The sequence below is a fragment of the Mesorhizobium sp. WSM4849 genome (genome assembly GCF_055811385.1).
In genome coordinates, this window is record NZ_JBVVPW010000014.1 from 111,191 (window position 1) to 165,721 (window position 54,531).

Annotated in this window: 55 protein-coding genes (2 of these 55 only partly in view); 18 read left to right on the plus strand and 37 right to left on the minus strand. The window is 63.6% G+C overall.

The features are described 5' to 3' along the window. The 4 genes from sdhA to AC0L3L_RS17845 form a co-directional block, all read right to left on the minus strand. Positions 1–649, minus strand: the start of a protein-coding gene (gene sdhA, locus AC0L3L_RS17830; protein WP_473638564.1) for a succinate dehydrogenase flavoprotein subunit. 1,190 nt of this gene lie to the left of the window's left edge; the window shows 649 of its 1,839 coding nt (coding positions 1–649); the start codon lies at positions 647–649; its stop codon lies off the left edge, out of view. A 3-nt stretch (positions 650–652) separates the two neighbouring features. Further along, positions 653–1,027, minus strand: coding sequence for a succinate dehydrogenase, hydrophobic membrane anchor protein (gene sdhD / locus AC0L3L_RS17835; protein ID WP_473486012.1), 375 nt, complete (start codon positions 1,025–1,027; stop codon positions 653–655). Positions 1,028–1,050: 23 nt separating this feature from the next. Further along, on the minus strand, positions 1,051–1,470 hold the full coding sequence (gene sdhC, locus AC0L3L_RS17840; RefSeq protein WP_473485920.1) for a succinate dehydrogenase, cytochrome b556 subunit: 420 nt from the start codon (positions 1,468–1,470) through the stop codon (positions 1,051–1,053). A 467-nt stretch (positions 1,471–1,937) separates the two neighbouring features. Next, positions 1,938–2,282 (minus strand): hypothetical protein, encoded by a 345-nt coding sequence (locus AC0L3L_RS17845; RefSeq protein ID WP_123148815.1) that lies wholly within the window; start codon positions 2,280–2,282, stop codon positions 1,938–1,940. 227 nt (positions 2,283–2,509) lie between these two features. On the opposite strand from AC0L3L_RS17845, the gene AC0L3L_RS17850 reads away from it, so the two are divergent. After that, complete coding sequence (locus AC0L3L_RS17850) at positions 2,510–2,863, plus strand: hypothetical protein (RefSeq protein ID WP_123148944.1); 354 nt, start codon at positions 2,510–2,512, stop codon at positions 2,861–2,863. Here the strand turns inward: AC0L3L_RS17850 and AC0L3L_RS17855 are convergent. Together AC0L3L_RS17855 and AC0L3L_RS17860 are read right to left on the minus strand one after the other, a co-directional pair. Continuing rightward, positions 2,847–4,070: a GGDEF domain-containing protein gene (locus tag AC0L3L_RS17855; RefSeq protein WP_473638565.1), complete on the minus strand. Its 1,224-nt coding sequence runs from the start codon at positions 4,068–4,070 to the stop codon at positions 2,847–2,849. The genes AC0L3L_RS17850 and AC0L3L_RS17855 overlap by 17 nt on opposite strands. 79 nt (positions 4,071–4,149) lie before the next feature. Beyond that, positions 4,150–5,346: a GGDEF domain-containing protein gene (locus tag AC0L3L_RS17860; RefSeq protein ID WP_473638566.1), complete on the minus strand. Its 1,197-nt coding sequence runs from the start codon at positions 5,344–5,346 to the stop codon at positions 4,150–4,152. Between the two features lie 161 nt (positions 5,347–5,507). Here AC0L3L_RS17860 and AC0L3L_RS17865 point away from each other — a divergent pair, with 161 nt between their 5' ends. Further along, a complete protein-coding gene (locus AC0L3L_RS17865) occupies positions 5,508–5,819 on the plus strand; it encodes a hypothetical protein (RefSeq protein ID WP_095495597.1) in 312 nt (103 codons plus the stop codon). Between the two features lie 71 nt (positions 5,820–5,890). Here the strand turns inward: AC0L3L_RS17865 and leuC are convergent, their stop codons facing one another. From leuC to rplS, 5 genes are all read right to left on the minus strand, one after another. After that, complete coding sequence (gene leuC / locus AC0L3L_RS17870) at positions 5,891–7,300, minus strand: 3-isopropylmalate dehydratase large subunit (protein WP_123148812.1); 1,410 nt, start codon at positions 7,298–7,300, stop codon at positions 5,891–5,893. Positions 7,301–7,736: 436 nt separating this feature from the next. Further along, positions 7,737–8,372, minus strand: a complete 636-nt coding sequence (locus AC0L3L_RS17875; protein WP_473638567.1) for a class I SAM-dependent DNA methyltransferase — start codon at positions 8,370–8,372, stop codon at positions 7,737–7,739. A gap of 57 nt (positions 8,373–8,429) precedes the next feature. Then, positions 8,430–9,245 carry an amino acid ABC transporter permease gene (locus tag AC0L3L_RS17880; RefSeq protein WP_473638568.1) on the minus strand — a complete coding sequence of 272 codons (816 nt, stop codon included), beginning with the start codon at positions 9,243–9,245 and terminating at the stop codon, positions 8,430–8,432. A gap of 257 nt (positions 9,246–9,502) precedes the next feature. Further along, positions 9,503–10,300, minus strand: coding sequence for a transporter substrate-binding domain-containing protein (locus AC0L3L_RS17885; RefSeq protein WP_473638569.1), 798 nt, complete (start codon positions 10,298–10,300; stop codon positions 9,503–9,505). 276 nt (positions 10,301–10,576) lie between these two features. After that, positions 10,577–11,116 (minus strand): 50S ribosomal protein L19, encoded by a 540-nt coding sequence (rplS, locus tag AC0L3L_RS17890; protein ID WP_473638570.1) that lies wholly within the window; start codon positions 11,114–11,116, stop codon positions 10,577–10,579. A gap of 334 nt (positions 11,117–11,450) precedes the next feature. On the opposite strand from rplS, the gene AC0L3L_RS17895 reads away from it, so the two are divergent. Continuing rightward, positions 11,451–12,203: a sulfite exporter TauE/SafE family protein gene (locus AC0L3L_RS17895; RefSeq protein WP_473638571.1), complete on the plus strand. Its 753-nt coding sequence runs from the start codon at positions 11,451–11,453 to the stop codon at positions 12,201–12,203. On the opposite strand, the gene trmD is transcribed toward AC0L3L_RS17895, so the two are convergent. Further along, on the minus strand, positions 12,185–12,883 hold the full coding sequence (gene trmD / locus AC0L3L_RS17900) for a tRNA (guanosine(37)-N1)-methyltransferase TrmD (protein WP_473638572.1): 699 nt from the start codon (positions 12,881–12,883) through the stop codon (positions 12,185–12,187). The genes AC0L3L_RS17895 and trmD overlap by 19 nt on opposite strands. Further along, entirely contained in the window at positions 12,880–13,479 is a 600-nt protein-coding gene (rimM, locus tag AC0L3L_RS17905; RefSeq protein WP_473638573.1) for a ribosome maturation factor RimM, read from the minus strand. Before rimM ends, trmD begins: the two co-directional genes overlap by 4 nt. A gap of 131 nt (positions 13,480–13,610) precedes the next feature. Between rimM and AC0L3L_RS17910 the strand changes: the two genes are divergently transcribed. Both AC0L3L_RS17910 and AC0L3L_RS17915 read left to right on the plus strand, forming a co-directional pair. Next, positions 13,611–14,549 (plus strand): tyrosine recombinase XerC, encoded by a 939-nt coding sequence (locus tag AC0L3L_RS17910; protein WP_473638574.1) that lies wholly within the window; start codon positions 13,611–13,613, stop codon positions 14,547–14,549. Between the two features lie 114 nt (positions 14,550–14,663). Beyond that, on the plus strand, positions 14,664–15,731 hold the full coding sequence (locus tag AC0L3L_RS17915) for a TraB/GumN family protein (RefSeq protein WP_473638575.1): 1,068 nt from the start codon (positions 14,664–14,666) through the stop codon (positions 15,729–15,731). A gap of 721 nt (positions 15,732–16,452) precedes the next feature. Here AC0L3L_RS17915 and lpdA read toward each other — a convergent pair. The 10 genes from lpdA to mdh all read right to left on the minus strand — a co-directional run bounded on the left by lpdA (position 16,453) and on the right by mdh (position 27,815). Then, positions 16,453–17,859, minus strand: a complete 1,407-nt coding sequence (gene lpdA, locus AC0L3L_RS17920) for a dihydrolipoyl dehydrogenase (RefSeq protein WP_473638576.1) — start codon at positions 17,857–17,859, stop codon at positions 16,453–16,455. A gap of 38 nt (positions 17,860–17,897) precedes the next feature. Continuing rightward, a complete protein-coding gene (locus AC0L3L_RS17925) occupies positions 17,898–18,653 on the minus strand; it encodes an SDR family oxidoreductase (RefSeq protein WP_473638577.1) in 756 nt (251 codons plus the stop codon). Further along, positions 18,650–19,168 (minus strand): hypothetical protein, encoded by a 519-nt coding sequence (locus tag AC0L3L_RS17930; protein ID WP_473638622.1) that lies wholly within the window; start codon positions 19,166–19,168, stop codon positions 18,650–18,652. Before AC0L3L_RS17930 ends, AC0L3L_RS17925 begins: the two co-directional genes overlap by 4 nt. 45 nt (positions 19,169–19,213) lie before the next feature. Further along, entirely contained in the window at positions 19,214–20,515 is a 1,302-nt protein-coding gene (gene odhB / locus AC0L3L_RS17935; protein ID WP_473638578.1) for a 2-oxoglutarate dehydrogenase complex dihydrolipoyllysine-residue succinyltransferase, read from the minus strand. Positions 20,516–20,564: 49 nt separating this feature from the next. Continuing rightward, positions 20,565–23,552 (minus strand): 2-oxoglutarate dehydrogenase E1 component, encoded by a 2,988-nt coding sequence (locus AC0L3L_RS17940; RefSeq protein WP_473638579.1) that lies wholly within the window; start codon positions 23,550–23,552, stop codon positions 20,565–20,567. 139 nt (positions 23,553–23,691) lie between these two features. Then, complete coding sequence (sucD, locus tag AC0L3L_RS17945) at positions 23,692–24,594, minus strand: succinate--CoA ligase subunit alpha (RefSeq protein WP_473638580.1); 903 nt, start codon at positions 24,592–24,594, stop codon at positions 23,692–23,694. A 54-nt stretch (positions 24,595–24,648) separates the two neighbouring features. Then, positions 24,649–25,020, minus strand: a complete 372-nt coding sequence (locus tag AC0L3L_RS17950) for a cupin domain-containing protein (RefSeq protein WP_254017006.1) — start codon at positions 25,018–25,020, stop codon at positions 24,649–24,651. 33 nt (positions 25,021–25,053) lie between these two features. Then, positions 25,054–25,611 (minus strand): hypothetical protein, encoded by a 558-nt coding sequence (locus tag AC0L3L_RS17955; RefSeq protein ID WP_473638581.1) that lies wholly within the window; start codon positions 25,609–25,611, stop codon positions 25,054–25,056. A 10-nt stretch (positions 25,612–25,621) separates the two neighbouring features. Further along, a complete protein-coding gene (gene sucC / locus AC0L3L_RS17960; protein ID WP_473638582.1) occupies positions 25,622–26,815 on the minus strand; it encodes an ADP-forming succinate--CoA ligase subunit beta in 1,194 nt (397 codons plus the stop codon). Between the two features lie 31 nt (positions 26,816–26,846). Then, positions 26,847–27,815, minus strand: a complete 969-nt coding sequence (gene mdh, locus AC0L3L_RS17965; protein ID WP_473485939.1) for a malate dehydrogenase — start codon at positions 27,813–27,815, stop codon at positions 26,847–26,849. 218 nt (positions 27,816–28,033) lie between these two features. Between mdh and AC0L3L_RS17970 the strand changes: the two genes are divergently transcribed. Next, on the plus strand, positions 28,034–28,462 hold the full coding sequence (locus tag AC0L3L_RS17970) for a GNAT family N-acetyltransferase (protein WP_473638583.1): 429 nt from the start codon (positions 28,034–28,036) through the stop codon (positions 28,460–28,462). Between the two features lie 211 nt (positions 28,463–28,673). Here the strand turns inward: AC0L3L_RS17970 and zapE are convergent, their stop codons facing one another. Together zapE and AC0L3L_RS17980 are read right to left on the minus strand one after the other, a co-directional pair. Next, positions 28,674–29,870, minus strand: a complete 1,197-nt coding sequence (gene zapE, locus AC0L3L_RS17975) for a cell division protein ZapE (RefSeq protein WP_473638584.1) — start codon at positions 29,868–29,870, stop codon at positions 28,674–28,676. Between the two features lie 81 nt (positions 29,871–29,951). Continuing rightward, positions 29,952–30,491, minus strand: coding sequence for an AprI/Inh family metalloprotease inhibitor (locus AC0L3L_RS17980; RefSeq protein WP_123148790.1), 540 nt, complete (start codon positions 30,489–30,491; stop codon positions 29,952–29,954). Between the two features lie 262 nt (positions 30,492–30,753). Between AC0L3L_RS17980 and AC0L3L_RS17985 the strand changes: the two genes are divergently transcribed. The 8 genes from AC0L3L_RS17985 (at position 30,754) to AC0L3L_RS18020 (ending at position 38,229) form a co-directional block, all read left to right on the plus strand. Next, positions 30,754–31,794 (plus strand): MBL fold metallo-hydrolase, encoded by a 1,041-nt coding sequence (locus AC0L3L_RS17985; protein WP_473638585.1) that lies wholly within the window; start codon positions 30,754–30,756, stop codon positions 31,792–31,794. 203 nt (positions 31,795–31,997) lie between these two features. Continuing rightward, complete coding sequence (locus tag AC0L3L_RS17990; protein ID WP_077380919.1) at positions 31,998–32,159, plus strand: DUF1328 family protein; 162 nt, start codon at positions 31,998–32,000, stop codon at positions 32,157–32,159. A 175-nt stretch (positions 32,160–32,334) separates the two neighbouring features. Beyond that, positions 32,335–33,219 carry a diaminopimelate epimerase gene (gene dapF / locus AC0L3L_RS17995; RefSeq protein ID WP_473638586.1) on the plus strand — a complete coding sequence of 295 codons (885 nt, stop codon included), beginning with the start codon at positions 32,335–32,337 and terminating at the stop codon, positions 33,217–33,219. After that, positions 33,219–34,556: a tRNA (N(6)-L-threonylcarbamoyladenosine(37)-C(2))-methylthiotransferase MtaB gene (mtaB, locus tag AC0L3L_RS18000; RefSeq protein WP_473638587.1), complete on the plus strand. Its 1,338-nt coding sequence runs from the start codon at positions 33,219–33,221 to the stop codon at positions 34,554–34,556. The genes dapF and mtaB overlap by 1 nt, the downstream gene beginning before the upstream one ends. 11 nt (positions 34,557–34,567) lie before the next feature. After that, the gene (gene ftsY, locus AC0L3L_RS18005; protein ID WP_473638588.1) at positions 34,568–36,298 is read left to right on the plus strand and encodes a signal recognition particle-docking protein FtsY; all 1,731 of its coding nucleotides are present in this window, start codon (positions 34,568–34,570) and stop codon (positions 36,296–36,298) included. Positions 36,299–36,360: 62 nt separating this feature from the next. Beyond that, positions 36,361–37,035, plus strand: coding sequence for a septation protein A (locus AC0L3L_RS18010; protein WP_473485948.1), 675 nt, complete (start codon positions 36,361–36,363; stop codon positions 37,033–37,035). Between the two features lie 16 nt (positions 37,036–37,051). Beyond that, a complete protein-coding gene (locus tag AC0L3L_RS18015; RefSeq protein WP_473638589.1) occupies positions 37,052–37,672 on the plus strand; it encodes a pyridoxamine 5'-phosphate oxidase family protein in 621 nt (206 codons plus the stop codon). Positions 37,673–37,695: 23 nt separating this feature from the next. Continuing rightward, on the plus strand, positions 37,696–38,229 hold the full coding sequence (locus AC0L3L_RS18020) for an NADPH-dependent FMN reductase (protein ID WP_473638590.1): 534 nt from the start codon (positions 37,696–37,698) through the stop codon (positions 38,227–38,229). Between the two features lie 301 nt (positions 38,230–38,530). On the opposite strand, the gene AC0L3L_RS18025 is transcribed toward AC0L3L_RS18020, so the two are convergent. After that, a complete protein-coding gene (locus AC0L3L_RS18025; protein ID WP_192356465.1) occupies positions 38,531–38,740 on the minus strand; it encodes a tautomerase family protein in 210 nt (69 codons plus the stop codon). A 31-nt stretch (positions 38,741–38,771) separates the two neighbouring features. Then, positions 38,772–39,689 carry an SMP-30/gluconolactonase/LRE family protein gene (locus AC0L3L_RS18030; protein WP_473638591.1) on the minus strand — a complete coding sequence of 306 codons (918 nt, stop codon included), beginning with the start codon at positions 39,687–39,689 and terminating at the stop codon, positions 38,772–38,774. Between the two features lie 308 nt (positions 39,690–39,997). On the opposite strand from AC0L3L_RS18030, the gene AC0L3L_RS18035 reads away from it, so the two are divergent. Continuing rightward, the gene (locus AC0L3L_RS18035; protein WP_084646772.1) at positions 39,998–40,165 is read left to right on the plus strand and encodes a hypothetical protein; all 168 of its coding nucleotides are present in this window, start codon (positions 39,998–40,000) and stop codon (positions 40,163–40,165) included. Between the two features lie 73 nt (positions 40,166–40,238). On the opposite strand, the gene AC0L3L_RS18040 is transcribed toward AC0L3L_RS18035, so the two are convergent. The 5 genes from AC0L3L_RS18040 to ccmA form a co-directional block, all read right to left on the minus strand. Next, positions 40,239–41,282 (minus strand): DUF2332 domain-containing protein, encoded by a 1,044-nt coding sequence (locus tag AC0L3L_RS18040; protein ID WP_473638592.1) that lies wholly within the window; start codon positions 41,280–41,282, stop codon positions 40,239–40,241. 15 nt (positions 41,283–41,297) lie between these two features. Beyond that, positions 41,298–41,876 (minus strand): DsbE family thiol:disulfide interchange protein, encoded by a 579-nt coding sequence (locus AC0L3L_RS18045; RefSeq protein ID WP_473638593.1) that lies wholly within the window; start codon positions 41,874–41,876, stop codon positions 41,298–41,300. Then, the gene (gene ccmD, locus AC0L3L_RS18050) at positions 41,873–42,040 is read right to left on the minus strand and encodes a heme exporter protein CcmD (protein ID WP_029349414.1); all 168 of its coding nucleotides are present in this window, start codon (positions 42,038–42,040) and stop codon (positions 41,873–41,875) included. Before ccmD ends, AC0L3L_RS18045 begins: the two co-directional genes overlap by 4 nt. Before the next feature lie 137 nt (positions 42,041–42,177). Further along, positions 42,178–42,843, minus strand: a complete 666-nt coding sequence (gene ccmB / locus AC0L3L_RS18055) for a heme exporter protein CcmB (protein ID WP_473638594.1) — start codon at positions 42,841–42,843, stop codon at positions 42,178–42,180. Positions 42,844–43,066: 223 nt separating this feature from the next. Beyond that, positions 43,067–43,669, minus strand: a complete 603-nt coding sequence (ccmA, locus tag AC0L3L_RS18060; protein ID WP_473485956.1) for a heme ABC exporter ATP-binding protein CcmA — start codon at positions 43,667–43,669, stop codon at positions 43,067–43,069. Between the two features lie 285 nt (positions 43,670–43,954). On the opposite strand from ccmA, the gene acnA reads away from it, so the two are divergent. Beyond that, a complete protein-coding gene (gene acnA / locus AC0L3L_RS18065; protein ID WP_473638595.1) occupies positions 43,955–46,645 on the plus strand; it encodes an aconitate hydratase AcnA in 2,691 nt (896 codons plus the stop codon). A gap of 56 nt (positions 46,646–46,701) precedes the next feature. On the opposite strand, the gene AC0L3L_RS18070 is transcribed toward acnA, so the two are convergent. After that, entirely contained in the window at positions 46,702–47,370 is a 669-nt protein-coding gene (locus tag AC0L3L_RS18070; protein ID WP_473638596.1) for a ceramidase domain-containing protein, read from the minus strand. A 178-nt stretch (positions 47,371–47,548) separates the two neighbouring features. Between AC0L3L_RS18070 and AC0L3L_RS18075 the strand changes: the two genes are divergently transcribed. Beyond that, positions 47,549–48,328, plus strand: coding sequence for a DUF1223 domain-containing protein (locus AC0L3L_RS18075; RefSeq protein ID WP_473485959.1), 780 nt, complete (start codon positions 47,549–47,551; stop codon positions 48,326–48,328). Between the two features lie 646 nt (positions 48,329–48,974). Beyond that, on the plus strand, positions 48,975–49,361 hold the full coding sequence (locus tag AC0L3L_RS18080; protein ID WP_473485960.1) for a DUF2794 domain-containing protein: 387 nt from the start codon (positions 48,975–48,977) through the stop codon (positions 49,359–49,361). Between the two features lie 4 nt (positions 49,362–49,365). Here the strand turns inward: AC0L3L_RS18080 and AC0L3L_RS18085 are convergent, their stop codons facing one another. The 4 genes from AC0L3L_RS18085 to AC0L3L_RS18100 form a co-directional block, all read right to left on the minus strand. Next, positions 49,366–49,935 carry a GNAT family N-acetyltransferase gene (locus AC0L3L_RS18085; protein WP_123148774.1) on the minus strand — a complete coding sequence of 190 codons (570 nt, stop codon included), beginning with the start codon at positions 49,933–49,935 and terminating at the stop codon, positions 49,366–49,368. A 209-nt stretch (positions 49,936–50,144) separates the two neighbouring features. Continuing rightward, the gene (locus AC0L3L_RS18090; RefSeq protein WP_095495795.1) at positions 50,145–50,924 is read right to left on the minus strand and encodes a Bax inhibitor-1/YccA family protein; all 780 of its coding nucleotides are present in this window, start codon (positions 50,922–50,924) and stop codon (positions 50,145–50,147) included. A gap of 241 nt (positions 50,925–51,165) precedes the next feature. Next, positions 51,166–53,664, minus strand: a complete 2,499-nt coding sequence (locus AC0L3L_RS18095; RefSeq protein WP_473638623.1) for an ABC transporter permease — start codon at positions 53,662–53,664, stop codon at positions 51,166–51,168. A 224-nt stretch (positions 53,665–53,888) separates the two neighbouring features. Then, a protein-coding gene (locus tag AC0L3L_RS18100) for an ABC transporter ATP-binding protein (RefSeq protein WP_473548856.1) crosses the window boundary here: on the minus strand, positions 53,889–54,531 show its 3' portion. Its footprint extends 53 nt past the window's final position; 643 of the gene's 696 nt are visible here — the last part of the coding sequence; its start codon lies beyond the right edge, outside the window; its stop codon occupies positions 53,889–53,891.

Below are 54,531 nucleotides of genomic sequence, written 5' to 3' on the forward strand. Positions count from 1 at the left end.
CGGTCGCCAGCACCACCATTTTTGCCGAAAAACGGTGGATGGTGCCGTCGTCGAGGTTCCAGGCGACGACGCCGGTGCAGGTGCCGTCCGGCTCCATGATCAGGTCGAGCGCGAAATACTCGATGAAGAACTGCGCATTGTGCTTCAGCGATTGGCCGTAGAGAGTGTGCAGCATGGCGTGGCCGGTACGGTCGGCGGCGGCACAGGTGCGCTGCACCGGCGGTCCCTCGCCGAAATTCATCATCATGCCGCCGAACGGCCGCTGGTAGATTTTCCCGTCCTCCGTGCGGCTGAAGGGAACGCCGTAATGCTCAAGCTCGTAGACCGCCGCCGGCGCCTCGCGCACCATGTATTCCTGTGCGTCGGTGTCACCAAGCCAATCCGAACCCTTGACCGTGTCGAAGAAGTGCCACTGCCAGTTGTCGGGGCCCATATTAGCGAGCGAAGCGGCGATGCCGCCCTGCGCCGCCACCGTATGCGACCGCGTCGGGAAAACCTTGGTGATGCAGGCGGTGCGCAGGCCCTGTTCGGCCATGCCGAGCGTGGCGCGCAGGCCGGCGCCGCCGGCGCCGACCACCACCACGTCGAATTTGTGGTCGACATAGGTATAGGCGGACGCCATGTTGGCGTTTTTCGCGTCCTTGGCCAAAACTCAGCCTCCAAATGCCAGTTTGAGCAGGGCGAAGATCGAGGCGACGCCGACCACTACGGGAAAGAATGTATTGAGCGCGAGCAGCGCCAGCCTCATGCCCTCGCCATGCACATAGTCCTCGATGATCGCCTGCATGCCGAGCCGCATATGATAGAGCCCGGACAACAGCACCAGGGCCAGGACCAGCGCCACGAACGGGTTGGCAAGTGCGGCGCGCACTTCCGCATAGCCGGCGCCGTTCAACGCGATCAGGAAGCCGACGAAAAACAGGATCAGCGGGATGTTGGCGACCGCCGTCAGGCGCTGGCGCCAGAAATGCTCCGTGCCCTCGCGGGCGGAGCCGAGGCCGCGGACTTTCGCCAGCGGCGTGCGCATGTCGGTGTTGTGGTGGCTCACGATCAGGCTCCCCGCGCCATATAGCCGGCGATCCAGATCAGCAGCGTCAGTACAATCGAGCCGGCCAGCGTCGCCCAGGCGATCCTCGAGGCCGTATCCTTTTCAAGACCTGCCCCGGTGTCCCAGATAAGATGGCGCACGCCGCCCAGCATGTGGTGCATCAGCGCCCAGGTGTAGCCGAACAGCACCAGCCGCCCCAGCCACGAGCCGAAGGCCCAGTTGACGGCATCGAAGGTGGATTGCGAGCTCGCCGCCGCCATCAGCCACAGCGCGACGAGCAGCGTGCCGAAATAGAGCGCCCCACCGGTGATGCGATGGATGATCGACATCGTCATCGTGATCGGCGGTCGATAGACGGTCAGATGCGGCGAAAGCGGCCGTTCACGTCTGGCAAATTCGCGGGTGGCTGGTGATTTGCTCATGGCTCCCCCAGTTCGGTGTCTCTGGAGCCTCAGGTGGAAATGCGGCGTTACCGCTTCCGGATGCGACTTCGGACAGCCGGTTTCTAATGCTCTTTTTGCACCGCGTCAAAGCCGGAAAATCGTTTCGAAAACGTAATTTAGTCTGACTGAATAGCCCGTTTTCGCTTCAATCGATTAGGGCGCGACCCAAAGCCGGCGCAATGTTCGCTGCACTGCGGCATATCTGCCCGGCTTGGGCGTCCAGGGTGTGTTGAGATTCAGGTCAGGCCGAGTCGAAAATGGTAGCTTACGAGAACCGGAGCGGAGCGTACATTTCCGTACGTGAGCCCGCGCATGACCCCGCGGTCATGCGCAAAATCAAAGTTCTACTGCGTCCTTTGCGCGCCCAAGAGGGCGCACGGCGCTGTAGGTAAGCGGAGGAGGCTGCCAGTTGCAGGCCGGCCTCACCTGAATATCAATGCACCCGATTAGCGCTTGCAGGTCAGCGGCGTCTTCCCGCCCTTCATCACCAGCGCGTCGCGCCCGTCGATCACGATTGCGTCATGCGCCTCGCCGAAGCGGCTATTTTGATTGGCTGGTGAGGCCGGCAGGTCCTCGCTGGCGCCATCCGGGCCAAGCACGCGAACCGAGGTGCCGAGATTTTCGATGGTGATCCTGGCGCCATCGGCGCAAGTGTAGGTCGCGGTGCGCGGCTGCGGCGAATCGGCGAGCGGATTTCCGGCATTCGGCGCATTGGTCTGCGACACGCAGGCAGCAGTGATCAGCAATGGGAAAAGCGCAGGCGTTATCCGAAACGTCCGGCCTAACGCCATATGCTGCCTCCCTACGCGTCAATCCAGCCGCGGTGGTTTGCCGAGATCACCCGCGCCACGCGATGGTGCGGGCAAGCATGGCCGAATGATGGCCGCAGCGCAGGCGCCGGATATTAACCATGTTTGCCGAGATCTGGCTGCCGGCAGGGGCCGGCATCTTAACAAAGGTTAAGAAAAGGTTAATTTGTGATTCGAGCAAGACTCGCCTCTGACAAATGGGGGACGCCATGCGTTCGAATTCAGGCAGATCGCGCCTTCCGGCGCTCATCCTGGTGGCGGTGGCCATCGGCTTCGCAGCACCGGCACTCGCCGGGACGCGCGACCGCGTCTACGCCGATTCCTTCGGCAATCTCGTCATCGAGAGCGCCGCCGGTTACAAGCGCATCCTCGTTGGCGACGGCAACCTGGCCAAGGAGCTGTCGGACTACACCGGCGCCGGCCAGCCCAAAATCATCTATGAAGACGACCCGGATGACATCAGCAGCCGCGACTGCTACAGGCCGCCGGTTTTCGTGAAGGGCCGCAGCTATATGTACGGCCTTTCCGATGGCGAGATGCCCGAGCTCAGCCCCTGCCGCTGATCTTCGGCCCGGCGTTGGCGACAGCCGTCTGCCGGGAGGCGATCGACCCTATCGAGATGCGCACGCAATTGCGTCCGCTGCCCTTCGCTTGATAGAGCGCTTCATCGGCGCGCTGCAGCAGGTCGGAAAACCCTTCGGCCGGGTGAAGCTCGGCAACGCCGAAGCTGGCGGTGCAACGATGGTGCGCCGGCAGACAGTCTATCGGCAGGGCCCCGAAAGCGCTGCGCGTGCCTTCGGCGAAGAGCCGCGCGGCGGCGAGGTTGGTTCCCGGCAGGATGATGGCGAATTCCTCACCACCGATGCGGCCGGCGACGTGGTGATCGGCGGCCGCATCACGCAGGAAGCCGGCAAAGGCCTCGATGACCCGGTCGCCGGACGCGTGGCCGAAACTGTCGTTGATGCTCTTGAAATGATCGAGGTCGGCGATGACCAGGGCGACCGGAATACCCTTGCGCACGGCGTCACGCATCGCGAGCTCGGCATGACGTTCGAAGCCGCCCCGGTTGAGCAGCCTTGATAGCGTGTCCGTCTCCGACTTCGATGTCGCCTCGGCGAGCACGTCACGGACCAGAATGACCAGAATGAGAAGCGCGATTGTCATGCCGAATACAGTGCCTAGTGATTGCGACACCAGAGCGTAGTTGCTCTGCAGATAGGCCTGCGGATTGACACCCCAGCCGCCCAATGCATGGGCGATGAACGGCTTGCTCACGAATTGCAGGGCGCTGGCCGCCAGAACGGCCATCAGCGCACGGTCGAGCCAGTCGCGTCTTTGCCTGGACGACCAGACGATGGCGACGCCGACGAACTGCATGGCCGCATAGGGAAACTGGTAGGCTATCATGCGGGCAAGCGACTGGCGCGGCAGGTCCTGCACGAAATACACGGCCACGGTGGCCGCAAACAGGAAGACGAGCATCGGCGCCCAGGGCGGCGCCACGCCGTATTTATGGCCAAGCCCGCCATTGAAGGCGATGGTGGCGCCCAGGAAAACGGCGAAGCCCGCGACGACCGCGGGTCGCGCATTGTCGAAGACTGGAATGCTGAACTCGATGGCGAAATAGGCCATCCCGAGCAGATAACCGAAAACCAGCCAGCGCGCCGGCGCGCGCGCCGCATCGTTGAACGAGATGGTCATGAAGGCAGCCGCCAGCAGGCCGGCGACAAGCAGGTTGATTGCAAGGATGAACTCTGCGCCGCCGCCCATGTGGTTTTTCGCACCCCCTGCGCCAGCAAATCACGAACGGGCGAAAAAGACGTTAACGCGAGCCCGGGTGCGGATGCGATCAGCCAGCTTTGAGCGGTTCCACAACGAGCAGCGTTTCCGACCGTTCATAGGACAGCCGCACGCTGTCGCGGCCGTTCCGTTTGGCTTTGTAAAGCGCCTCGTCGGCGCGGCGCATCAGCGGCTCCAGCCCTTCCTCGCCGGTGCGGGCCGTCACGCCGAAGCTCGCGGTCACTCTTGTGCCGGACGGGAGCCCGTCGACGTTGCCCGCCGAATAGAGCGCACGAATGGCTTCGGCAAACAGCCTTGCCGCGCCAAGGTCGCTCAGCGGCAAAAGCACTGCGAACTCCTCGCCACCGATGCGGCCGGCGACGCCGCTGATGCCGGCCGCCGATCGAAGCTTGGCGGCGAAGTCGGCGATCACGCGATCGCCCGCCGCATGACCGTGCAGATCGTTGAGCGCCTTGAAATGATCGAGGTCGGCGAGCACCAGAGCGACCGGCAGTTTGGCGGTGGCGCAGTGCCGCAGGAGAAGCGTGGCGCGCTCCTCGAAGCCGCGGCGGTTGAGCAGGCCCGACAACGGGTCGGTATACGCTTCGGCCTTCAGCACCTTCATCACGTCGAGTGCAGCCGCGCAAAACAGGCAAAGCGCGATGAGCAGCGACAGCAGCGCATGCGACAGCAGCGCCGTCGTCCAGTAGGACGAGGCATAGAACCCGTCATAGCTTTGGTAAGGTCCATGCGCGATGACGATAACGAGGGTGCGCACGAAGAAGTTCAGCCCGGAAAGCAGCGACAGCACGAACAGGATCATTTCCGTCGGGCCCTTGTCGCGCACCACGCGCAGTTCGGCGGCGACAACCAGGCTGAGGCCGCCGAAAGCGAAATTCATCACCAGGATTCGCCAGGTGAGGTCCGGCTGGATGAACATGAACCAGCAAAAAGCGGCCAGGCCGCCGCTCGCCAGAACGCCGATCGCAGCAAAGGGCACGCGCCGTCCATAACGTGTCACGATCGCGCCGGCGAGACCACAGGCGGCGATGGTGAAGCAGAGGTTGGAGATCAGCTTGGTTGGCGCCATGCCGATGGGCAGGGTGAAATGCTGCAACAGGAAACCGGTCGCCGAAAGCCAGTAGCTGGCGGCCAGCACGGCCAGATATGGGCGGTGACGCTGATAGAACCACAGCACGAGAAACACCGCGCCGAGCGCAAGCGCGATCGTCGGGTTGAGCAACCCTACCAGCAGACCGGTGTCCAAAGGACCGTGCCCCCACGCTTGCGTCAGGGAAGACCTTAGAGCGGAAGCCCAAACAAGCGGTTAAGCGGGATCGAATATGCGCGAGGTCACCCATGAAGCTGCTACACGGAACTTGAGACCGCGGCCGGCGTTTTCCAGCAGCAATCGATGGAGACGCTTTCATGGCCGATACGATCATGCTGACCGATCACGAGGCAATTCGCTCATGGGCCGCGTCACGTGCCGGATTTCCGGCAATCGTCGATGTTTCGCCCGAAACAGGCACGCAAGCCATGCTGAGGCTGGTTTTCGGCCAGCATGCCTATCAGGACCAGGACCAGGCCGAACGCCCGGCCAACGCCGGCGGCTACGAACTGGTCGAATGGGACGAATGGTTCAAGCTTTTCGACGAACGCCAGCTGGCGCTCGTGGTGGCAAAGGATCAACCCGGCCGCCGAGAGCAATTCCACGAGTTCGTTAGGCGCCCCGGCTGAAAGAAAGGGCCCGAATCGCGTTGCGGCTCGGGCCTGGCATGCACTCACATACGGACTGTGGCAGCCCTGAACTATTTCCACTCACGGATGTCGACGAAATGGCCGGCGATCGCCGCCGCCGCCGCCATCGCCGGCGACACCAGATGGGTGCGGCCCTTGAAGCCCTGACGGCCCTCGAAATTGCGGTTCGAGGTCGAGGCGCAGCGCTCATGCGGCTTCAGGCGGTCGTCGTTCATGGCAAGGCACATCGAGCAGCCCGGCTCGCGCCAGTCGAAGCCGGCGGCGACAAAGATCTTGTCGAGACCTTCGGTCTCCGCCTGCTCCTTGACCAGGCCGGAGCCCGGCACGATCATCGCATCGACATGCGGGCTGACTTTCTTGCCCTCGACCACCTTGGCGACGGCGCGCAGATCCTCGATGCGGCCGTTGGTGCAGGAGCCGATGAAGACGCGGTCGAGCGCGATATCGGTGATCCTGGTACCCGGCGTCAGCCCCATATAGTCGAGCGCGCGCTGCTTGGAGGTGCGCTTGTTCTCATCGGCGATATCGTCGGGGTTTGGCACGATGCCCTGGACCGAAACGACGTCCTCGGGCGAGGAGCCCCAGGAGACGATCGGCGGCAATTTCGCCGCGTCGAGCACGACCACCTTGTCGAAATGCGCGCCCTCGTCGGACTGCAGCGTCTTCCAGTAGGCGAGCGCGGCATCCCACGCCTCGCCCTTGGGGGCCCGCGGCTTGTCCTTGACATAGGCGAAGGTCGTCTCGTCAGGCGCGATCAGGCCGGCACGGGCGCCGCCCTCGATCGACATGTTGCAGATGGTCATGCGGCCTTCCATGGACAGCGCGCGGATCGCTTCGCCGGCATATTCGATGACATAGCCGGTGCCGCCGGCAGTGCCGATCTCGCCGATGATCGCCAAAATGATGTCCTTGGCGGTGACGCCTTCCGGCAGTACGCCGTCGACGCGCACCAGCATGTTCTTGGCCTTGCGCTGGATCAGCGTCTGCGTGGCCAGCACATGCTCGACTTCCGAGGTGCCGATGCCATGCGCCAATGCGCCGAAAGCGCCATGCGTCGAGGTGTGGCTGTCGCCGCAGACGATGGTCATGCCGGGCAGCGTAAAGCCCTGCTCCGGACCGATGATGTGGACGATGCCCTGGCGGATATCCTTTTCGGAATAATATTCGACACCAAAATCCTTGGCGTTCTTGGCCAGCGCCTCGACCTGGATGCGGCTTTCCTCGTTCTTGATGCCGAACTTGCGCTCCGGCGAGGTCGACACATTGTGGTCAACCACGGCCAGCGTCTTTTCCGGATGCCGGACCTTTCTGCCGGTCATGCGCAGGCCTTCGAAGGCTTGCGGGCTGGTCACTTCATGGACGAGATGACGGTCGATGTAGAGCAGGCAGGTGCCGTCGTCCTGGCGGTCGACGACGTGGTCGTCGAATATCTTGTCGTAGAGGGTGCGCGGTGCGCTCATGTGCGTAAATCCGTCGATATAAAAAATGGGAAAGGACAAGCGCCGGCTAGCCGGCGAACACGGCCTAACGAAGTCGGCTGGTCAGAGCGCCGCAAACGCGCGCCGAGAATCGCGACGGCAGGCGTTTTCTGTCCTGCAGCACGAAGCCCTTGTAAGCCGGATCGCCAGAAAGCTGTTCCATGGCGTGGCTCATATCAATCTTTTGGCTTTTCGGCAATCGCGGCTGCCTGGCGCGGCTCTGCCTTCTCCCCTTGTGGGAGAAGGTGGATCGGCGCGCAGCGCCGAGACGGAAGAGGGGTGCTGGCCGGAGCGCGATTGGTGCCAAGCTGGAACACCCCTCATCCGACCGAGCGGAGCCTGTCCTCGGGCTTGCCGGAGGCAAGACCCGTGGGCTCGGCCACATTCTCCCACAAGGGGAGAAGGAAGAAGGCGCCTCTCAAACCACCTCGAACACGAAGGTCTTCACCAGCGCCTCGGGCTCGGCGATCGCATAGCAGCGGAACCACGGGCTTTCCTCGACCGGCCGCCATTTTTTGTCCTGCTCCAGTTCGGCAAAGACGTCACGAAAGCCGCCGCTCTCGAACACCTGGTCGCGAACGGTGAAGATGGCATGGCCGCCCTTCTTGGTGATCCGCACCAATTCATGCAGGCCGGACGCCGGCGCGTGGCTGATGGTGAACACGCCGGTCGAGAAGAAGGCGCGGAAATACCCGTCCGGCCAAGGCAGCGGACCGCCAAGCATCGCCTGTTTCAGCTCGCTGTAGGCTTGGCGGCTGCCGGCGATGTCAAGCATTTCATCCGACAGGTCGAGCCCGGCGATGTCCTGATAGCCGAGCGCTTTGAGCGATGGTCCCGACAGGCCGGTGCCGCAGCCAGCGTCGAGCAGCGGCCCCTCGCCTGATGGCACATGGCGCGCCACCCAGGCGGCGATCAGGAACGGCAGGAGATAACCGAGCGAGGCGGTTTCGCTGTCATAGGTCGCAGCCCATGCGGCATATGCTTGCGCCAGCGCTTCCGGCGTGTCGGCCGTATAGACGGACTCCAAGGCCGCATTGGCTTTGTCGATGTTCATGGAACTGACCCTCCAAAACGTATTGGCTGCAATCGTAGCGCCGCCTTCGCCTGCCGGTTATTGCTCATGCTGGCGGCGCAGCCGCTTCTCCAGCGCCCGCAAGGCCAGCGACAGGCCGACCGTCAGGATAAGATAGATATAGGCGACGATCGAATAGGTCTCGAAGAAGCGGAACGAGCCGGCGGCGTAGATCTTGCCCATCTGGGTAATGTCGGCGACGCCGAGCACCGAGACCAGCGAGGAATCCTTGACCATGGCGACGAAATCATTGCCGAGTGGCGGCAGGATGGTGCGGATCGCCTGCGGAAAGACGATCAGCCGGAAACGCTGCGTGCGCGTCAGCCCCAGCGCCTTCCCCGCCTCGATCTGGCCCTTCTCGACCGCCTGGATGCCGGCGCGGAAGACCTCCGAGATAAAGGCCGAGTAGCCGATGGTCAGCGCCATGATGGCGCGCCACAGCAACGACACGTCGCGCACCAGCAGTTCTCCGAAGAGACCCGCATTTTGCAACGGCGCGGTCAGCGCGTTCCACGCCGCGACGAAGGCCGGCGCGCCGGCAAAGGCGATCCAGAACAACAGCACCAGCATCGGCACGCCGCGGATGATCTCGACATAGAAGCGAGCAATCTGGCGCAGCCAGCGCGACCCCGACAGCCCCATCAGCGCAATGCCGAGCCCGATTGCCGAGGCCAGCGCGAAGGCGACCATTGTGACGAAGACGGTGATGCCGATGCCCGTGGCAACGGTCGCGAAAACCTGGGCGTAGAGGTCGCTTGCCGCAATGAAGATGGCAGCGGCCACGGCGAGCGCCGCCGCCACGGCAAGCCACCACGGGAAGTCGGTTTTGGAGGCGGAGGATGCGGGGGTTGCCATCAAGGCGCGCCGACGAAACAACGTCGAGCCAAGTGGCCCCCCTCTGGCCTGCCGGCCATCTCCCCCTCTAGGGGGGAGATTGGCAGCCTTGACGTCGCCGCCCATTCTGCAACGCTGAAAATTGGCGAAAGCCGATGCGAAAGCCGATCTCCCCCCTTGAGGGGGAGATGTCCGGCAGGACAGAGGGGGGTGGGAAGAAACTCCGTCCGTGCGATATTCAGCGCACGGCCCTCACGCAGCAAGTGCGCCAAACCGGCTCACTGCCCCATCTTGTAGTCGAGGAACCATTTCTTGTTGAGCGCGTCGAGCGTGCCGTCGGCCTTCAGTGCGGCGATCGCTGCATTGACCGGTTTCACCAGATCCGAGCCTTTCGGGAAAATAAAGCCGAAATCCTCGGTGCCGAGCGGACCGCCGATCAGCTTCAGCCCGCCATTGGACGCCTCGACATAGCCCTTGCCGGCAGTGCCGTCGGTCAGCACGACGTCGACGTCACCGGTCTTCAACGCCTGCACCGTCGCACCGAACGTCTCGAACAGTTTGATGCGCGGGTTCTGCTCATTGCCGTCGAGCACGCTGTAGACGGCGGTGTAGAAGGGGGTGGTGCCGGCCTGCGCGCCGATCAGCCCATCCTTGAAGGCGCCAAATGTCTTGGCGTCGGTGAAGCGCTTCTCATCGCCACGCACCAGCATGAACTGTTCCGAGCGCATGTAGGGGTCGGAGAAATCGACCTTCTGCTTGCGGTCGTCCTTGATGGTGATACCGGTCATGCCGATGTTGTACTGGTTGTCGGAAACCGCTTGGATCATCGCGTCCCAAGAGGTGTTCTGGTACTCGACCTGGAAATTGAGCCGCTTGGCGATCTCGTTCATCGCGTCATATTCCCAGCCGATCTGCTTGCCGGTCTTGGCGTCGATGAACTGCAATGGCGGATAGGCGTTCTCCGTCACCACCACCACTTTCTTGCCGCCGAGATCGGGATGCGACTGCGCCAGGGCGCCGACGGGCGCAAGTATCAGAGCCAACAGGCCGGCCAACAGCAGTTTCGATTTGGTCATGGTACACCCCGAAAACTTGAACCGCCTCGACATGGTCGAGGCTTGCAGGAAAATCCGGCGCCGACTTTAGCTTTCCGCAAGCGCCTTGCAAGCCGGCTTGATGCGCCGCTTTGCGCGAAAATGAATTCCCATGCTTCCACCGAGCGATTTGCGGGAACGATCCGTGCCTAGCGCGGGTCAATACGGTTCGGCAAATCGAAGCCCGTGAGGTCTTCTTCTCGGGAACAAAAAAGGCGGCCGAAGCCGCCTTTCCGAAATATGGTTGTTGAAGACGCCCTATTCGGCGGGAGCGGCTTCCTCGGCCTTGGCGGCCTCGTCGGCGGCCTTCTTCTCGGCGGCGTCCTGCGCCGCCTTCTCGGCGGCCAGCGCCTGGGCGGCGGCCACCTTCTCGGCCTCGATGCGGGCCTTCTCGGCGTTCAGCGCATCGCGCTCCTCATCGTTCAGCTTGCGGGCGCGCACGCCGGTGTTTTCCGAAATGCGGGCCGACTTGCCGCGACGATCGCGCAGGTAGTAAAGCTTGGCGCGGCGCACCTTGCCGCGGCGCACGATCTCGACGCCTTCGACCATCGGCGAAAAGACCGGGAACACGCGCTCCACGCCTTCGCCGTAGGAAATCTTGCGAACGGTGAAATTCTCCTGGAAGCCGGCGCCGGCGCGGGCGATGACGACGCCCTCATAAGCCTGGACGCGGGTGCGGGTGCCTTCGGTCACGCGGACCTGGACGCGCACGGTGTCGCCGGGCTGGAATTCGGGAAGCTTGCGCTTGGCTTCGATCTTGGCGGCCTGTTCGGCCTCGAGCTGACGGAGGATATCCATCTCTACAAATCCACTTCTTGTTCTTCCGACAGTCAGAGCGTCCGGCGCTCGCCTTGCAGTTGCATTGACCGCTCGGCTATGCCCTTTGTTCGAGACCGTCTGGGTTCGAGAACATCGGGCAGGGGCGACTACACCGTCATTGTTGACGGGTCCGGCAGATTGTTCTTCCGGTTCGGCGCGCACATACAGCTATTTCGACGCTTTGTCACGCCTTCGCCGTGTCTTTTTTGGTAGTTGGCCGACATTGCAATCTTTCAGCGCAGGGGTTGCGTCGAAGGCCCAAGCTTTTTAAGCCGGGTAAAACGTGACTTTCCTCCGGCGGCAATATCCCTCCATGCCAGTTCTCGATGCGGCCCTGCTCTTTTTCGCGGGCTTTCTCTCAGGCGCCGTCAACGCCATAGCCGGCGGCGGGACGTTCATAACCTTCGGCGCCATGTCGCTGGTCGGCTTGCCGCCGATCGTCGCCAACGCCACCTCGTCGCTGACACAGTTTCCCGGCTACATCACCTCGACGCTCGCCTACTGGTCCGACATCAAGCATTTCTGGCGCACGGCATTGCTGCTCGGCCTTATCTCGGCTTTCGGTGCACTGACCGGTGCACTCATCCTTCTGGCGCTCGACAATCCGTCGTTCCGCGTCCTGGTGCCTTGGCTGCTGCTGGCGGCGACCGCGCTGTTCGCCGCCGGGCCGTGGCTGAAGCCGGCGCCCATGCCGGGACATGAGCCCGTGGTGGGTTCGCTGGTCGGTTCCCTGGCGCAATTCGCCACCGCCGTCTATGGCGGCTTCTTCGGCGCCGGCATGGGCGTCATGATGCTGGCGACGCTCGGCCTCACCCAGGCTGGCGACTATCACCGCCTGAACGCGCTGAAGAACATGTTGGCCGTGGTCATTGCGGCAGTAGCCATCCTGGTCTTCGTCTCCGGCGACGTCATCGCCTGGCCGCAGGCGATCGTCATGATACCGGGCGGCGCGCTGGGCGGCTATGCCGGCGTCTGGATCGCCAAGCGCGTGCCGCAAATTGCCGTGCGCGGCTTCGTCGTCGGGGTCGGCGTGTTCCTGGCCTTTTACTATTTCACCAGGGGGTGAGCAGCTAACAGGTCCGGCCGCCGCTCCTTCGTCAATTTTTCCGACTCGGCGCGCCGCCAAGCGGCGATCTTCCTGTGATTGCCCGAGGTGAGAACCTCGGGGATTTGCCGGCCCTCGAATTCCTGCGGCCGCGTGTAGTGCGGATGTTCGAGCAGGCCGTTTTCAAAACTCTCTTCATCGCCCGACACCGCGTTGCCCATCACGCCGGGCAACAGCCGCACCACGGCGTCGAGCAGCACCAGCGCCGCCGGCTCGCCACCGGACAGGATGAAGTCACCGACCGAGACCTCCTCCAGTCCCCGCGCCTCGATAACCCGCTGGTCGACGCCCTCGAAGCGGCCGCAGACGATCACCGCGCCAGGCCCGGCGGCCAGTTCGCGCACGCGGGCCTGCGTCAGCGGCTTGCCGCGCGGGCTCATCAGCAGACGCGGGCGCGGATCTCCCACCGGCGAGGCGTGGTCGATGGCGCTGGCCAGAACATCGGCGCGCATCACCATGCCGGCGCCGCCGCCGGCCGGCGTGTCGTCGACGGTGCGATGGCGATCTCTGGCGAAATCGCGGATCTGGATTGCTTCCAGCGACCACGTGCCGGCCTCCAGCGCCCGGCCGGCCAGCGACAGGCCGAGCACGCCGGGAAACATTTCGGGATAGAGCGTCAGCACCGAGGCGGAAAAACTCACCGGTTGCCCCCGGCGTCCTTCGGCCCGCGCGGCCTGCCCTTCGGGTCGAAACCATCGTTGCCGGGAGCATCGCCGTCTTCGTCATCGATCAAGCCCGCCGCCGCCGGATCGATGCGGACGAAGCCCTCTTTGATTGACACGTCAGGCACGGCAGCCTGCGTGAACGGAATCAGCACGCCTTTGCGCTCGCCAAGCGTCACGTCGAGAATGTCGCCGCCGCCGAAATTATGCACGGCAACGACCTTGCCGATGTCAGCACCGGTATCGTCCCGGACTGCCAGCCCGACGAGATCGGCATGATAGAATTCGTCCTCTTCGCCGTCGTCCGGCAACATCGAGCGATCGACGAACAGTTCCGTGCCGGCAAGCGCCTCGGCGGCGTTGCGGTCGCTGATGCCCTTGAAGCGCACCACGACGACGGTGTTGGCCGGCCTGATGTCGACGATCTGGAAGGCGCGGCCGTCCCTGGCATAGAGCGGCCCGTAGTCGGCCAGCGCCAGCGGATCGCCGGTGAAGGTTTTCACGCGCAATTCGCCCTTGATGCCGTGAGCGGCGCCGATCACGGCCATCTGGACGGGGTTTTGCGGTTTGGTCATCGGTGGAACAATCCTTTGCCTTGCTCTAGCTCCACGCTCTTGTCATTTCAATGACGCAGCTCTTCACCGCTTCCTAACCCGGCTGCCGGAAGATGGCCCAGAATGGAAGAACGGCATATCGGAAGAGCGCAATGCAGGAATTCCTCATCCCGGCCAAGCCAGACCTTCTGGCGGCCCGCGAAAGCTGGCTGAAGATGCTGGCGCGCGAACGCCGGCTGTCGCCGGAAACCGTGGAAGCCTATGAGCGAGACACGCGCCAGTTCCTGCACTTTCTGACAGGCCATTGCGGCGGTTCGCCCGGCATTTCGGATATCGCCGATCTGCGCCCGGCCGATCTGCGCGGCTTTCTCGCCGCCCGCCGCGCCGGAGGCGCCGGCGCCCGCACGCTCGGACGCGGGCTCGCCGGCATCCGCTCGCTGCTGCGTTTTCTGGAGCGGCGCGGCCTTGTCAATGCGGCGGGTGCTGCGGCACTGCGCGCGCCACGGCAGCCGAAGTCGCTGCCCAAGCCGCTGACGGCAAGCGATGCGAAACACGTCGTTTCGGTGGAAGGCCAGCTGGCCGAGGAACCGTGGATCGCTGCCCGCAACGCGGCCGTGCTGACGTTGCTTTACGGCTCGGGTCTGCGCATTTCCGAGGCGCTCGGTCTGCCTGGCGCCGATCTGTCGGCCGCCGGCGATAAGGTGCTGCGCGTCACCGGCAAGGGCGGCAAGACGCGGCTTGTGCCGGTGCTGCCGGTGGCGCTGCGGGCGATCGCCGAATATCGCCGGCTCTGCCCCTATCATCTCGATCCGAAGGGCCTGCTGTTTCGCGGCGCCCGCGGCGGCCCGCTCAACCCGGCCATCGTCCAGCGCGACATGGCCAAGCTGCGCTCGGCGCTCAATCTGCCCGACACCGCCACGCCGCACGCCTTGCGCCATTCCTTCGCCACGCATCTGCTTGGACGCGGCGGCGACCTGCGCACCATCCAGGAATTGTTGGGCCACGCCAGCCTGTCGACGACGCAGATCTACACCGGCGTCGACACCGCGAGGCTGCTCGAAGTCTACGAAGCGGCCCATCCGCGGGCGTAACCGACGCATGATTTCGCAAAGTTGCAGCCAGGATATCAGCCGTGGAACGATGTCCGAGACAATTTTGCTGCGCCAGTTAACCGTTTCGCCGTTCTTTGTCTCTAAAAAGCGGCCATGAAACGCGTCATTATCATCGCCGACCGCACGGCCCTTGCGTCGTTGAAGCTGCTCGTGGCGCTCAACGTCCTGTTTTTTCTCTCTTTCCTCATCATCGCGCTGCTTGCCGCCGGCAAGGCGCGCGCCGAAACCCCGGTCTGCGCCGGCGCCGACATGCTGTCGGCCTTGCAGAAGGACGACCCCGCCACCTACCGCAAGATCGAGACGGAAGCGGCCGCAACACTGAACGGCAAGGGCTTGTTGTGGAAACTGGAAAAGGCGGGCGAAAGGCCGTCCTTCCTGTTCGGCACCATGCACATGACCGACCCGCGCGTGACCACGCTGCCGCCCGCCGCGCAAAAGGCGTTTGACGCCGCCGACACTGTCGTCATCGAGACCACGGAGGTGCTTGATCAGCAGAATATGATGGCGGCGTTCCTGAAAGAGCCGGAGCTGATGATGTTCACCGACAGCACCACGCTGTCCTCGCTGCTGTCGCCGGACGATGCGGCGGCGGTGAACAAGGCGCTCGACGCGCGCGGCATCCCGCCGGCGAGCGTCGCCAAGATGAAACCGTGGATGCTGTCGACCATGGTCGCGCTCCCGGCCTGTGAACTGGCCCGCCAGGCCGGCGGCGCGCCGGTGCTCGACATCAAGCTCGCGCAGGACGCCAAAGCCTCAGGCAAGGCCGTCGATGGGTTGGAGACCGTCGCCGACCAGCTTCGCGCCATGGCCTCGCTGCCGCTCGCTTTTCACATGAAGGGCCTCGTCGACACATTGAAGCTCGGCAACAGGGTGAACGACGTCAACGAAACCATGATCGTGCTTTACCAGCGCGGCGACATCGGCATGCTCTGGCCGCTGTTTCGTGCCGTCCTTCCCGGCGGCGAAGACGATTCGGCGGGCTATGCCGCCTTCGAGGAAACCATGATCACCCGCCGCAACAAGGTGATGATCGATCATGCCGGGCCGATCCTCGCCAAGGGCAACGCCTTCATGGCGGTCGGCGCCTTGCACCTTCCGGGCGCGGAAGGTCTGGTCGAAGATTTCCGCAAGGCCGGCTACACCGTCACTGCCGTCGACTGAGTTGCACGGTCGAGTTGCAGACCCGGCAAGACGTGATTCGGGGCGATGCCTTTCCCGAATCACGGAAGGCTTGTCTCAGTACAGGAAGGTCGAAAGGTTTGTTTTGGCTCGATCGCTGCGAATTTTGCGAGTAAAGTGCATGCGGACAAACGATTCCCGGCGAAGATTGCCCTGTTTTTGGCGTTTTCGATCCCTAGCGTGAAACCTGTTCGACGATTGCGCGTTGATGTGTGTTGATTGATACTTTTCATCCCACGGAGGACACTTTTATGGCGAATCCAAACGACCCGTACACCACTCCGACACCCCCTCCCAAGTCGGGTGGCGGCAGCACCGGCTGGCTGATTGCCCTGGTTGTCGTTATTCTGGCCATTGTTGCTTACTATGTTTTTGGAAGAAGCGGTGAGGCGCCAGCACCTGGTGAGCCGCCGGCCGCAACCACGCCGGCCCCGGCGCCAGCGCCCGCGGAACCGACGCCTGCTCCGGCAGAGCCTGCGCCAGCCCCGGCACCTGCAGAGCCAGCACCTGCCCCGGCACCTGCAGAACCCGCTCCGGCGCCTGCCCCAGCACCTGCTCCGGCGCCTGCAGAGCCAGCGCCTGCCCCGGCGCCCGCACCAGCCCCGCAGTGATCGGCTGCTGACTCCAAATACAAACGGCCCGCTGAAAAGCGGGCCGTTTTGCTTTGAGCCGTCAGATGGCTGCCGGAGTAGCTTGGGAAGGCCTACATGTGGATCGGCTTGAAGAAGGTCGCCAGTGCCGCTTCCTTCACCGCTTCCGACATCGTCGGATGGGCGTGGCAGGTGCGGGCAAGATCTTCCGACGAGCCGCCGAACTCCATCAGCACCGCCGCCTCGTGGATCATTTCGCCGGCGCCGAAACCGACGATGTGGACGCCGAGCACGCGGTCGCTCTGCTTGTCCGCCAGGATCTTCACGAAGCCGTCGGTGTGCAGCATGGCGCGCGCCCGGCCATTGGCGCTGAACGGAAACTTGCCGGCCTTGTAGTCGATGCTGGCCGCCTTCAGCTCTTCCTCCGTCTTGCCGACCGAGGCGATTTCCGGACTGGTGTAGACGACGTTCGGGATCACCCCGTAATTCACATGGCCGGCCTGGCCGGCGATGATCTCGGCTACCGCCACCCCCTCGTCCTCGGCCTTGTGGGCAAGCATCGGCCCGGCGATGACGTCGCCGAGGGCGTAGATGCCGGGGACATTGGTCTTGAGATGGCCGTCGGTCTTGACCCGGCCACGCTCATCGACCTCGACCCCGGCCTCCTTCAGCCCGAGACTGTCCGAATAGGCCCGGCGTCCGGTCGCGATGAGCACCGCATTCGCCTCGATCGTCTCGGCCGCACCGCCCTTGACCGGCTCGAAGGTGACGATGGCGCCCTTCTTGGCCTTGGCGACACCGGTCACCTTGGCGCCGAGCCTGAATTCGATGCCTTGCTTGGACAGCATGCGCTGGAACTGTTTGGCGACCTCGCCGTCCATGCCGCCGAGAATGGTGTCGAGGAACTCAACGACGGTCACCTTGGCGCCGAGCCGCGCCCATACCGAGCCGAGTTCCAGCCCGATGACGCCGCCGCCGACCACCACCATGTGGCCCGGCACCTTGTCCAGCGACAGCGCGCCGGTCGAAGACATGATCACTTTCTCGTCAAAGTCGACCTTGACCCCCGGGATGCCGGTGACGTCGGAGCCGGTGGCGATGACGATGTTCCTGGTCTCGATCTCCTCGACCTTGCCGCCCTCGCCGGTCACCGACACTTTTCCGGCGGACATGACCTTGCCGGTGCCGCGAAAGCTGTCGATCTTGTTCTTCTTGAACAGGAAGGCGACGCCGTTGACGTTGGACGCCACCGTCGCGTCCTTGTGCGCCATCATCTTCTCCAGATTGAGCTTCGGCGCGCCGATTTCGACGCCCAGCGTGTCGAAGGAATGACCGGCCTCGGCGAATATCTCGGACGCATGCAGGAGCGCCTTGGACGGGATGCAGCCGATATTGAGGCAGGTGCCGCCGAAGGTCGCGTCCTTCTCGACCACCGCCGTCTTCAGGCCGAGCTGTGCCGCCTTGATGGCGCAGACATAGCCGCCTGGTCCCGATCCGATGATAACGACGTCATAAGCCATGATTTGTCCTTCTGGTCTGCACTCAGCCTTGGCTGGGATTAGCGGCCGCCGCCCACTTCCAAATTCGCGCCTGTCGTATAGGACGCCCCGTCCGACAGGAGCCAGAGAATTGCCGCGGCGACCTCTTCGGTGGTCCCCGCCCTTTGCATCGGCACGCCGTGACGCATCCTCTCGACGCGATCCGGCTGTCCGCCGGAGGCATGAATTTCGGTATCAACAATCCCTGGACTGACCGCGTTGACGCGAATGCCTTCGCCGGCCACCTCGCGCGCCAGGCCGATCGTGAAGGAATCGATCGCGCCCTTCGAGGCAGCGTAGTCGACATATTCGCCCGGCCCGCCAATTCTCGCTGCAATCGAGGAGACATTCACGATGGCGCCGCCCTTGCCGCCATGGCTGGTCGACATGCGCTTCACCGCTTCGCAGGCACAGAGCATGGAGCCAATGACGTTGATGCGCATCATGCGCTCCAGCCTTGCTCCGCTCATTTCGTCGACACGCGCCCTCTGGTCGACCACGCCAGCATTGTTGACGAGCGCGTCGAGCGGCCCGAAGGCATGATCGATCCTCTCGAACATCGCCCGAATATCGGCCTCGCTGCCGACGTCGCCCTTGATGGCCAGCGCTTCGCCGCCATCCTGCTCGATCGCCTCGACTAGTGCGGCGGCGGCGGCCTCGTTCGAGGCATAGTTGATCGCGACGCGGTACCCGGCCTTGGCGGCAAGCCTGGATGTGGCAGCGCCGATGCCGCGGCTGCCGCCGGTCACCAGCAGCACTTTTTTGGCCGCGCTCATTCCTGACAGCCCTTCAACGAAAAAACATCCCACGGCACCTTTGAAAACCCGTTGACGCCATAGGCGGTCGACCTCTGCAGCGACGGTCCGAGGTCGGGAAAGATCAGGGTCTTCGGCGCGTCGACGCCTTCGGCCGGCAGCAGAGCGACGTTGCCCTTGTCGTCAGCACTGTAGACGACCCCCTCCCACAGCGTGCAGGCGGCGAGCTCGTCGCCGGTGACGTCGCCTGTCGGGCATTTGTACATCAGCGAACCATGCGGCCGCGCCACGCCTTCCGTCCACATGACGATCCCGTCGAGCACGACATCGTTATCGAGCACCATCTTGAACGTGTTGGTGACCACAGCCGACCCGCCGGTCGGCCTGAAATCGATCTCGGCCGCACCTTCGGCATCGCCATAGACGGCGAGCTCGAGCGGGCAGGCGGCAAAGGCTGCCGATCCCGTCTGCGCAACGCCAGCCGCGAGCACAGCTGCGAAAAACACCCTGGACCGGAAATGCGCGGAACTGGTCATCATTCGGTGGCGCAGATCCATTCTCCGGCTCAACTCGACCGGCCCCTAGAGGTCGAGCACCAGCCGTTCCGGATCCTCCAGGCTTTCCTTGACCCGGACCAGGAAGGTCACCGCTTCCTTGCCGTCGACGATGCGGTGATCGTAGGAGAGGGCCAGATACATCATCGGCCGGATCACGATCTGGCCGCCGACCACCACCGGCCGCTCCTGGATCTTGTGCATGCCCAGAATGCCCGACTGCGGCGCGTTGAGGATCGGCGTCGACATCAGCGACCCGTAAACGCCGCCGTTAGAAATCGTAAACGTGCCTCCTTGCATATCCGCCACGGAAAGCTTGCCGTCACGCGCGGCGATGCCCAGCCTGCCGATATCCTTCTCGATCTCGGCGATCGACATCTGGTCGGCGTCGCGCACCACCGGCACGACGAGGCCTTTTTCGGTGCCGACGGCGACGCCGATATGGGCGTAGTTCTTGAAGATGATGTCGGTGCCGTCGATCTCGGCATTGACCGAGGGGATTTCCTTCAGCGCATGGGTGACGGCTTTGGTGAAGAAGCCCATGAAGCCCAGCTTCACGCCGTGCTTCTTCTCGAACACATCCTTGTATTTGGTCCTGAGCGCCATAACCGCGCTCATGTCCACCTCGTTGAAGGTGGTCAGCATGGCGGCGGTCGACTGCGCTTCCTTGAGGCGGCGCGCGATGGTCTGCCGCAGCTTGGTCATGCGCACGCGCTCTTCGCGCGACGCGTCATCGGCCGAGGACGGCGCACGGGTGGCGACCGGTGCAGGGGCCTTCGGCGTCTCGGCTGGTTGCGACGGCGCGCCCCTGGCGATCGCATCGAGCACGTCGCCCTTCAGCACCTGGCCGCGCTTGCCGGAACCCGAGACCTGGTCGACCGCGAGATTGCTCTCGGCCAGCAGCTTCGCCGCCGCCGGCGCCGGCGGCATCGTGCGCGCCTCGATCGGCCCGGCATCGCCGGCGATCTTGGCGGTCTCGGCCGCGGCTTGCTTGACAGTGGATGCGGCGGTCGGCGCCGAGGCCTGCGATATCGCGTCCTGCTTTGGTTCGGGAGTTGACGCCTTCGCGGGTGCTGCCGCTTTTGCCCCGTCGCCCGCCGAAATCATGCCGAGCAAAGCGCCGACCTCGACCGTCTCGCCCTCCTTGACCGCGATCTCGCTAAGCGTTCCCGCGGACGCGGCCGGCACTTCCACCGTTACCTTGTCGGTCTCGAGTTCGACCAGCGGTTCGTCGGTGGCGATCGCGTCGCCTACCTTCTTGAACCATTTGCCGATGGTCGCCTCGGTGACGGATTCGCCAAGAGTGGGGACGCGGATTTCGGTAGCCATTGTGCCTGTCCGTTTTCTGTCGGTTCTGTTCTGTTCGCCGAGCTCTGTTCTATTCACCGAGCGCATCTTCGAGCAAGGCGGCAAGCTGGGCGAGATGCTTCGACATCAATCCGGTCGCCGGCGACGCGGCGGCGGGCCGGCCGGTATAGCGCACCCGCTGATGCTTGGCGTCGATATGCGCCAGCACCCATTCCAGATACGGATCGATGAACGACCAGGCGCCCATGTTCTTGGGCTCCTCCTGGCACCACACCATCTCCGCGTTGCGGAAGCGTGACAGCTCGGTGATCAGCGCCTTGGCCGGGAACGGATAGAGCTGTTCGACGCGCAGCAGGTAGATGTCGTTGATGCCGCGCTTCTCGCGCTCCTCGTAGAGGTCGTAGTAGACCTTGCCCGAGCAGAGCACGACACGACGGATCTTCGAATCCTTGGTGAGCTTGATCGCCTGGCCGGGGAGCTGCTGGGCATCATCCCACAACAGCCGGTGGAACGCGCTTTCGCCCGACATCTCCGGCAGCGTCGACACCGCCCGCTTGTGGCGCAGCAGCGACTTCGGCGTCATCAGGATCAGCGGCTTGCGGAAATCCCGCTTCAACTGCCGGCGCAGGATGTGGAAGTAGTTGGCCGGCGTCGTGCAGTAGGCCACTTGCATGTTGTCTTCGGCGCAAAGCTGCAGGAATCGCTCGAGCCTAGCCGACGAATGTTCCGGCCCCTGGCCTTCATAGCCATGCGGCAGCAGGCAGACGAGGCCCGACATTCTGAGCCACTTGCGCTCGCCCGACGAGATGAACTGGTCGAACACCACCTGGGCGCCGTTGGCGAAATCGCCGAACTGTGCTTCCCAAAGCGTCAGCGCCTTCGGCTCGGCCAGGCTGTAGCCATATTCGAAGCCGAGCACGGCCTCTTCCGACAGCATCGAGTTGATGACCTCGAAGCCGGCTTGCGCCGCCGACAGATTGTTGAGCGGAATGTAGCGCGTCTCGTCGCGTTGGTCGTAGAGCACGGAGTGGCGTTGCGAGAACGTGCCGCGCTCCGAATCCTGTCCTGACAGCCGGACCGGATTGCCGTCGAGCAGGATGGCGCCGAAGGCCAGAGCCTCGGCCGTCGACCAGTCGATTCCCTCGCCCGCCTCGATCGCCTGGCGGCGGTTCTCGAGAAACCGCATGATCGTCTTGTGGGCCGCAAAGTCCTTCGGCACCTCCGTCAGCTTCTTGCCGATCTCCTTCAGCGTCTTGACCGGGACGGCGGTCTTGCCGCGCCGCTGTTCGTCCTGGTTGTCGGCTGTGCGCAGGCCCGACCAGGCGCCATCCAGCCAGTCGGCCTTGTTGGGCTTGTAATGCTGGCCGACCTCGAATTCCTGCTCGAGATGTGCCCGCCAGTCGGCCTTGAGCTTGTCGAATTCGGCCTGGGTGAGGTGGCCTTCGGCGATCAGCCGGTCGGCATAGATCTGCACCGTCGTCTTGTGGCTGCGGATGCTGCTATACATGATCGGCTGGGTGAAGGCCGGCTCGTCGCCTTCGTTGTGGCCGAAGCGGCGATAGCAGAACATGTCGACCACGACAGGCTTGTGGAACTTCATGCGGAATTCGATCGCCACCTTGGTGGCATGGACCACGGCTTCCGGATCGTCGCCATTGACGTGGAAGATCGGCGCCTCGATCATCTTGGCCACATCCGACGGATAAGGCGACGAGCGCGAGAAGCGCGGATTGGTGGTGAAGCCTATCTGGTTGTTGATGATGAAATGCAGCGTGCCGGCGACGCGGTGGCCGCGCAGGCCTGACAGGCCGAGGATCTCGGCAATCACGCCCTGGCCGGCAAAGGCGGCGTCGCCATGCAGGAGCAGAGGCAGCACTTTGGCGCGCTCTTCCAGTGGCACGATCTCCTCGCGGCTGCGGCCGAACAGCGAGTCCTGCTTAGCCCGCGCCTTGCCCATTACCACCGGATCGACGATTTCCAGATGCGAGGGATTGGCGGTCAGCGACAGGTGCACCTTGTTGCCGTCGAACTCGCGGTCCGACGAAGCACCGAGATGGTACTTCACGTCGCCCGAACCCTCGACCTCGTCGGGCGCGGCAGAGCCACCCTTGAACTCGTGGAAGATGGCGCGGTGCGGCTTGGCCATCACCTGGGAGAGCACGTTCAGCCGGCCGCGATGCGCCATGCCGAGCACGATCTCCTTCATGCCGAGCTGGCCGCCGCGCTTGACGATCTGCTCCAGCGCCGGGATCAACGCCTCTGCGCCGTCGAGGCCGAAGCGTTTGGTGCCCTTGTACTTGACGTCGATGAACTGCTCGAAGCCCTCGGCCTCGACCAGCTTCTGCAGGATCGCCTTCTTGCCGGTGGCGGTGAAGGAGATCTCCTTGTCGGTGCCCTCGATGCGCGCCTGGATCCAGGCCTTCTCCTCGGGATCGGAAATATGCATGAACTCGACGCCGAGCGTCGAGCAATAGGTGCGGGTCAATATGTCGAGCATCTGACGGATGGTGCCGAATTCGAGCCCGAGCACATTGTCGAGAAAGATCGGGCGATCGTAATCGGCGGCGGTGAAGCCGTAATTTTCCGGCGACAGCTCGTTGTAATCCTCGAGCGGCTTGGCGATGCCGAGCGGATCGAGATTGGCGTGCAGGTGGCCACGCATGCGGTAGGCGCGGATCATCATGATGGCGCGCACGGAATCGCGCGTCGCCTGATGCACGTCGGCGTCGGAAAGGGTGACCCCGTTCATCACCGCCTTGTGCTGGACCTTCTTCTCGATGTGCTTCTCGACGATGCCCCAATCACCGTCGAGCGCCGACACCAATTCGCCATTGGCCTGCAGCGGCCACGAGGGCTTGGCCCATGAGGCGCCCTTGGCATTCTTGCGGACATCGCCGGCGTCGTCCTTCAGCGCCGCGAAGAAATCCTGCCATTCGGGGTCGACCGAAGAGGGATCGTCCTCATAGGCGGCGTAGAGCGCGTCGATATAATCGGCATTGCCGCCATAGAGGAAAGAGGTAAGCGAAAATTGGTCGTTGGCCTGATCGTGTCTTGCCATTTTTTTCCGCGGAGCCTGGCTCCGTCTCCTTTTCCGAAGGGGAGTAAGGGAATAGGGTAGTAGGGCAGTAGGGAAAGTGGCAATTGTCGCCACTCGTCCCGTTCTTCCTATTCCCCTACTCCCATACTGCCCTACTCCCTTAACCTTTGATCGCTTCGACCAGCGTCGTGCCCAGCCGTGCTGGCGACGGCGATACCTTGATCCCGGCCGATTCCATCGCCGCGATCTTGTCTTCCGCGCCGCCCTTGCCACCGGAAATGACCGCTCCCGCATGACCCATGGTGCGGCCGGCCGGGGCCGTGCGCCCGGCGATGAAACCGGCCATCGGCTTCTTGCGGCCACGCTTGGCTTCGTCCTTGAGGAACTGCGCGGCGTCTTCCTCGGCCGAGCCGCCGATCTCGCCGATCATGATGATCGATTGGGTCTCGTCGTCGGCGAGGAACATCTCCAGCACGTCGATGAACTCCGTGCCTTTGACGGGGTCGCCACCGATGCCGACGGCGGTGGTCTGGCCGAGGCCGACATTGGTGGTCTGGAACACAGCCTCATAGGTAAGCGTTCCCGAGCGGGAAACAACGCCGACCGAGCCCTTGCGGAAGATGTTGCCAGGCATGATGCCGATCTTGCATTCGTTGGGGGTCAGGACGCCGGGGCAGTTGGGGCCGATGAGCCGCGATGTCGAGCGGTCGAGCCGCGCCTTGACCTTGATCATGTCGATCACCGGGATGCCTTCGGTGATGCAGATGATCAGCGGGATCTCGGCTTCGATCGCTTCCAGGATCGCCTCCGCGGCGCCGGCCGGCGGCACATAGACAACGGAAGCATTGGCACCGGTCGTTGCCTTGCCTTCGGCAACCGTGGAAAAGATCGGCAGGCTCTCGCCCTTGGCACCAGTCCACGTCTCGCCACCCTTCTTGGGGTGGATGCCGCCGACCATTTTTGTCCCGTAATAGGCCAGCGCCTGCTCCGTATGGAACGTGCCGGTCTTGCCGGTCAGGCCCTGCACGAGGACCTTGGTATTCTTGTCGACGAGAATGGACATGGTGGTCCTTTTTACAAACCGTTGATGGAGGAAGGCTGCGCGGTCATCGTCAGGTCACAGCCGTTTCAGGTCGGCGACGGTGAGGTCGCTCTTGGCGTTGCCGGTGTTGAGCGTCGTCGCCGGTTCGAACATCAGCACCACCGGCTCCTCGCTCAGCGAGCGCGGCCGGTGCTCGACGGACCGCGGCACGACGATGAATTCGCCGCTGCCAAGTTCCACCGTGCCGTCGCGGAAATCGATAGCGATGCGGCCGCGCAGCACCAGGAACGCTTCGTCCTCATTGTCATGCGCGTGCCAGTCGAAGACATCGCCGAACTTGGCGATCTTGACCTGGGCGTCGTTGACGTCGCCGGCGATATGCGGATCGAAGACCTTCTTGATCTTCTGATCCGCCGCCTCGACCAGATTTATCTTGTGCGGAGGCACCAGATCAGCCCTTCACGCTTGTGGATGGAGGGGTCATAGAGAATTCCCCACTTGAGGCCGAGGAGTTCCAAAACGAAAAACTCCACTGAACTTTTCGTCTACCGGATTGTCGCCGATGGTCCAGATAACGAGGCATGCGGCGCTGCCGTCCCCAGCAGCCTGGCACTCCTTGTTTGCGTAAATCCGGACGTAGTTTTGGTCCGCTAGATCGCCAAGAACCCCCTCCTTCGGCACCTCGATCAAACCCCGCGAGCGAGCGTAGTCATCAAACTCTGCCATTCGAATCGTAGTTCCGAAGATCTCACAGATGTCGAGCAAAGACTTATTCCCATTTGATCCTGCCGGATTGAGTATGACAAACGGCGCCGAGAGAGTTCCAGTAATCGGTCGATCGAAAGTCTTTCTGCCACGGTCGTCAGAATCGATCGAAAATCCATTCTCGATCGTCAATTGCTCCGCTTTATTCAAATCGCCGTTTGATGCGATGCAGATATTCTTATAGAGCACCATTGCATCCGAAATCTCTTCCGCGTGCGCCGGCAGGGCGAAGCAGCCGAGTCCAATTGCACACAGAAGTCGGGTCGAGATCATCGACTGCCCTTCAGCCCTTCACTGCCGCCACGATTTTCTTCGCGGCATCGTCGAGGTCGTCGGCCGAGACGACGTTGAGCCCGCTGTCGTTGATGATCTTCTTGCCGAGTTCGGCATTGGTGCCTTCCAGCCGCACCACCAGCGGCACTTGCAGCCCGACTTCCTTGACTGCTGCGATCACGCCCTCGGCGATGATGTCGCACTTCATGATGCCGCCAAAAATGTTGATCAGGATGCCCTTGACCGCCGGATCCTTGGTGATGATCTTGAACGCCGCCGTCACCTTCTCCTTCGACGCACCGCCGCCGACATCGAGGAAGTTGGCGGGTTCGGCGCCATAGAGCTTGATGATGTCCATCGTCGCCATGGCGAGGCCGGCGCCGTTGACCATGCAGCCGATATTGCCGTCGAGCGCGACATAGGCGAGGTCGTGTTTCGACGCCTCGATCTCCTTCTCGTCCTCTTCGGTGATGTCGCGCAGCTCCATCACGTCGGGATGGCGAAACAGCGCGTTGTTGTCGAACGACACTTTTGCGTCGAGCACGCGCAGCCGGCCGTTCTTCATGACGATCAGCGGGTTGACCTCGAGCAGGCTCATGTCCTTCTCCAGAAAGGCATTGTAGAGGATCGGGAACAGCGTCTCGCCGTCCTTGGCGGCGTCGCCGTCGAGCTGCAGCGCGCCGTTGAGTTCTTTCAAATCAGCCGCCGTCACACCCTTTTCCGGGTCGATGGCGAGGGTGATGATCTTTTCCGGCGTGTCGTGGGCGACCGCCTCGATGTCCATGCCGCCCTCGGTCGAAACGACGAAGGCGATGCGGCCGACCGAGCGGTCGACCAGCAGCGACAGATAGAGCTCGCGCTCGATGTCGGCGCCGTCCTCGATATAGAGGCGGTTGACCTGCTTGCCCGCCGGGCCGGTCTGCTTGGTGACCAGAGTGTGGCCAAGCATTTCCTTGGCGTTGGCGACCACTTCGGCCACCGACTTCGCCAGCCTGACGCCGCCCTTGGCGTCGGGTCCGAGCTCCTTGAACTTGCCCTTGCCGCGGCCGCCGGCATGGATCTGGCTCTTCACCACATACAGCGGGCCGGGCAGCGCCTTGGCGGCGGCTTCCGCCTCGTTTGCCTCGAACACCGGCACGCCTTCGGCCACCGGTGCGCCAAAGCCCTTCAGCAGCGCCTTGCCCTGATATTCATGGATGTTCATGCTAGATATCTCCGGGTCAATTGGCGGCGGGTCACTTGGCGGCGAGTTGCGGAGCGATCTTGACGCAGGCCTCGCACAGGCCCTGCACCGCCGCCACCGAACTGTCGAACATCTTCTGCTCGGCCTTGCCGAGCTCGATCTCGATGACGCGCTCGACGCCGCCGGCGCCGATCACCACCGGCACGCCGACATAGGTGTTCTTGACACCATACTGGCCGGAGAGATGCGCAGCACAGGGCAGCACGCGCTTCTTGTCCTTGAGATAGGCTTCGGCCATGGCGATCGCCGAGGCGGCCGGTGCGTAGAAGGCCGAGCCGGTCTTGAGCAGGCCGACGATCTCGGCGCCGCCGTCTCGGGTGCGCTGCACGATCTGGTCGAGCTTTTCCTTCGAGGTCCAGCCCATCTTGATGAGGTCGGGCAGCGGGATGCCGGCGACCGTCGAATAGCGGATCATCGGCACCATGGAATCGCCATGGCCGCCGAGCACGAAGGCGGTGACATCCTCGACCGACACCTTGAACTCCTCGGCCAGGAAGTAGCGGAAGCGCGAACTGTCCAGCACACCGGCCATGCCGACGACATGGCTCTTCGGCAGTCCGGAGAACTTCTGCAGCGCCCAGACCATGGCGTCGAGCGGGTTGGTGATGCAGATGACGAAGGCTTTCGGCGCGTATTTCTTGAGACCCGCGCCAACCTGCTCCATGACCTTCAGATTGATGCCGAGAAGGTCGTCGCGGCTCATGCCGGGCTTACGCGGCACGCCGGCGGTGACGATGCAGACGTCGGCGCCCTCGATGCCGGCATAATCGTTGACGCCGACCAGCCTGGAGTCGAAGCCATCGACCGGCGACGACTGCGCGATATCCAGCCCCTTGCCTTGCGGGATGCCCTCGGCGATATCGAACAGCACAACGTCGCCGAGATCCTTGAGGCCGATCATGTGGGCGAGCGTGCCGCCGATCATGCCCGAGCCGATGAGCGCTATCTTGTTGCGTGCCATGTGAGGATGTTGTCCCTTTAGACTGTGACGGCGCCATGACGGCGTCGAAGAAGCGGGCCGGAATGCTGCGGGGAAGCCGCGAATTTTCGCCGCCCCCAATAGCCCCAGCGCGGAAGAAATTCAAACGATTATTTTGGAGTGAATAATTTCAATCGGTTAGAAACAACGGGAATTACGTAAGCGTCAAAAGAATTGAGCTGACTTGGGAAAGTTACGCAATGAAGATGGAAATAAGAAGGCTGTTTCCCGGCGATGACGCCCTTGTGATGCGGATCGCCGAAGATGTGTTCGATGAACCGGTCACGCCGGATCGGCTCGCCGCCTATCTCGCCTCATCAGGTCATTTCATGATTGTGGCATTGGCCGATGGCATAGTCGTCGGCCAATGCGCGGCCGTCATCCACCGCCACCCGGACAAGGTGAGCGAACTCTACATCGACGAAGTCGGCGTGGCGCCGGCCTTCCAGCGCCAGGGCATAGCGACGAACATGCTCGACGCCATGTTTGAGCTCGGCCGGGAGCATGGCTGCGAGGAGGCGTGGGTCGGCACCGAGCCGCACAATGTCGCGGCGCGCGCACTTTATGAGGCGCGGAATGAGCCGCACGGGCCGGCGGAGGCGTTCGTGATGTATGTGTTTCGACTATAGGCGCCGGCGGGACAGCGCCCCCCTCTGTCCTGCCGGACATCTCCCCCACATGGGGGGAGATCAGCAGCTTCGACGCTCCGCTCACGCCTGCGACGTTGGAGATTGGCGAGCGAAAGATGACGGCCAATCTCCCCTCTTGTGGCTCTTGTGGGGGAGATGTCCGGCAGGACAGAGGGGGGCGCGAAGGATCGCGACCTTCCGGAGACTATCTTCAGGCCCGAGCCTGCTGCGCTTCGGTCAGCGTCGCCTTCTGCCTCTCCACCCAGCCCTCAAGCCATTCATGGCTCTGCATCTCGATCAGCCGTGACGCTGTGCGCTCGAACTCGAACACCTCGGCGCCGCGCTTGGCCGTGTACAGCTGCGGTGGCGGTGCAGCGGCGCTCATTACCAGCCGCACATGATGGTCGTATAGAGTGTCGATCAGCAGGATGAAGCGCTTGGCCTCGTTGCGCATGCCTTCGCCGAGCACCGGCACATGATCGATGAAGACGGTCGAAAAGCGGCCGGCAATCGCCAGGAAATCGCGGGCGCCGAGCGGTTTTTCGCACAGATCCCCAAAGGAAAACCGCGCCGCTTCGCCGGCGGCACGCGGCACCACGACCTGCCGGCCCTTTATCGTCAGCGTAGCCTCGGCCGCCGGCCTGTCATGCGTCATCACGTCCCAGGCCTCGTCGAGAACAGCATCGGCGGCGGCATCGGCGGGGGTGACATAGACCGGCAGGCGGCTGAGCTTGTCCAGCCGATAGTCCTTGTCGGCGTCCAGCGCCAGCACCTGCGCATGCCGCTCCAGGATGCCGATGAAGGGCAGGAAAAGCTTGCGGTTCAAGCCGTCGCGGTAGAGATCCTGCGGCGCGACATTGGACGTGGCGACCAGCACGACGCCGTTGGCAAACAGCGCCGAGAACAGCCGGGACAGGATCATCGCATCGGCGATGTCGGTGACGGAAAACTCGTCGAAACAAAGTACCCAGGCTTCCTCGGCCAGCGTGCGGGCCACCGGCGCGATCGGGTCGTCTTCCCTGACGGTGCCCTCTTTGCGCGCCTGCCGGTGCTTCTGGATACGGTCCTGCACATCGGCCATGAAGTCGTTGAAATGCACACGGCGCTTGCGCCTGACCGGCACCAGCTCGAAGAACATGTCCATCAGCATGGTCTTGCCGCGGCCGACGCCGCCATGGATGTAGAGGCCCTTGACGGGCTCGCGCGTCTCGCGCTTGCGAGCGAACAGCCAGCCCAGCGCGCTCGATTTGTGCGCCAGCCGCTTTGCCGAGATCTCATCGATCAGCCGGTCGAGTGCCGCGACGATCCGCTCCTGCGCCGGATCGCGGTCGATCAGGCCTGACACAACCAGATGGTCGTGGCGCTGCCGGACGGTCGCATGGGTCTGAAGGCCGTCACGCAGATGCATCGGTCACGTCGTTCTAGAGCAATTCCAAGAAAAGTATGTCTCGGTTTTCCGTCGGATTTGCGTAAAAATAAATGGGGCGGGTCAGCCTCTTGTAAGCGAGATCGGCAGGCCGTTGGAAGTTTGGCCGTCGAATTTCTCTCCGCCCGAGGAATAGAGCCGTGCCAGCGTGCCGCCATTCTCGTCGTACAGCGTCAACTGCTTGCCGGCGACGTTCCAGGACTTAATGCCGTTGATCGGCGCCGGGCAATGCAGCGGCCCGGCCCGGTAGCCGGCGCCGAATTTGGTCTGTGGCGTCGCCACCTGGCAGCTCTGGCCGGAGACGCTGGCCTTCCACACGCCGGCGACGCTGGAGGCGGTAAGATCCGCAGCCCCGGCCGGAGCCGTCCCGTCCGGTGGCAGCGAAGCCACCTCGGAACCTTGCGGCGCCGTTGGAAATTTCGACGGGTCGGCAGTGCCGGGCGCCGCCGGCGGCGGCAGCTGATTTGCGGTCACCGTGCCGGAGGGCGCGGCCTCAAGCGGCGACGGCTGCTGGTCCATCGACGAGAATCGTGACGTTGAACAGCCGCTCGCAACGAGCGCGGCAAGCGATACGGCCAGCAGACCGGTTTTCGAAAAATTCATTTCAAACCTCCGTCGGATCCGGCTCGGGCTGCCGTCCGCACAATCTCCCATCACCAAGATGGAGAAGGTGGCGAAATTTCAACCCGATATGGTTAAAATACTTTTTGCGGCAGCATCTGTTGCAATTTTACCACAAAATACATGCAGCCTAAAAGCCTGCCCTGTAGGTCTGACAGAGGCGCGCAGCTGTTTTGCTGGACAGGCGTGCTCCTGGCATTCGGCCGCCAAATGCTTGCGCCAGCCGGGTCCGGTCCTATCTCTGATGAAACGGAACCCTGCCGGAGGCGAAACCTTGGCTGCGAGAAAAAGAGCCGCCAATCGCTATTACAGCGGCCCGCCGAGCGATCATTTCGACGGCACCTTGTTCTTCAATCCCAACGGCAAGCTGCCTGCCCGCTTTTCCGATCTTTTGAAGTGGCAGTTGGGTGGCGAACGCTCGAAATGGCCGGCGGCGAATCCAAGTCCGTTTCATCAGGCGACACCGGCCAAACGGATCGACGGCTCCGAACTGAGGCTGACCATGGTCGGCCATTCCTCGCTGTTCATCCAGACAGCCGGCCTGAACATTCTCACCGACCCGGTCTGGTCGCGGCGCGTCTCGCCGCTCTCCTTTGCCGGGCCGAAACGGGTCAATCCGCCGGGCATCGCCTTTTCCAACCTGCCGCCGATCGACCTCGTATTGGTCAGCCACAACCACTACGACCATCTCGACCTCGCCACGCTGAAGCGGCTGAAGACGAAGCACGACCCGCTGGTGCTGACGCCGCTCGGCAACGACGCCATCATCGACGATGGCGTTCCCGGCATGCGGCTTTCCGCGCATGACTGGGGCGAGCGGGTCGATATCGGCAAGGACGTCGCCGTCCATGTCGAGCCGGTGCACCACTGGTCGGCGCGCGGCACCCGCGACCGGCGCATGGCGCTGTGGGCGGGTTTTGTGGTCGAGACGCCAGGCGGAAAGGTCTATTTCGCCGGCGACACCGGTTTCCACGAGGGCATCAACTACCGGCTGATGGCCGAAAGGCACGGCGGCTTCCGCCTCGCCATCCTGCCGATCGGCGCCTACGAGCCGCGCTGGTTCATGGCGCCACACCACCAGAATCCGGAGGAGGCGGTGCAAGGCATGCTTTTGTGCAACGCCGCCCATGCTGCCGGCTGTCACTGGGGCACGTTCCGGCTCACCAACGAGCCGATCGACGAGCCGGCCAGAAAGCTGGGCGAGGCCCTGGATGACCAGGGCGTCCCTCGCGAACGCTTTCGCGCCCTGCATCCCGGCGAGGTCTGGGACGTGCCGGCGGTCTAGAGCGGCGGACTTTCAAGTCGAAGCGAACCGCCGCTCTATCTTCTTGTTTGAGCATCGGATTTTCCCAAAACCGGTACCCACTTTTGGGCCCGATGCACTAGGCAGGCAACCGGCTTCACGGCGCACGGGACCCCCAGCGGAACCCGGGACGTCGCAAACGCGTTGGCAGGCATCCACAACCGTCGGCTGCGAGGGATTTCCGCATGATCAAATGGATCATCATTCTTCTGATTATCGCGGCCGCGGCCAGCCTGCTCGGCATGCCGGCATTGGCCGGAGCCGCCGCCACCGGCGCCCGTATCCTCATCGGCATCGTGCTGATTATCTTCCTGCTGGTCATGCTCGGCGTCTTCGCGGTGGCGTAGACGCATCGGCCCGAAAATCGGAATCGATTTTCGGAAAGCACGATGCGCGGGTCCAAAGTGTCAGAGCGTACTTTGTGCGTCCAAGTGGACGCACGTCGCTCTGACGTCCGCACACTGGTAATTTCGGCCGGTATCCGCCATATAGGCGCCAAACCGGCATGAGACCTTTCGATCCATGGCAAGCACTGCCCCCTTCGCCAAGATGAACGGCATTGGCAACGAAATCATCGTTGCCGACATGCGCGGTCGCGCCGATCGGGTGACGCCGGCTGCCGCCCTTGCGCTCAATGCCGATGCCGCGACGAAATTCGATCAGATCATGGCGATCCACGACGCCAGGACGCCGGGCACCGCCTTTTTCATCGACATTCTGAATTCCGACGGAACCGGCGCGCAGGCCTGCGGCAACGGCATGCGCTGCGTGGTGCAGGCACTTGCCGCCGAGACCGGCCAGAAGACATTCGCCTTCGAGACCGTCGCCGGCATCCTCAACGCCGAAGAACATGCCGACGGGCTGATCTCGGTCGACATGGGCAAGCCGCGTTTTGGCTGGCAGGATATTCCGCTGGCCGAGGAATTCCGCGATACCCGCATGATCGAGCTGCAGATCGGCCCGATCGACGCGCCTGTGCTGCACTCGCCCTCGGTCGTGTCGATGGGCAATCCGCACGCTATCTTCTGGGTCGACCGCGACGTCTGGTCCTATGAGCTCGACCGCTTCGGCCCGCTGCTCGAAAATCACCCGATCTTCCCCGAACGCGCCAACATCACCATCGCACGGGTGACCTCGCCCGAGACGATGGTCATCCGCACCTGGGAGCGCGGCGCCGGCCTGACCAAGGCCTGCGGTACGGCGGCTTGTGCCGCCGTCGTCGCTGCCGCGCGCACCAGGCGGACCGGACGCAGCGTCTCCTTGGTGACACCCGGCGGCGGCTCCTTGCATGTCGAATGGCGCGGCGACGACCACGTCATCCTCACCGGCGCCGCCGAATGGGAATTTTCCGGCAGCTTCGATCCGTCGACCGGGGTGTGGGCCCGCGACACCGAAAGCGCCGCCTGATGGCTCCTCTTGCCAAGAAGGGTCCCGCTCTTTCCAGGGGTCCCACTCTTCCCAAATGTGTTGACGTCGTCACCTTCGGCTGCCGGCTGAACACCTACGAATCCGAGGTGATGCGGCGAGAGGCGGAAAGCGCCGGCCTTGGCGCGCTGGAAGGCGGCGCCATCATCTTCAACACCTGCGCCGTCACCGGCGAGGCGGTGCGCCAGGCAAAACAGTCGATCCGCAAGGCCCGCCGCGAGAACCCGGCCACCCGCATCATCGTCACCGGCTGCGCCGCGCAGACCGAGCCGCAGAGTTTCGTCGCCATGGACGAGGTCGATCTCGTCCTCGGCAATGAAGAGAAGTTGAAGGCGCATTCCTATCGCGCGCTGCCGGATTTCGGCGTCAACGATTCCGAGAAGGCTCGCGTCAACGATATCTTTTCGGTACGCGAGACAGCCGGCCACATGGTCGACGCCATCGAGGGCCGGGCGCGGGCTTTTGTCCAGGTGCAGAACGGCTGCGACCACCGCTGCACCTTCTGCATCATCCCCTACGGCCGCGGCAATTCGCGCTCTGTGCCGATGGGCGCCGTGGTCGAGCAGGTCAAGAGGCTGAGCGCGAATGGTTATGCCGAGATCGTGCTGACCGGCGTCGACATGACCAGTTTCGGCGCCGACCTGCCTGGAAGCCCGAAACTCGGCAAATTGGTCAAGGCAATCCTGAAGCAGGTGCCTGACGTAAAACGCCTGCGCCTCTCCTCCATCGATTCGATCGAGGCCGACGACGATTTGCTCGACGCCATCGCCACCGAGCCCAGGCTGATGCCGCATCTGCATTTGTCGCTGCAGGCGGGTGACGACATGATCCTGAAGCGGATGAAGCGCCGGCACAACCGCGATCAATCGATCCGTTTTTGCGAGGATTTGCGCAAATTGCGTCCCGGCATCGTCTTCGGCGCCGACATCATCGCCGGCTTTCCGACCGAGACGGACGCGATGTTCGAAAAATCGCTGGAGATCGTCGAGGAATGCGGGCTGACGCATCTCCACGTTTTTCCGTTCTCGCCACGCGAAGGCACGCCCGCCGCGCGCATGCCTCAGCTTCGCCGCGAGGTGGTCAAGCAGCGTGCGGCAGGGCTGCGCGCCGCCGGCGACGCCGCCTATATCAGTCACCTCGCCGCACTCGCCGGAACACGCCAGTCGATCCTGGTCGAGCGCGACGGGCTCGGCCGCACCGAAGGCTTCACGCTCGCCACAGTGTCCGCGGGCGCGCCGGGCGAAATCGTTGAGGCTGATATCGTCGGCCATGACGGTATCAGACTGATCGCGGCGCCGCTTGCCGCCCGCGCCGCCTGAGACGCAAAAACATGGCTGGTTTTCTCAAGAAGATATTTTCGTTCGGCAAGAAGGAAGTGGTCGAGGAGCGGATCGACGAGACCACGCCGCTGCCGCCGATCAAATGGGACGCTCTGGAGGCGCTGAAACCGGCGACGGAGCAGGCCGTTCCGGAATTTTTGAAACGCGAAGAGCCCCGGCCCGAGGCAGAAGCTTCGCCTCCGCCACCGGTCGAGGCGGAAGCACCGCCTGCGCCGCTACCGGCGCCTGTTGAAGAGGCCGAGCCCGCTCCGATCATTTCCCCCGAGCCACAAATCCAGCCGGAGCAGGCTCCGGTCGAGAAGCCAAAGCCCGAGCCCGCTCCTACCGTTCCGCCCGAGCCAGAAATCCAGACAGAGCCTGCTCCGGTCGAGGAACTGCGGCCGCCGGAGCCGGAAACGGCTGCTGAGGAGCCGGAGCCCGAAGAAATCCCGGCCGCCTCCGTCATCGCTGAGCCAGTTCCTGCACCAGAGCCGCAGGAAATTCTTGAGCCCGAGCCGCAGCCGCCAGAAATCGCCCCGTTCCAGCCGGAAAAACAGCCGGAGCCGGAGCCCGTCGAAATGCCGGCACCGCCCGCTGAGGCTCCCTCAACAGCGCCCAAGTCTGAGCCGCCTCCGGCCGAAATCCCGCCCCCCATTCGCCAGCCTGCGCCGGTCGAGGCGAAGCCGGTGCTTGCCGAGATTGCACCAGAGCCGGAGGCCGTTCCGCAACCACCGCCGGAGCCAAAGCCGGCCCCCGGCAAGGTGACCGTAACCAAGAAGGTCGAGCAGAAAGCCGAGCCGCAGAAGGCGCCGGGACCGGCACCGAAACGCTCGTGGTTCCAGCGTATGAAGGAGGGGCTTGCCCGCTCTTCCCGGGAACTGTCCGGCAACATCGCCGGCGTCTTCACCAAGCGCAAGCTCGATGAGGACACGCTGCAGGATCTGGAGGACGTGCTGATCCGCGCCGATCTCGGCATGGAGACGGCGTTGCGCATCACCGATTCGCTGGCCGCCAGCCGCTACGGCAAGGACGTCTCCGAGACGGAAGTCCGCGCCATCATGGCGAGCGAGGTGGAGAAGGTGCTGACCCATGTCGCCATGCCGCTGGAGCTTGACCTCAGCCACAAGCCGCATGTCGTCCTTGTCGTCGGCGTCAACGGCACCGGCAAGACCACGACCATCGGCAAGCTGGCGGCAAAGCTGACCGACGGCGGCCTGTCGGTGATGCTCGCAGCCGGCGACACCTTCCGTGCTGCCGCGATCGAACAATTGAAGATCTGGGGCGAGCGCACCAAGTCGCCGGTCATCGCCTCCAAGCTTGGCGCCGATGCGGCAGGTCTTGCTTATGACGCGTTCGAACAGGCCAAGCAAGCCGGCTCCGACGTGCTGATCATCGACACCGCCGGGCGGCTGCAGAACAAGACCGAGCTGATGGCGGAGCTGGAAAAGATCGTCCGGGTGCTGGGCAAACTCGATCCGGAGGCGCCGCACACCGTGCTGCAGACGGTCGACGCCACCACCGGCCAGAACGCACTCAACCAGGTCGAGATTTTCCGCAATGTCGCCGGCGTCAACGGCCTGGTGATGACCAAGCTGGACGGCACGGCACGCGGCGGTATTCTGGTGGCGATCGCGGCAAAGCACAAATTGCCGGTCTATTTCATCGGCGTCGGCGAACAGGTCGACGACCTCGAACCTTTCTCCGCAAGCGAGTTCGCCAGGGCGATCGCTGGAGTGGCATAACAAGCATGATCCCAAGAAGTTGCAGACTTCTTGGACAGGATCTTGCGCAAGAAGGAAAGCCTATGAACCCGCGCATCCTCGAACGCGACCCGTCCGACCCGCAGAAACAGAAGAAGGAAGGCGTCAATCCGCTGCTCAAGCTGGTGCTGGAGCTCGGCCCGCTTATGGTGTTCTTCTTCGCCAACGCCCGCGGCGCATGGCTATCGCAGAAATTTCCGGCGCTGGCTGAGCTCGGCGGGCCGATCTTCGTCGCCACCGGCCTGTTCATGGCCGCGACCGCGATCGCGCTGATCGCTTCCTGGCTGCTCACCCGCACCTTGCCGATCATGCCGATGGTGTCGGGCGTCGTCGTCTTCGTCTTCGGCGCGCTGACGCTCTACCTGCAGGACGACATCTTCATCAAGATGAAGCCGACCATCGTCAACATGCTGTTCGGCGGCGTGCTGCTCGGCGGCCTGTTCTTCGGCAAGTCGCTGCTCGGCTATGTCTTCGATTCGGCGTTCAGCCTCGATGCCGAGGGCTGGAAGAAACTAACCTTCCGCTGGGGCCTGTTTTTCCTGTTCCTGGCCCTTGTCAACGAAGTGGTCTGGCGGAATTTCTCCACCGACGCCTGGGTTACCTTCAAGGTATGGGGAATCATGCCGATCACGCTTCTTTTCACCTTCAGCCAGATGCCGCTGATCATGCGCCATTCGCTTGAAGGCAAGACCGGAAACGAAGAGAAGGCCGGCAAGTAACGGTTAGGGAGAGGGCATGGAATTCGTCACCACGCGCGAAGAGCTGAGAACGATCTACAAGACGCCTCGGCCGACCGACGGCTCGATCCGCAAGGAACTGACGGCGTTGGATGGCCACAGCCGTTCCTTCATCGGCAAAAGCCCCTTCGTGCTGATCGGCTCCTCCGACGGCACCGGCAATGCCGATGTGACGCCGAAGGGCGACAAACCGGGCTTTGCCGCCGTGCTCGACGAGAAGACCATCGCCATCCCCGACCGGCCCGGCAACAACCGGCTCGACACCCTGGAGAACATTCTTCTCAACCCCTCGGTCGGGCTGCTCTTCCTCATCCCGGGCATGAACGAGACGCTGCGCGTCAACGGCGACGCCCGCATCACCGTCGATGCGGCTTTGCGCGAGCGACTCGCCGTTGACGGCAAGGAACCGCAAAACGTCGTCCTGGTGACGGTCAAGGCCGCCTACATGCATTGCGCCAAGGCTTTCATGCGCTCCGATCTGTGGAGGCCCGAAACCTGGTACGACCGTGCGACGCTGCCGACGCTCGGCCAGATCCTGCGCGACCAGCTGGCGCTCGCCGAGACCGTCGAGGCGACCGACCGCTGGCTGGACGAAAGCTACAAGCAGACGATGTGGTAGGCTTCCGGACGCGATTCGCACCTTTGCTGAACATCCTGGCCATTTCCGGCAGCCTGCGCGCCGCCTCGACCAATTCCGCCCTGGTCGCGGCACTCGCGCAAAACGCGCCGCCGGACTGTCACGTGTCCGTTTACGACGGGCTTGGCCGGCTGCCGATTTTCAACCCGGATGACGAAGGCGAGCGGACGCCACCGCAAGCAGCGGCGCTGATCGACGCGGTCACCGTCGCCGACGGCGTCATCGTCTCCTGCCCGGAATATGCCCATGCCGTGCCAGGCGGCCTCAAGAACGCGCTCGACTGGCTGGTCTCGCGCGACGCCGCCGTCGGCAGGCCGGCAATGCTGGTGCACGCCTCGCCGCGCTCGCTGTTTGCCCGCGACGCCTTGGCCGAGATCATGAGGACCATGTCTTTCGCGCTCTATGAGGAAGCTGCGCTCGAAATCGCCCTGCTCGGCAAGAAGCCTCCGGAGGTGGAGAAAATCCTGGCGGAACCGGCAAACCGGCTGGCGATGCGCAGCGCCGTTTCGGCCTTCGCCGACTTCATCCGCTCGCGTTAAGTGGCGGCCACCGTGCTTTCGTTGTCCCGGAGCGGAGCGAACGCGAACCGAGCATCGGCGATCCTTCGCGCCCCCTCTGTCCTGCCCTCTTTGCCACCACTTGGCATCTCCCCCACAATGAGGGAGATTGGCCGTCATCCCCGCTTTCGCCAACCTCCAACGTTGAAAGACGGGCTAGGCGACGAAGCTGCCGATCTCCCCCCAAGGGGCCTTGAGGGGGAGATGCCCGGTAGGGCAGAGGGGGGCGCTGCCCCGCAGGCCTCTCGCAAACTTCCGCGCCGCTGCCGTGCCCGTCGGGAGATTAGCCCTTCCGTCTCAACGTCTCGACATCGGTCTCACCGACGAACCAGTCGCGCGCATTGACCTCCTCGAAGACCACCCAGACATCGTTGCTGGTCAGGCCGGTGGCGCCGGTGATGGCCGCCGTCACCTGTTTGGCGATCGCGGTCTTCTTGCCGGCGGGATCGGCGGCGATGACTTCCTTGACGATGCGGATGTTGACGAATGGCATGCGTCCTCCCTTCAATAGTGCTGATTGTGATTCAATAAGTCTTTGCGCCGTTGACCATCAGCCGGACCATGTAGAGCGAGGTCGTGCCGGCGATGTAGAGGCAGTTCAGCTTGTTGCCGCCGAACACGCAATTGGCGACGACTTCCGGCACCTTGATCTTGCCGATCAGCGTCCCGTCCGGATCGTAGCAATGGATGCCGTCGGCGGCGCTGGTCCAGATGCGCCCTTGATCGTCGAGCCTGAAACCATCGAACAGGCCGGCCGTGCAGTCGGCGAAGACCTTTCCGCCGGAGACCTTCTTGCCACCCTCGTCGACATTGAACACCCGCATATGCGCCGGGTTCTGCGCGCCATGCGTGCGGCCGGTATCGACGACATAGAGCTTGCTCTCGTCGAGCGAGAAGGCGAGCCCGTTGGGCCTGACCATGTCGGTGATCACCGCGTCGACCTCGCCGGTTCCGGGATCGGCCCGGTAGACATGGCAGGCGCCGATCTCGCTGTCGGCCTTGTCGCCCTCATAATCCGTATCGATGCCGTAGGTCGGATCGGTGAACCAGATCGAACCGTCGGACTTGACCACCGCATCATTGGGCGAATTCAGTCGCTTGCCGCGCCATTTGTCGGCGATGGTGGTGATCGAGCCGTCATGCTCGGTGCGGCTGACGCGGCGGCCCGAATGCTCGCAGCTTACCAGCCGGCCCTGCCGGTCGACGGTGTTGCCGTTGGAATTGCCGGACGGTTGCCGGAACACGCTGACGCTGCCGTCGGTCTCGTCGTAGCGCAGCATGCGGTTGTTGGGGATGTCGGACCACACCACATAACGGCCGGCCGCAAACCAAGCCGGCCCTTCCGCCCACCGGCATCCGGTGAACAGTTTGTCCACCTGCGCATTGCTGTTGAACAGCCGCGCAAAACGCGGATCGAGAATCTCGTAGTCTTCGGCGGCCATGGTTTCCTCCCGGTCATGCAAAATCGCTAGTGCCGGCGCGATCAAGCCAGCCGGCGATCAATATGGCAAGATCGTTGATGTCGGCCTCACCGCATCTTGAGACATCGGAGCAAACCACGGCAATGCCGACCTTGCTCAAATGATAGGGCCCAAAATGACGGCGCTCATGCGCGTTAACCGGCTATGCGTCCAGCGCAATGGTGCGTTGCAACATCTTCTTTTTGCAGCGCATCATAACTATGTCATGCTGCGTATCGATCAGGGAGGAACAACCTGCCGCAACAATGCGGCGCAGAAGGAACCTCGCTATGATTCTCGACAACCTCATGAGCCGCGCTCGCACCAGCATCGCCAAGCGCCGGCAATACAACCGCCTCATCGCCGAAATCGACTCCTTTTCCAGCCGCGATCTGGCCGACATGCGCGCCGACCGCAGCGAAATGCTCTACCAGGTCCACAAGCAGATCTACGGCTGAGGCGAACGCATGATCCCGAAAAGTTGCAGACTTTTCGGACGAGATCATGCGCAACCAGAACTGTTTGATCGGCTTAGCCGATCCATTCGATCCAGCGGCCGTGGTAATCGCAATGGGCCAGGCGGCGTGTCTCGCGGCCGGGCCATAGAGTGAGGCTGAGTACCGCCCATGGCTTTGTGGGATCGCGCGGCTCCATCCTCAGCCTTGCGATAGGCGCAGCGGCCGTGGCCTGTCTGCCCGCCTGCTCCAGGGTGGCGGTGATGGCATCCTTGGTCGCCCGCGGCAGGTATTGCCACATGGTCGAATGATAGAGCACGAAGGTGCCGCCCGGCTGCCGCGTGGCCAGTGCCTTCTCGATAAAATCCGCCGCGTCCGCTTTGACAAGCAGCGGTGGAAACTTTTCGGCAAGTGACAGCGCGGCGTCGAGCCGGGCCAGCCGCGCTGCCTGATCGGCCCAGACATAAGACCGAAGCCGTAAGCGCGCCGCTGCGTCGGCGACATCGATCGGCGCGATGTCGCAGCCGGCGCGATGGCGGACGTCGAGCGCTCCACCAAGCGGCACAGCGAGGCCGCGCACCTCCGGTGCCAACCGCACGGGGGAGGCCGGGTCTCCCCACTCGGCATCGCCGTAGCGGTAGTGAAAGCTGTCGAACAGGAGATTGAGCCCGGCGCTGGCGCCGATCTCGCACAGATCCAGCGGCAGGCCGGTTTCCCGCGCCACCGTCAGAAATCCAGGCAGCAGCATCGCCGACCGGGCGATTTCATTGGTCTGCGGCGCGCCGGCGAGGCCGGCGATGATCTGATCGTCGGACCGCGCAATTGCCTCCGGCAGCACCGCCGCGATCTCGGATTCGCTTGTCTGGTTGGGCGGATAGATCAGTGCCAGCTGCTCACTGGCACCCGTCAGGACCAACCCATGCAGCGCGCCGCAGAGCCGCAATGCGAGGCCGTCGGCGCGCGCGTCGCCCGGCCAGCCGAGCACCGCCTGCCCAGCCCTGGAGTTTGCGTCGAGAACCTTGGCCAGCGCACGGCATAAATTCGCGGTGAAGGGCGAGCCAAGTCCATCGCAGGCTTTCGCCTGAGCCAGAAGATGATCGCGGATGTCTCGTTCGTCCATCGCGTTTCCGGTGTCTCAGCCGGGCGCTGCCAGCGCCTTCTCGATCTCCGGCAAAAGCAGCGTCTGTGCCGAGCCTGGCGTCAGCGGGCCGACATGTTTGTAGGCGATCTTGCCGTCCTTGCCGACGACGAAGGTTTCCGGCACGCCGTAGACGCCCCAGTCGATTGCGGCGCGCCCCGCCGCGTCGACGCCGATCGCCTGGAACGGGTTGCCGAGATCGCCGAGGAACCGGCGGGCGTTTTCCGGCTGGTCCTTGTAGTTGAGCGCGGCGATGACGAAGCGCTTGTCCTGCGACAACGCCAGCAGCACCGGATGTTCGTCGCGGCATGGCCCGCACCACGACGCGAAGACGTTGACCAGCGTGACCTTGCCGGCGAACTGCTTGGAATCGAGCCCCGGCAAATTCATGCCCTCCAGCGCCGGTAGATTGGTCTGCGGCGCCGGCAGGCCGATCAGCGCCGATGGCACTTCCGAAGTGTCGCGACCGGACAACAGCTGCGTCAGGAACAGCCCCGCCAGCCCGAGGAAAATCAGCAACGGCAACAGCACGATCAGGCGCCGCCCGCGCGCCGGCGTTTCCGTCTCCATGCTCATGATTTCCCCGCCTTGTCGGAGCGCCGCCGCACGCCGGATGCTTCCAGCTCGGCGAGGTCCCTCTTGCGTGCACGCTGGTCGAACAGGATCCAGCCGATCAGCCCGGCCAGCACCACGGCCGTGATGGCATAGGCAGCGGTCACATAAAGGGCGTGTACGCTCATATGGGTAGCTCCGCCGGCGCAAAAACTTTCAACCGGACCATTCCGCTTCGTTCGAACATGCCTTCCCTTAACCTTGCGCCATCGGCTTCGCAATCGACGGCAGCGCCGCAGCCTTTGACGTCAGGCGGCCGTCTAATTTAGTCCGCCCCATGACGTAGCGCCAGCGCTGCCGCAACCGGCCCCAGCACGGCAAGAAACAAGGTCAGCGCGGCGAGAATGAGGAAAGGCTGCAGGAACGGATCGGGGTTGGCCACCGCGCCATAGCTTGCCGAGACGCCGAAGATCAGCACCGGAATGGTCAGCGGCAGCACCAGCACCGAGATCAGCAGCCCGCCGCGCGGCAGCGCCACCGCCACCGCCGCGCCGGCAGCGCCGATGAAGGTGATTGCCGGCGTGCCGACCAGGAGGGTCAGCGCCGTGGCGCCGATGCCGATCGGCTCCATGTTCATGAACAGGCCCAGCAAGGGTGCCGCGATGACCAGCGGCAGCACGCTTCCCGCCCAATGCGCCAGGCATTTCGTCAGCACGGTCAGCGCCAGCATCTGCCGGTAGTCGCCGAGCACCAGCAGATCGAGCGAGCCGTCCTCCCGGTCGGCCTGGAACAATCGGTCGAGACCGAGCAGGCAAGCGAGCAACGCGCCGATCCACAGGATCGCCGGGCCGATTCGGGAGAGCAGATTGAGGTCCGGTCCGACGCCGAAGGGGATCGTGGCGATCACCGCGAGAAAGAAGATCACGCCGGTCAGCGCCCCGCCACCGGCCCGGATACTCAGGCGGATATCGCGCAGGAACAGGGACCACATTACGATGCGGTCCCTTGTTGGTGGCAAGGCGAAATGTGGCGTTCCTTCGCGCCCCCCTCTATCCTGCCGGACATCTCCCCCACTTGGGGGGAGATTGGCCGTCGGCCCGGCCTTCGCCAATTGCCAACGTTGCAAGGATAAATGGGGCGCCCGAGCTGCCAATCTCCCCCCTTGCGGGGGAGATGTCCGGCAGGACAGAGGGGGGTGGGCGGGAACGCCGACATCAACCGGTCATCCTCAATTCTTGCGCCCCCCCAAGCCCCAGCGGCAGATGCGTGGCCGCCACAACGATCCCCCCGTCTTCAAGATGCTTCCGCATCAGCACGGCGAATCGCTCTTCCGAAGCCTTGTCCAGCCCGGCCGTCGGCTCGTCGAGCAGCCACAGCGGTCGCCGGCTGACCAGCAATTTTGCGATCGCCGCGCGGCGCCGTTGCCCGGCGGAGAGATAGCCGAACGGCAGATGGCCGATACCATCAAGCCCGACCGTTTCCAGCGCCTGTTCAGCGCTCAAAAAATCCGCGCCCAAAAAATCGCGCCAGAAGCGCAGATTTTCCGCCACGCTCAGCGCCGTCTTCATCGCGTTCTGGTGGCCGAGATAATGGCAGGCCGAGGCTACCGACGGAAAATCCTCAGCGCCACCTTCGAGAAGCAAACGGCCTGCCGCCACCGGCAGCAGCCCGGCAACTACCCTGAGCAGCGTCGATTTCCCCGCGCCGTTCGGCCCGGTGACGATCAGCGCCTGGCCTTTTTCCAGGGCAAAACCGATGCCGGAAAAAATCGTCTCGCCGCCGCGTTCGCCGCCCAGATTTTCGGCGATCAGCCGCATTCCTTGCCCGTCCCGAAAACACCGCGCCACGGCAGCTGCCGCATCGCACAAAATAGCCGTCCGACTGTCTAGAACTATTCCAGGAAATTCTCTATATCCGGGTCATCCGTGCCAGCGGTCGGCACGGGAAGCAAATTAGCGCCGAACCAGCGCACGCGCCGCCTTGAACGGCTCGGGTTGGCTGGGAACGGACAGCGGAAATGGCCGTACCCGCACCTTTGCGCGTGATTGCATGCCATCGGCGTCCGTTCCCTTTCAGGCTGAACTGACAAGGACGGATCGCACGTGTCAAAATCCCTCGATAGTTTCAATTGCCGCCGCACGCTGACCGCAGGCGGCGCCGACTATGTCTATTACGACCTCGTCGAGGCCGAGAAGAACGGCCTCACCGGCATCGGCCAGTTGCCCTATTCGATGAAGGTGCTGCTGGAGAACCTGCTGCGCAACGAAGACGGCCGTTCCGTCACCAAGGAGAGCATCCAGGCGGTCGCCGGCTGGCTGACCGACAGGGGCACCGCCGGCGTCGAGATTGCCTATCGCCCGGCCCGTGTGCTGATGCAGGATTTTACCGGCGTTCCGGCCGTGGTTGACCTGGCCGCGATGCGCGACGCCATGGCATCGCTCGGCGGCGACCCGCAAAAGATCAATCCGCTGGTGCCGGTCGACCTGGTCATCGACCACTCGGTCATCGTCGATGAGTTCGGGACGCCGCTGGCTTTCGCCCGGAATGTCGAGCTTGAATACGAGCGCAACGAGGAGCGCTACAAGTTCCTGAAATGGGGCCAGCAGGCCTTCCGCAATTTCCGCGTCGTGCCGCCCGGCACCGGCATCTGCCACCAGGTCAATCTCGAATATCTCGGCCAGGTCGTGTGGACCAACACTGAAGGCGGCGAAACCACCGCCTATCCCGACACCTGCGTCGGCACCGATTCGCACACCACCATGATCAACGGCCTTGGCGTGCTCGGCTGGGGCGTCGGCGGCATCGAGGCCGAGGCCGCGATGCTCGGCCAGCCCGTCTCCATGCTGTTGCCGGAAGTCATCGGCTTCCGCCTCACCGGCAGACTGAGGGAAGGCGTCACCGCCACCGATCTCGTGCTCACCGTCACCCAGATGCTGCGCAAGAAGGGCGTCGTCGGCAAGTTCGTCGAGTTCTTCGGTCCGGGTCTGTCCAACATGACGCTGGCCGACCGCGCCACCATCGGCAACATGGCGCCCGAATATGGCGCCACCTGCGGCTTCTTCCCCGTCGACGGCGAAACCATACGCTACCTCACCATGTCCGGCCGCGAGGAAAACCGCATCGCGCTGGTCGAGGCATACGCCAAGGCGCAAGGCATGTGGCGCGATACCGGCTCGGCCGACCCGGTCTTCACCGACCTGCTCGAGCTCGATCTCGGCGATGTCGTGCCATCGATGGCCGGCCCCAAGCGTCCGGAAGGCCGGGTCGCGCTGGAAGACATTCCGGCCGGCTTCGCCAAGGCGATGGAGACCGAATACCGGAAGGCCGCCGAAATCGAGAAGCGCTACGCCGTCGAAGGCACCAACTATGATCTCGGCCATGGCGATGTCGTGATCGCCGCCATCACCTCCTGCACCAACACCTCGAACCCGAGCGTGCTGATCGGCGCCGGGCTGCTGGCGCGCAACGCCAACCGGCTCGGGCTCAAGCAGAAGCCATGGGTCAAGACATCGCTGGCGCCGGGCAGCCAGGTCGTCGCCGAATATCTGGAGAAGTCCGGCCTGCAGAAGGAACTCGACCAGATCGGCTTCAACCTGGTCGGCTTCGGCTGCACCACCTGCATCGGCAATTCCGGCCCGTTGCCGGCGCCGATCTCCAAGACCATCAACGATAAAGGTTTGATCGCTGCCGCGGTCTTGTCCGGCAACCGCAATTTCGAAGGCCGCGTCTCGCCCGACGTGCAGGCGAACTACCTCGCTTCGCCGCCGCTGGTCGTCGCCCACGCGCTGGCCGGGACCGTGACCAAGGATCTGACCACCGAGCCGCTCGGCGAGGACCGTGACGGCAACCCGGTCTACCTCCGGGACATCTGGCCGAGTTCGGTCGAGATCCAGGAGTTCATCGAGAAGAACGTGACGCGCGAACTGTTCGCCCGCAAATATGCCGACGTCTTCAAGGGCGACGAATACTGGCAGAACGTCAAGGCGCCGGAAGGCCAGACCTACGCCTGGGACGACCATTCGACCTATGTGCAGAACCCGCCCTACTTCGCCGGCATGACATCAGGCTTCGGCACAATCAGCGACATCAAAGGCGCCCGCGTGCTCGGCCTGTTCGGCGACAAGATCACGACCGACCATATCTCTCCGGCCGGCTCGATCAAGGCGGCCTCGCCGGCCGGCAAGTATCTTACCGACCATGGCGTCGGCGTCGCCGACTTCAACCAGTACGGCACGCGGCGCGGCAATCACGAGGTGATGATGCGCGGCACTTTCGCCAACATCCGCATCCGCAACCACATGCTGGGCGAGAACGGTCGCGAAGGCGGCTACACCATCCACTATCCGTCGAAGGAAGAGAGATCGATCTACGACGCCGCCATGGAGTACAAGAAGGAAGGCGTGCCGCTGGTCATCTTCGCCGGTGTCGAATACGGCAACGGCTCGTCGCGCGACTGGGCGGCCAAGGGCACCAAGCTGTTGGGTGTTCGCGCCGTCATCGCTCAGTCATTCGAGCGCATCCACCGCTCGAACCTGGTCGGCATGGGGGTCATCCCCTTCGTCTTCGAGCAGGGCACCTCATGGGCCTCGCTCAACCTCAAGGGCGACGAACTGGTCGAGATCGACGGACTGAGCGCCATCAAGCCGCGCCAGAAGATGGTCGCGAAAATCACCTATGGCGACGGCACGGTGAAGAACATTCCGATCATATGTCGCATCGATACGCTGGACGAGCTCGACTACTTCAAGAACGGCGGCATCCTGCAATATGTGCTGCGCGACCTGGCAGCATAGAGAGGGGAGTACGGGAGTAGGGCAGTAAGGGAGTAGGGAAGACAATACCTATTCCCCTATTCCCCTATTCCCCTACCGAAACGCGCCGCCGCCGCCAGCAGCACGCCGAGCATCAGCCCATTGAGGATGTGCCACAGGAAATGCGTGCCGAGCGGGAAGCTGCCGCAGACCAGCGGATCGATAATCCTGAAGATGACCGACACGACGAAGATCGCCGAGCCCGCCAGATTGTACCAGCCGGCGCGGTTGCCGCTCGCCGCCACTATGACGCCGAAGAAGGCGAGCGCCAGGAAGGGCGGCAGATAGCCGGTCGTGCCGTTCGATGCCTGGCGCAGCCAGTGCGGCACGGCCCAGGTCAACAACCCGGTGACGGCATAGAAGGCGACGAAGATGGCGACCGTCTTGCCCCATTTCATGCCGAGGAACCGGCGCAGGTTGAAGAGCGTGTAGGCCAGCGTGAACCCGGCGATCGGCAGCACGTCGGCCCAGACCGTGCCATGGTTGGCAAAGGTGTGGAACAGCGCCGAGCCGATGCCGATCGCCACCACCCACCAGGCCAGCACTTCGGCGAAGATGCCGGTGCCACGCCGGCGCACCTCCCGGACACCCCACAGCCCGGCGACAAGAAAAGCCAGATTGGTCAGTGCGTTGACCGGCTCGGCCCAGAGCCCCGGCCCGACCCGCTCGCAGTACAGGTCGACCGGCGTCAGGAGAGTTTGCCACATGCTGATTGTCGCCCGAATCGGTATCTACCCTGAAGTGTAGCCCGTCCTATTGCGCCCTTGCAGTTGGTTACAGCGGTAAAATTTCACCGCAACGTGACTTCCCGTTGACTGCCGCTTCTGCCACATATTTCGCCAATCAGAATAAAGCCGGCCATCACCGGCGGGAGTCGAAACGGCTATGACACCTCGAAGACCATTGCGGCTTGCGGCATTGGCGCTGGCCCTCTCGGTGTTTGCCGGCGCTGGACTTGCCGGCAATGCGCTTGCCGGCGAGGCCGACAAGCCCCAGGCTGACAAACCTTTGGGCGTGGTCGAGCTCTTCACCAGCCAGGGTTGCAGTTCCTGCCTGCCGGCCGATGAATTCTTCGCCGAGCTTGCCACCAAGGAGAACATCGTCGCGCTCGCCTATCATGTCGACTACTGGGATTATCTCGGTTGGAAGGACACGCTGAGCCGCAAGGAGAACACCGAGCGGCAATATGAGTATATGCGCGCCTTCGGCAGCCGCTCGGTCTATACGCCGCAGGCCGTCATCAATGGCCGCAGCCATGTCAACGGCGCCCGCCGCAAGGAAGTCGACGGCGCGCTCGCCCGCATGGAAAGATCCGGCGAAGGCATGCGGGTCAGCATCAAGGTCAGCCGGACCAGCGACCGCGTCATCATCGACGCCGGCGATGCCGGGACCGGCCCCAGCGATGCCCATGTCGTCATCGTCTATTTCGACCCGCCGCAGACGATCAAGATCGGCAAGGGCGAAAACACCGGCCGCAGCATGACTTACTGGAACGCCGTCTCCGGCATCCAGACCGCCGGCATGTGGCACGGCAAGGCGCAGCGCTACGAATTGCCGATGAGCGTGATTACCAAGAAAGGCGGCTGCGCCGTGCTGCTGCAATCGGTGGGCAAGGACGGCATGCCGGGTCCCATCCTCGGCGCCGCCTTGATCCACAAGCCTTGAGCGGGGACCTCTCCTTCTCCCCTTGTGGGGCCCAAAGGGCGGGCGAGGCCCGCGACTCGCCCCGGGTGTGGATCGGCGCGCAGCGTCGAGACGGATGAGGGGGTGCTGGAAGGAATGAGGCGGCGGCGATTTCAAGCAAATTGCCAAGCTGGAACACCCCTCATCCGACCTCGCGGAGCCTGTCCTCGGGCTTGCCGAAGGCAAGACCCGTGGGCGAGGGCACCTTCTCCCACAAGCGGAGAAGGGAAGGCCGCGCGCATCACCCGGACATTAAAAAACCGACGTCAGCTTGCTTCTGACGCCGGTCATTTAGGTTTTGGGATCGTCGCACCCGATTTTTCCCAAGGAAAAACCGAGGTTGGTTCGATCCGACGCAGACCCGTGGGCGGGGGGCTTGGGGTTTACGAGCCAGTGCCGGACCGAACCGTCTCAGGCAACACCCGTAAATTCGTCGGACATTGGGGCATTAGCGCGGATAAAAGAAGGCCGAATTGTGGCGAAGCATCACCAATTCCAACGGGCGTTTTATAAACGTGACTGGACACCGGGGAAACGGTGCGGCGCCGCCTTGTTCGGCTGGGCTTGCAATTCCACGGCGAAAGCGCCAACTTTGGTTGGCGTGAGATTCATTCGAAGGGATCGAGGCATGACTGATCACGGCAGCGGGACGGAGGATGGGGACGCATCCGCAATACTGATCCCGCTGCATGAGGCAAGACACGAACGCCTCGACCAGCCGGTGCGGTTCGACCGGCGTGAATTGGACCAGATCCTGAGGCTTTACGGGCGCATGGTCGCCGCCAATGAATGGCGCGACTACGCCATCGACCAACTCACCGACCGCGCCGTCTTTTCCGTCTTCCGTCGCACCAGCGAGGTGCCGCTGTTCCAGATCGTCAAGGATCCGAAGCTGGCGCGCCGGCAAGGCGCATTCGCCGTCATTGCCGCCGGCGGCCGCATTCTCAAGCGCGGCCAGGAACTTGGCCGCGTGCTCGGCGTTTTCGACCGCACGCTGAAGCTGGTCGAGGCCTAACTACTTATTGCTGCTGGCGGAATCTCCGTTCCGGCAACGAGTTGGGATCGGGCGGAACCAGAGCTCCGTCATTGATCGGCAGTTGCATGAACACCGTGTCGAGCCAGCGTCCGTGCTTGTAGCCGGAGCCTTCCAGGCGGCCCGAATGACGAAAGCCGAGCTTTTCATGCAGCCGCACCGAGGCACTGTCCGGCCGACCGTCGCCGATTACCGCGATGATCTGGCGGAAGCCCGCCGCCTTGGCCGCCTCGATCAGCCCTTGCATTAGTTTGAGCCCGATGCCATGGCCCTTGGCCTCGGGCGCGACATAGACGGAGTCCTCGACGACAAAACGGTACGCAGGCCGCGGCCGGAAGGCGCCGGCATACGCATAGCCGAGCACAATGCCGTCTTTTTCCGCCACCAGATAGGGAAAGCCACCCGCCATCAGACTATCGAAGCGTTGGCCCATCTCGGCGCGATCAGGTGGTTCCAGCTCGTAGCTCGCCGTGCCATGGGTCACCGCGTCGGCATAGATATCCGTGATCCGATCGAGATCGGCCGAAGTCGCGGCGCGTATTGTGATGCTGCTCATAATTTATGCACGTCAATCATCTGCCGGCCATTTCATCAAAGACCGGGGCAGAAGAAAAGGGCGGCCGTTGGGCCGCCCTTTCCAAACTCACTGGTCCAGGGACTTGCCTTAAACCATGATCCCGAAAAGTGGGAACCGGTTTTCGGAAAAGATCATGGTCAAACAAAAAGATAGAGCTCCATCCCGACTTTATCGGGATGGACCCGGCTCTATCGGCGGTCGCCCATGAACTGCAGCAGGAACATGAACAAGTTGATGAAGTCGAGATAGAGCCTCAGAGCGCCCATGATCGCCTTGCGGCCGGCGACATCAGTCTCATCGCCCTCGAAATACATCTCCTTGATGTTCTGCGTGTCGTAGGCGGTGAGACCCGCGAAGATCAGCACGCCGATCGCCGAAACGGCGAAGGAAAGCGCCGACGACTGCAGGAAGATGTTGATCACCATCGCGATGATCAGACCAACCAGGCCCATGACCAGGAACGAACCGAACGCGGAAAGGTCGCGCTTGGTCGTGTAGCCGTAGAGCGACAGTCCGCCAAAGGCGGCGGCGGTGGCGAAGAAGGTCTGCGAGATACTGGCGGTGGTGTAGACCAGGAAGATCGACGACAGAGACAGGCCGACGAGGCCGGCATAGACCCAGAACGTCGTCTGCGCGGCCGAAACGCTCATCGACTGGACACGGAACGACAGGAACATCACCGCTGCCAGCGGGGCAAAGATCACCAGCCATTTCAGCGGCGAACCAAAGATCGCGTAGCCGAAGGAGGTCAGCATGTCGCCATTCGGCAGCGTGGCGACCGCCGAAGCCGGATCAGTGGTGGTGGCCAGCATGATCGTTCCGACCGCGGCGAGGCCGGTGATGAGGAGGCCAAGCCCCATCAGATTGTAGACCTTGATCATATAGGCGCGCAGGCCCTGGTCGATAGCAGCATCGACGCCGGCGCCGGGCACGGCACGCGTCTGATAATTGCGAACGGGTTCAGCCATGGAAATCCTCATATTGCTTCTGCCCCGTCCGGTGTCCGGCCCATTTGGACCGCGGCGCCGCTGGCGGGGCTCCAGCATGCCTGCGGCGAAATATGATGGTTATTGGCGCCAAGAACAAGACCGTAACCGGGCGTAATGCTTCGTGAAGACACGAAAATCCGGATTTATCGGCCTTCCGAAGCCCAACATTAACAAGATTTAACCGAATCCTGGTCGCGTTGAGCCTGCAGATGCCTGCCGATCAGAGATTGCGCAGCACCGGCGCCGCCTTGTGGCCCAGCACCCGCCAGGTGCCGGCGAGGCCAATGCCGACCGTGACCACCAGCGCAAAGATGATGGTTGCCACCGCCACATCGGGCATGAAATGCGACGGCAGCGTCATGACGCGCGCGACAACGAACCACGCCGCAATCCCGCCTGCCGCCAGCGCGAAGATCGCGGTGGCGAGGCCGATCAGCATGTATTCCAGCGAAAAGGCCGCGATCAGCGTCTTCCTGGTAGCGCCCAGCGTCTTCAGCACCACTGCATCGTGGATGCGGGCGCGGTTGCCGGCGGCCAGCGCGCCGGCCAGCACCAGCACCGAGGCGATCAGCGCCACGCCGGCCGCGGCCCTGATCGCAGTGCCGAGTTGCGCCACCAGCCGGTTGACGATGTCGAGCGCGTCCTTGACCCTGACTGTCGTCACCGCCGGAAAGGCACGGGTGACGGCGTTGAGAAGACGGGCATCGTCGGCCGGCGACGCGCCCTTGTCGGTCAGCGTCGCCAGCCAGCTATGCGGCGCGCCGGCAAACGTGCTGGGCGAGAACACCATGACGAAATTGATGCCCATCGTCTCCCATTCGACCTGGCGGAAATTGGCGATCTTCGCCGTCACGTTGCGGCCAAGCACGTTGACGGTGATGGTGTCGCCGAGCTTCAGCCCGATCTCTGCGCCTTCCTCGGCCGAAAATGACACCAGCGGCTCGCCGGCATAGTTGTCCGGCCACCAGGAGCCTTCGGTCAGCGTCGCATTCGCGGGAATACTGGCCTCGTAGGTCAGCCCGCGATCGCCGCGCAGCACCCAGGCCCCTTCCGGCGCAACCCTAGCCTTGTCGACGTCGACGCCGTTCAGCGCCATCACCCGGCCGCGCAGCATCGGCACCTTGACCAGCGTGCCCTTCGGCGCTTGCCTGCCGACCAGGGCAGAGAACGCGTCGACGTCGCTGCTCTGGATGTCGACGAAGAAGAAGTTCGGCGCCCGTTCCGGCAGGCTGCCGGAAATCTGCCGCCTGAGATTGCCGTCGATCAGCGCCAGCGTCACCAGAAGCGTCAATCCCAGCCCCAGCGACAGCACCACCGACGGCGTCAAGGCACCTGGCCGATGGATGTTGCCGATGGCGAGCCTGAGCACCGTCGAGCCAACGCGCGGGCTCTTTTTGGCGGCCCACTGCACCAGCGCGCCGACGATGCGTAGCACCAGGAAAGCAAAAATGGTGGCGCCGACGAAGATCGAGGCGATATAGCGGTCGCCGGAAAACAGAATGGCCAGCGCCGCCAGGAGCAGCGCGATGCCGAGCGCCGCCGCCGTGTAGAGCGGGCGCGGAAAACCGCGGCCCTCAAAACCCATCTCGCGAAACAGCGCCGTCGCCGGCACGTCGCGCGCACGGCCGAGCGGCAGCAAGGCGAAAGCCAGCGTCACCAGCAGCCCGAACAGCGCCGCCATGCCGAGTGCGCCGGGATAGAACCCACCTTCCGCCGGCACCGGAATGACCGACAGGAGTACCGCGCTCGCCGCAAACGGCATCAGCGCGCCAAGCACAAGGCCGACCGTGATGCCGAGCCCGGCGATCATCAGGATCTGCACCAGATAGACGGTAAAGACGAAACCGCCCGAAGCCCCCAGGCTCTTGAAGGTGGCGATGACGCCGCGCTTGCCGTCGAGATAGGCGCGCACCGCATTGGCGACGCCGACGCCGCCGACCACCAGCGCCGTCAGCCCGACCAGTGTCAGGAACTGCGAAAACCGTTCGATGTTGGAGGACAACGCCGGTGCTGCGTTGCTGCGCGTGCGGATCGACCAGCCGGACTCGGGAAAATCCTCCGCCGCCTGATCCTGAATGGCTTTTATGCCCGCCTCGCCGGTGCCGCCGGGCAGGCGGACCTTGTAGGCGTTCTCGACCAGGCTGCCGGGCTGGATCAAACCGGAAGCGGCAAGCCCGTCCGTCGAGATCATCAGCCGCGGCGCAAAGCCGAAGCCGTCGGACACCGCGTCCGGTTCGTTGACGAGCCTGGCGCGCAGTTCGAAGGTGGCGCTGCCCAGCTTCAGCCGGTCGCCGACCCCAAGGTTCAGCCGCTCGAACAAAAGGTCGGGTGCTGCAGCGCCGAAAACACCGGATTCTTCGCCGAACAATTCCTGCTTCGACAGCGCCGGCTCGGTCTCCAGCGCGCCATAGAGCGGATAGGCTCCATCGACCGCCTTGGCCTCGACCAGCGCCTGATCGGAACCGTCCTCGAGCCGAGCCATCGAACGCATGTTGGCGCTGTGCGAGACCGTGCCCAGCCCGTCAAGAAAGACGTGCTCGGCTTGCGTCGCGGCGCGCTGATTGAGCTGGAAACGAAGATCGCCGCCGAGCAGCGACTGGCCCTCGTTGGCGACACCGGCGGTAATCGCCCGGGCCACCGAATTGACGCCGCCGATCGCCGCGACGCCGAGCGCGATGCAGGCAAGGAAGATCAGGAAGCCGGACAGCCCACCGCGCATCTCGCGCAGCGAAAAGCGGAAGGCGAGTGAAAAGGTGCGCGCCCAAGTGGCCGCTTCATCCGGCCGCGGAGCCTGTCCTCGGGCTTGCCGAAGGCAAGACCCGTGGGCGTCCACCTTCTCCCCGAGCGGAGAAGAGGTCGCCAACGCCGGCGCCCGCCTCTTCTCCCCGCCGGGGAGAAGGTGGCCCGAAGGGCCGGATGAGGGGATCTTGTCAGCCATTTGCGCTACGCCGTCACTTTAAGCAATGGCGCGCCCTCGATCCGGCCCGACCGCATCGATACCTGCCGGGAGCAGCGTGCGGCAAGCGCCGGATCGTGGGTGACCAGCACCAGCGTCATGCCGCGCTCGGCAGCCTTGGCGAACAGAAGATCGGCGACCTGCCGTCCCGTGGTCTGGTCGAGATTGCCGGTCGGCTCGTCGGCGATCAGGATGCGCGGCGAAGGCGCCAGCGCCCGGGCGATCGCCACACGCTGCTGTTCGCCGCCGGACAATTCGCCGGGATAGTGGGTGATGCGGTCACTCAAGCCCACCGCCTCCAGCTCCCGCGCCGCCACCCCGAACGGATCGGCATGGCCGGCAAGTTCCAGCGGCACTGCGACATTTTCGAGCGCCGTCATATTGGGGATGAGGTGGAAGGACTGGAAGACGATGCCAATGTTTCGCCCCCGAAACGATGCGATCTGGTCTTCGCTCCTGCCGTTCAGCAATTCTCCGGCAATTCGTACCGTACCCGAATCGACCCTTTCCAACCCGGCCAAAACCATCAGCAGCGTCGACTTTCCCGAGCCCGACGGCCCGACGATGCCGGTCGCCTCGCCATCGGCCACATCGAGGCTGACGCCTTTCAGCACTTGGACGGAAGACGCG

What these genes read in the sequence shown, in the direction of transcription:
- sdhD (WP_473486012.1), bottom strand. Translation starts at nt 1,027, where the DNA reads ATGCGCACGCCGCTGGCGAAAGTCCGCGGCCTCGGCTCCGCCCGCGAG.
- sdhC (WP_473485920.1), bottom strand. Translation starts at nt 1,470, where the DNA reads ATGAGCAAATCACCAGCCACCCGCGAATTTGCCAGACGTGAACGGCCG.
- AC0L3L_RS17845 (WP_123148815.1), bottom strand. Translation starts at nt 2,282, where the DNA reads ATGGCGTTAGGCCGGACGTTTCGGATAACGCCTGCGCTTTTCCCATTG.
- AC0L3L_RS17850 (WP_123148944.1), top strand. Translation starts at nt 2,510, where the DNA reads ATGCGTTCGAATTCAGGCAGATCGCGCCTTCCGGCGCTCATCCTGGTG.
- AC0L3L_RS17855 (WP_473638565.1), bottom strand. Translation starts at nt 4,070, where the DNA reads ATGGGCGGCGGCGCAGAGTTCATCCTTGCAATCAACCTGCTTGTCGCC.
- AC0L3L_RS17865 (WP_095495597.1), top strand. Translation starts at nt 5,508, where the DNA reads ATGGCCGATACGATCATGCTGACCGATCACGAGGCAATTCGCTCATGG.
- leuC (WP_123148812.1), bottom strand. Translation starts at nt 7,300, where the DNA reads ATGAGCGCACCGCGCACCCTCTACGACAAGATATTCGACGACCACGTC.
- AC0L3L_RS17875 (WP_473638567.1), bottom strand. Translation starts at nt 8,372, where the DNA reads ATGAACATCGACAAAGCCAATGCGGCCTTGGAGTCCGTCTATACGGCC.
- AC0L3L_RS17880 (WP_473638568.1), bottom strand. Translation starts at nt 9,245, where the DNA reads ATGGCAACCCCCGCATCCTCCGCCTCCAAAACCGACTTCCCGTGGTGG.
- AC0L3L_RS17885 (WP_473638569.1), bottom strand. Translation starts at nt 10,300, where the DNA reads ATGACCAAATCGAAACTGCTGTTGGCCGGCCTGTTGGCTCTGATACTT.
- rplS (WP_473638570.1), bottom strand. Translation starts at nt 11,116, where the DNA reads ATGGATATCCTCCGTCAGCTCGAGGCCGAACAGGCCGCCAAGATCGAA.
- AC0L3L_RS17895 (WP_473638571.1), top strand. Translation starts at nt 11,451, where the DNA reads ATGCCAGTTCTCGATGCGGCCCTGCTCTTTTTCGCGGGCTTTCTCTCA.
- rimM (WP_473638573.1), bottom strand. Translation starts at nt 13,479, where the DNA reads ATGACCAAACCGCAAAACCCCGTCCAGATGGCCGTGATCGGCGCCGCT.
- AC0L3L_RS17910 (WP_473638574.1), top strand. Translation starts at nt 13,611, where the DNA reads ATGCAGGAATTCCTCATCCCGGCCAAGCCAGACCTTCTGGCGGCCCGC.
- AC0L3L_RS17915 (WP_473638575.1), top strand. Translation starts at nt 14,664, where the DNA reads ATGAAACGCGTCATTATCATCGCCGACCGCACGGCCCTTGCGTCGTTG.
- lpdA (WP_473638576.1), bottom strand. Translation starts at nt 17,859, where the DNA reads ATGGCTTATGACGTCGTTATCATCGGATCGGGACCAGGCGGCTATGTC.
- AC0L3L_RS17925 (WP_473638577.1), bottom strand. Translation starts at nt 18,653, where the DNA reads ATGAGCGCGGCCAAAAAAGTGCTGCTGGTGACCGGCGGCAGCCGCGGC.
- AC0L3L_RS17930 (WP_473638622.1), bottom strand. Translation starts at nt 19,168, where the DNA reads ATGACCAGTTCCGCGCATTTCCGGTCCAGGGTGTTTTTCGCAGCTGTG.
- odhB (WP_473638578.1), bottom strand. Translation starts at nt 20,515, where the DNA reads ATGGCTACCGAAATCCGCGTCCCCACTCTTGGCGAATCCGTCACCGAG.
- AC0L3L_RS17940 (WP_473638579.1), bottom strand. Translation starts at nt 23,552, where the DNA reads ATGGCAAGACACGATCAGGCCAACGACCAATTTTCGCTTACCTCTTTC.
- sucD (WP_473638580.1), bottom strand. Translation starts at nt 24,594, where the DNA reads ATGTCCATTCTCGTCGACAAGAATACCAAGGTCCTCGTGCAGGGCCTG.
- AC0L3L_RS17955 (WP_473638581.1), bottom strand. Translation starts at nt 25,611, where the DNA reads ATGATCTCGACCCGACTTCTGTGTGCAATTGGACTCGGCTGCTTCGCC.
- sucC (WP_473638582.1), bottom strand. Translation starts at nt 26,815, where the DNA reads ATGAACATCCATGAATATCAGGGCAAGGCGCTGCTGAAGGGCTTTGGC.
- mdh (WP_473485939.1), bottom strand. Translation starts at nt 27,815, where the DNA reads ATGGCACGCAACAAGATAGCGCTCATCGGCTCGGGCATGATCGGCGGC.
- AC0L3L_RS17970 (WP_473638583.1), top strand. Translation starts at nt 28,034, where the DNA reads ATGAAGATGGAAATAAGAAGGCTGTTTCCCGGCGATGACGCCCTTGTG.
- zapE (WP_473638584.1), bottom strand. Translation starts at nt 29,870, where the DNA reads ATGCATCTGCGTGACGGCCTTCAGACCCATGCGACCGTCCGGCAGCGC.
- AC0L3L_RS17980 (WP_123148790.1), bottom strand. Translation starts at nt 30,491, where the DNA reads ATGAATTTTTCGAAAACCGGTCTGCTGGCCGTATCGCTTGCCGCGCTC.
- AC0L3L_RS17985 (WP_473638585.1), top strand. Translation starts at nt 30,754, where the DNA reads ATGAAACGGAACCCTGCCGGAGGCGAAACCTTGGCTGCGAGAAAAAGA.
- AC0L3L_RS17990 (WP_077380919.1), top strand. Translation starts at nt 31,998, where the DNA reads ATGATCAAATGGATCATCATTCTTCTGATTATCGCGGCCGCGGCCAGC.
- dapF (WP_473638586.1), top strand. Translation starts at nt 32,335, where the DNA reads ATGGCAAGCACTGCCCCCTTCGCCAAGATGAACGGCATTGGCAACGAA.
- mtaB (WP_473638587.1), top strand. Translation starts at nt 33,219, where the DNA reads ATGGCTCCTCTTGCCAAGAAGGGTCCCGCTCTTTCCAGGGGTCCCACT.
- ftsY (WP_473638588.1), top strand. Translation starts at nt 34,568, where the DNA reads ATGGCTGGTTTTCTCAAGAAGATATTTTCGTTCGGCAAGAAGGAAGTG.
- AC0L3L_RS18010 (WP_473485948.1), top strand. Translation starts at nt 36,361, where the DNA reads ATGAACCCGCGCATCCTCGAACGCGACCCGTCCGACCCGCAGAAACAG.
- AC0L3L_RS18015 (WP_473638589.1), top strand. Translation starts at nt 37,052, where the DNA reads ATGGAATTCGTCACCACGCGCGAAGAGCTGAGAACGATCTACAAGACG.
- AC0L3L_RS18025 (WP_192356465.1), bottom strand. Translation starts at nt 38,740, where the DNA reads ATGCCATTCGTCAACATCCGCATCGTCAAGGAAGTCATCGCCGCCGAT.
- AC0L3L_RS18030 (WP_473638591.1), bottom strand. Translation starts at nt 39,689, where the DNA reads ATGGCCGCCGAAGACTACGAGATTCTCGATCCGCGTTTTGCGCGGCTG.
- AC0L3L_RS18035 (WP_084646772.1), top strand. Translation starts at nt 39,998, where the DNA reads ATGATTCTCGACAACCTCATGAGCCGCGCTCGCACCAGCATCGCCAAG.
- AC0L3L_RS18040 (WP_473638592.1), bottom strand. Translation starts at nt 41,282, where the DNA reads ATGGACGAACGAGACATCCGCGATCATCTTCTGGCTCAGGCGAAAGCC.
- AC0L3L_RS18045 (WP_473638593.1), bottom strand. Translation starts at nt 41,876, where the DNA reads ATGAGCATGGAGACGGAAACGCCGGCGCGCGGGCGGCGCCTGATCGTG.
- ccmD (WP_029349414.1), bottom strand. Translation starts at nt 42,040, where the DNA reads ATGAGCGTACACGCCCTTTATGTGACCGCTGCCTATGCCATCACGGCC.
- ccmB (WP_473638594.1), bottom strand. Translation starts at nt 42,843, where the DNA reads ATGTGGTCCCTGTTCCTGCGCGATATCCGCCTGAGTATCCGGGCCGGT.
- ccmA (WP_473485956.1), bottom strand. Translation starts at nt 43,669, where the DNA reads ATGCGGCTGATCGCCGAAAATCTGGGCGGCGAACGCGGCGGCGAGACG.
- AC0L3L_RS18070 (WP_473638596.1), bottom strand. Translation starts at nt 47,370, where the DNA reads ATGTGGCAAACTCTCCTGACGCCGGTCGACCTGTACTGCGAGCGGGTC.
- AC0L3L_RS18075 (WP_473485959.1), top strand. Translation starts at nt 47,549, where the DNA reads ATGACACCTCGAAGACCATTGCGGCTTGCGGCATTGGCGCTGGCCCTC.
- AC0L3L_RS18080 (WP_473485960.1), top strand. Translation starts at nt 48,975, where the DNA reads ATGACTGATCACGGCAGCGGGACGGAGGATGGGGACGCATCCGCAATA.
- AC0L3L_RS18085 (WP_123148774.1), bottom strand. Translation starts at nt 49,935, where the DNA reads ATGAGCAGCATCACAATACGCGCCGCGACTTCGGCCGATCTCGATCGG.
- AC0L3L_RS18090 (WP_095495795.1), bottom strand. Translation starts at nt 50,924, where the DNA reads ATGGCTGAACCCGTTCGCAATTATCAGACGCGTGCCGTGCCCGGCGCC.
- AC0L3L_RS18095 (WP_473638623.1), bottom strand. Translation starts at nt 53,664, where the DNA reads ATGCGCGGTGGGCTGTCCGGCTTCCTGATCTTCCTTGCCTGCATCGCG.